We start from the raw sequence: 41,009 nt of genomic DNA, 5'->3' as shown, positions 1-41,009 counted from the left end.
TCCTTGCCCTTGTCCTTGCCCTTGTCTTTACGGCCGCCACCGCCACCACCGCCGTTCGGACCGTCACCGCGCGGGCCACGGGCATTGCGCGGGTTGCGCATGTCCGGACGTTCGCGGGCTTCCGGTTTTTCGGCTTCCACGGCGCTGGCATCGAAGCCCATCAGGTCGCCGTCGGCAATTTTCTGCCTGGTCATGCGCTCGATGCTTTTCAGCAGTTTTTCTTCGTCCGGGGCCACCAGCGAGATCGCCTCGCCCGAACGACCGGCACGACCGGTACGGCCGATGCGGTGCACGTAGTCTTCATCGACGTTCGGCAGTTCGAAGTTGACCACGTGGGGCAACTGGTCGATGTCCAGGCCACGGGCGGCGATGTCGGTGGCGACCAGGATGCGCACGTCGCCGGCCTTGAAATCGGCCAGGGCTTTGGTGCGGGCGTTCTGGCTCTTGTTGCCGTGGATCGCGACGGCCGGCAGACCGTGCTTGTCCAGGTACTCGGCCAGACGGTTGGCGCCGTGCTTGGTGCGGGTGAACACCAGCACCTGTTCCCAGGCGCCCGCGGTGATCAGGTGCGCCAGCAGTGCGCGCTTGTGGCTGGCAGGCAGGCGGAACACGCGCTGTTCGATACGCTCGACCGTGGTGTTCGGCGGCGTGACTTCGATGCGTTCCGGGTTGTGCAGCAGCTTGCCGGCCAGATCGGTGATGTCCTTGGAGAAGGTCGCCGAGAACAGCAGGTTCTGCCGTTTGGCCGGCAGACGCGCCAGGACCTTCTTCACGTCATGGACAAAGCCCATGTCGAGCATGCGGTCGGCTTCGTCCAGCACCAGGATTTCCACGTGGGACAGGTCGACGCTGCCCTGGCCGGCCAGGTCGAGCAGGCGACCCGGGCAGGCCACCAGCACGTCCACGCCGCGGGACATGGCCTGAACCTGAGGGTTCATGCCGACGCCGCCGAAGATGCAGGCGCTGACGAATTTCAGGTCACGGGCGTAGACCTTGAAGCTTTCGTGCACCTGGGCTGCGAGTTCGCGGGTGGGGGTCAGGACCAGTACCCGCGGTTGGCGCGGGCCGTGGCGCTGGGATTTGTCCGGGTGACCGTTGGGGAACAACCGCTCCAGGATCGGAAGGGCGAAACCGCCGGTTTTACCAGTACCTGTCTGTGCCGCGACCATCAGGTCGCGACCTTGCAACACGGCGGGAATGGCCCGCTGTTGCACCGGAGTAGGCTCGGTATAGCCCGCTGCCTCGATGGCGCGGACTAAAGCCTCGGAGAGACCGAGGGAAGCAAAGGACATGAGTAATCCTGTTTTAGTTAGGGCTTGGCCCAATGGGAGTCTTGCCTGGCGCGAATGGCGTTTAAGAGGACGCAATCCCGTCCGGTCCTGCTTCGGTTTCGAAAGCTCGTCTGGAGCGCTCGCGCGGGCTGAAAGCTGCGCTGTAGCGGGGTCGAGATGCCTTTAACGATTCCGAGCGTCCGGGCGTGAGCCTGGCGGGAAGGCCGGAGTATAACAGAGCAATCACTGCGCGCCGCTTTCCTGCTGCTCAACGGTTTTGGCGCGGGTCGCGGTGGCACTGGCTGGATTTATGACGTTTGCCGGGGCGGCACCATAGCGGGCACTCAGCTCGGCGTAGGCCGGCTCGCGCTTGAAGCGTTTGAGTTCGGCGCCGAAGCGCTGCACCAGCAAGTCCATGCCGGCGTTGCGGCGCACCGCCAGAAACTGGCTCTGCTGGCTGATGACGGTGGGGTTTTCGGTGATTTTGTCGCGGATGCCCAGCTCGTCCAGCAAATGCTGCCCGACCCGGCGGTCGGTGATCAGCAGGTCGATCCGCCCACGCACCAGCTTGCCGAAGTTGGCTTCATGGCTGGGTGCCGGTTCACGGGTGAACAGCGTCGAGTTCCTGAAGTCCTCGCTGTACAGGTAGCCCGGCGAGGTGCCGATCGTCAGGCCGCGCAGTTCGTCGAGGGTGCGGAAAGGGTGCGGCCGCTCGTTGGCGTAGAACATCACGAACTGCACCTCCGAGAGCGGTTCGCTGGGGTAGAGCAGGGTCGCGTCGCGCTCTTCGCTGTGAAAAATGTCCAGTGCGCCATCGGCCTGGCCCGTCTCGAGCATCGACAGGCAACGTTTCCACGGCAGGAACTGCCACTCCACTTCGATGCCCAGGCGTTTGAACACGATTGCCGTGGTTTCGTAGTCCAGGCCCAGTGACTTGCCATTTTCCTCATAGACGTAAGGCGCCCACGGCTCGGTGACAATGCGCAGCTTCTCGCCCCGGGCGGTGAGGCTCAGGCAAGTGAAAAGCACAGCGGTCAGTAGCTGGAAAATGACAGGCATGGCCTGAGGTTAGTACGCGGGGCGTCTAATGAGAAGCTCTGGCGTGCATGTTTAGCGCTGACGTGAGCAGATTGGGCGCGCCGTCTCTATTTACTCGGTGAGTTGAGCAAGTGTTGGTGGATCGCCGTACGCCGACGCCCCAGGATCAGCTTGACCAGACCGTGGGTGAACCAATGTTCCAGCATGTGTCGGCACACTGGCTTGCCGACGCGTTCTTTCTGGTTTTGCAGCGCCTTTTCCCACCAGACCGGGCCGCAGGCCCTGTCGAACTCGTTTGGATGCTCATAGCAGCCGTAGAGGATTTCGCGGATGAACTGGCGCAGGTGCGCGGGCAGCGCCAGAGTGATGAGTTTGTAGAGCATGCGCTGGCAGCGAGGTGGCCGTGGCAGGCGGGCGGATACTCGGTGGGTATCGTCCAGGGCGGCAGGGCGGGTGGGCTGCGTGACGTGCTTACGGACCCAGGCCTGGACTTTGGCCCGGAACAACTGTTTGCGGCTCCAGTAGTGATGAATCAGGTCCGGGCACTTTCTGATCTCCAGCGTGCGATAGGCCGCCACCGACAGGCAGAACTCCTCGAGGGTGTAGGCGCCGCGTGCGTGGGGGAACAGCTCATCGATCAGCGCAATCGAGCGATCCAGTACCTGGGCGTCCTGCTGATGCAGGCCGATCACGCCGGAGTTGAGCAGCATCATCTGGTCGTCCGCCAGGCCGCGCTCCTTGAGCGATGAGGCCAGGGCGCTGTAGAGCAGGTTTTCCTTGTTGTTGCCGTAATGCGTGTAGGCGTCGTTGCACAGCAGCGCGCCGGGCTGCACGCGCTCGAACAATTTGACTGGCGAGCAGTGGAAGAAGGTATCGGTGTCGATCAACAGCGCGATTTCGGATTCCTGAAGCACCGTGCGCAGGGCGACATGTTTGGCGCGAAAATGATAGCCATGGGGTTCGCACCAGCGCCGACGGGTGGCCTCGTCGAGCGGGCGTACGCGCACCGGCAGTTTTTCATAGGGCTTGGGGTTGTCGCTGAAGACCTGGATATCGATGGCGGCGTCCGGCGTTTCACGTAGCCATGCCAAGGCACTGGCTATGCTGAAGACGGCTTCCTGGTGATAGGTCTCGGAACCGAAAACCAGATAGACGAGTTGAGGGCGTGAAGACTTCATTGCTACAGCGTATTCCCTGTTTATTACTGAAAAAAAAAGGCCCTCCGAAGAGGGCCCTTGTTCCTGCGGGTCAACGATCAGCGGGGGAGCTTCAGGTTGTTCCACACAGCCAGGCTGGCTTCGGCCTGGTTCAGGGTATAGAAATGCAACCCCGGTGCGCCGCCCTGCAACAAACGTTCACACATTTCGGTGATGACCTGCTCACCGAAGCGCTGAATGCTCGGCGTGTCGTCGCCATAGGCTTCCAACTGCTTGCGGATCCAGCGCGGGATTTCCGCACCGCAGGCATCGGAGAAACGCGCCAGTTTGCTGTAGTTGGTGATCGGCATGATGCCCGGCACCACAGGAATGTCGACGCCCAGTGCCCGGACGCGATCGACGAAGTAGAAGTAGCTGTCGGCGTTGAAGAAGTACTGGGTGATCGCGCTGTCGGCGCCGGCCTTGGCCTTGCGCACGAAGTTGGCGATATCGTCTTCGAAGTTGCGCGCTTGCGGATGCATTTCCGGGTAAGCGGCGACTTCGATGTGAAAATGATCGCCGGTCTCTGCACGAATGAATTCGACCAGGTCATTGGCGTGGCGCAGCTCACCGCTGGCCATGCCCATACCCGAAGGCAGGTCACCGCGCAGGGCAACGATACGCTTGATGCCGGCAGCCTTGTATTGAGTCAGCAGGCCACGCAGGTCGTCCTTGCTGTCGCCCACGCAAGACAAGTGCGGTGCGGCAGGGACTTTGACTTCGCTCTCGAGCTGCAACACGGTGTTGAGGGTGCGATCACGGGTCGAACCGCCAGCGCCATAGGTGCAGGAGAAAAAATCGGGGTTGTAGGCAGCCAGCTGACGGGCAGTGGCGAGCAGCTTTTCATGCCCAGCGTCGGTCTTGGTAGGGAAGAACTCGAAGCTGTAGCGACGGTCTTGGGACATGGTCATATCCTTGGAAACGCGTAAGCCTGGAAGCCTTGCACATCCCAATGTGGGAGCGGGCTTGCTCGCGAAGGCGGTGGGTCAGTCGACAGTAACGTTGAATGATAAACCGCTTTCGCGAGCAAGCCCGCTCCCACAAGGGAGAGCGGGCATCAGGACCGATCAGTAGCGGTAGGCGTGAGGCTTGAACGGACCTTCGACGGTCACGCCGATGTAGTCGGCCTGGGTCTTGGTCAGTTGCGTCACGACGCCGCCGAAACCGCGGACCATTTCCAGGGCCACTTCTTCGTCGAGTTTCTTGGGCAGTACTTCAACGGTCAGGCGCTCGGCTTTCTGGGCGGGCGACAGGTCGGCGTACTTCTGGCCGAACAGGAAGATCTGCGCCAGTACCTGGTTGGCGAACGAACCGTCCATGATGCGGCTCGGGTGACCGGTGGCGTTACCCAGGTTCACCAGACGGCCTTCGGCCAGCAGGATCAGGTAGTCGTCGTTCTGTGCATCGAATGCGCCAGGACCGGTACGGTGGATCTTGTGAACCTGTGGCTTCACTTCTTCCCATGCCCAGTTCTTGCGCATGAAAGCGGTGTCGATTTCGTTGTCGAAGTGACCGATGTTGCAGACAACGGCGCGCTTCTTCAGGGCCTTGAGCATGTTGGCGTCGCAGACATTGACGTTACCGGTGGTGGTCACGATCAGGTCGATCTTGCCCAGCAGCGCCTTGTCGATGCTGTCTTCGGTGCCGGTGTTGATACCATCGATGAACGGCGAAACCAGTTCGAAACCGTCCATGCAGGCTTGCATGGCGCAGATCGGGTCGACTTCGGAGACCTTGACGATCATGCCTTCCTGACGCAGGGACTGAGCCGAGCCCTTGCCCACGTCACCGTAGCCGATGACCAGCGCTTGCTTGCCGGACAGCAGGTGGTCGGTACCGCGCTTGATCGCGTCGTTCAGGCTGTGACGGCAGCCGTACTTGTTGTCGTTCTTGCTCTTGGTCACCGAGTCGTTGACGTTGATGGCCGGGATCTTCAGTTCGCCCTTGGCCAGCATGTCCAGCAGGCGGTGTACGCCAGTGGTGGTTTCTTCGGTCACGCCGTGGACGCGATCCAGTACCTGTGGGTACTTCTTGTGCAGCAGTTCGGTCAGGTCGCCGCCGTCGTCGAGGATCATGTTGGCGTCCCATGGCTGGCCATCCTTGAGGATGGTCTGCTCCAGGCACCACTCGTACTCTTGCTCGGTTTCACCTTTCCAGGCGAAAACCGGGATGCCGGCGGCGGCGATGGATGCGGCGGCCTGGTCTTGTGTCGAGAAAATGTTGCAGGACGACCAGCGTACTTCGGCACCCAGGGCAACCAGGGTTTCGATCAGCACGGCAGTCTGAATGGTCATGTGGATGCAACCGAGGATCTTCGCGCCCTTGAGCGGTTGCTCTTCGGAGTACTTGCGGCGCAGACCCATCAGGGCCGGCATTTCGGATTCGGCGATGATGGTTTCGCGACGGCCCCAGGCAGCCAGGGACATGTCGGCGACTTTGTAATCGGTAAAATCTGCAGGCGTGATAACAGCGCTCATGAAGAGCCTCCATTCGTAATGTATGCGAATGGGCGCCGTTGTGCGTTTAGTGTCGGGCCGGTGAAGGCCTGGCAACGCCCCATCCGAGCCTGACAGGTCCAGCCTGCTGCAGCGCCCCTCGGACAGGTGGCGGGAAAACGGTATCAACCAGAGGTTACCGTTTTGAAACGGGGGCGATTATAGCGGGCTATGCTGATCTTCCAAAGCCTTTCTGTGGGTCAATGTCCGAACGGTAATCGAGGCCATAGTCGAAGCCCGATAGAGCTCTAGTCCGGGCTCTGCCATGATAGGCGGCATCAATCGGCAAGACGGTCAGGAGTGAGCATGAATTTCCACACCCGCAAATGGGTCAAACCCGAAGACCTCAACCCCAACGGCACGCTGTTCGGCGGCAGCCTGTTGCGCTGGATCGACGAAGAAGCGGCAATCTACGCCATCGTCCAGCTGGGCAACCAGCGCGTCGTCACCAAATACATTTCCGAGATCAACTTCGTCAGCGCCTCGCGCCAGGGCGACATCATCGAGCTGGGCATCACCGCCACCGAGTTCGGTCGCACCTCGATCACCCTGACCTGCGAAGTGCGCAACAAAATCACCCGCAAGAGCATCCTGACGGTCGAGAAGATGGTCTTCGTCAACCTCGGTGAAGACGGCCTGCCTGCGCCCCACGGTCGCACCGAGATCAAGTACGTAAAAGACCAGTTCAAGGACGAGTCCGCCGTCGAATGATTCGAGGGTGACGAACGGAATTCGAACCGCGCGGGTCGTAACAACATCGCACCCAGCGGTTCAGGAGTTCTATGGACACTCGAAAAGACGGCAAGACCCCCGACCTCTCCGCCAAAGAGCAGCACGAGGTCGAAAAGAGCCAGCCACCGCGCGCAGCGGTGCTGCATGAAATCATTCGCACCCAGGGCGATCAGGAGCTTGAGCGCAGCATCGCCGCGCTCTGGTGGTCGGCGCTGGCCGCGGGCCTGACCATGGGCCTGTCGCTGATGGGCATGGGCCTGCTCAACTCGCGCTTGCCCGATGGCGAAGGCTTCAAGGTGATTGCCAGTTTCGGCTACTGCGCCGGGTTTCTTGCGGTGATTCTCTCGCGCCAGCAACTGTTCACCGAGAACACCCTGACAGCCGTGCTGCCAATCATGAGCAAACCCACACTGGGCAACTTCGGCCGCTTGCTGCGGCTGTGGTCGGTGGTCCTGGTAGGCAACCTGTGCGGCACCCTGCTGGTGGCCTACGTGATGCTGGAACTGCCGATTTTCGACAGCAAGACTGACGTGGCCTTCCTCGACATCGGGCGCAAGGTCATGGAAAACGACACGCCGCAGATGTTCGCCAAGGGCATCATTTCCGGCTGGATGATCGCCACCATGGTGTGGATGATTCCGTCGATGGAGAGCGCCAAGATCTGGATCATTATCCTGATCACTTACTTCATGGCGCTGGGCGACTTCACCCATATCGTGGTCGGTTCCCTGGAAGTGTCGTACCTGGTGTTCGCCGGCGAGCTGCCGTGGAAGGATTTCTGGCTGGTGTTCGCCGGTCCCACGCTGGCGGGGAATATCATCGGCGGCAGTTTTATTTTTGCGCTGATCAGCCATGCGCAGATTCGCAGCGAGAGCGGACCGCCGAAAGATGCGACGGACCCAGGCAAGGAGCCCGATCCGCAGAAGGTCAAAAAGTAATCAACTCGACGTGCCGACCGTCACGACGTTGCGACGCTGGCGGTAGATGAAAAACAGCGCGGTCAGCACCGTCAAGCCGCTGACCAGCGCGCCGGTCCAGGGCAGGTCTGCCAGGTCCGCGCCGCTGGCCACCACCAGGCCCCCGATCCAGGCACCGGCCGCATTGCCGAGGTTGAAGGCGCTCTGGTTCAGGGTCGAGCCCAGGTTCGGTGCTTCATGAGCCTGATCGATGATCAGCAGCTGCAAGATCGGGCACAGCGCAAAAGCGAAAATCCCCCACAGCACCAGGGTGATCGCCGCCGGGATCACCGAATGGCTGGTCTGGCTGAAGGCAGCCAATACCAGCACCACGGCCAGTGCCATGCCGACCAGTGAAGGCAGCAAGCGACTGTCAGCCAACCGGCCGCCTAGCATGCTGCCGGCGGTCAAGCCCACGCCGAACAACAGCAGCATGACCGTCACGCCATGGGGGCTGACACCGGTGATGTCCTGCAGGATCGGCGCAATGTAGGTGAAGACGCTGAACAGGCTGGTCGAGGCCAGCACGCTCATGCCCAGTGCCAGCAGCACGTTCACCTTGCCCAGGACCTTGAACTCACTGGCGAGGTTGGCCTTGTCCATCGCAATGTTTTTCGGCAGCCACAGCCACTGTGCGATGGCCGCGATCACCCCGATCACCGATACCGCCCAGAAGGTCGAGCGCCACCCGGCGTATTGCCCCAGCGCTGTCCCCAACGGCACGCCCAGCACGTTGGCCAGGGTCAGGCCGGTGAACATCATCGCAATGGCCTGGGCCCGCTTGTTCGGCGCCACCAGCCCGGCGGCCACCACCGAACCGATGCCGAAAAATGCACCGTGGCACAGCGCAGTCACCACCCGGGCGGCCATCAGCGTGGCGTAGTTGGGTGCCAGGGCGCAGAGCATGTTGCCGAGGATGAACATCAGCGTCATGCCCAGCAAAGTGGCTTTGCGCGGCATGTTGGCGGTGCCCACCGCGAGGATCGGTGCGCCGAATACCACGCCCAGGGCATAGCCGGTGATGAGCAGGCCAGCGTGGGGAATGCTCACCGCCAGGTCGCGGGCGACATCGGGCAGCAGGCCCATGATGACGAATTCAGTGGTGCCGATGCCGAACGCGGCAACAGCGAGGGCAAGCAAAGCGAGTGGCATGCGCAAGGTCTCTGTCGGTAGTCTTGACGCTGTGATCAGGCATACGCAGGCCGATGACCGTTCTCGACGAGGGCGGACAAGGCAGGGTTTTTATTGGAATTAGTCTGTGCGCAACTGAGTGCGGCGTGGTCGCTTGCAGTATAAACAGCTGCTGACATATCGCGAATCAATTCTCTACGCATTCCCTGTAGGAGCGAGCTCGCTCGCGAGGGTCGTCAACGATGACGCGGGCTGTCTGGATAATCGCTTTGCTCTGACGTTCATCGCGAGCGAGCTCGCTCCTACAGTGGGGATTGCGGGGGCAACAATAAGGAGTACGCCGTGCTTGCAACGGCTTTGGTGTTGGTGGCGGCGTTGCTGCATGCGGCGTGGAATACCCTGATCAAATTCAGCGCCGAACGGCTGCTGGTGGTGGCGTGCATGGACAGCGTGGCGCTGCTGTTTGTCGCGGTGCTGTTGCCGTTCGTGGCGCTGCCGCCTATGGAAATCTGGCCGTGGATCCTGGCCTCGGCGGCCTTCGAATTGCTCTATCGCTACCTGCTGATCCAGGCCTATCGCGTCGGCGATCTCGGGCTGGTCTATCCATTGATGCGCGGGCTGTCGCCACTGGTGGTGCTGGCGTTGACGCTGATTTTTGCCGGCGAGGTGCTGACCCACCAGCAGATCTTCGGGATCCTGCTGATCCCGCTGGGCATGCTCTGCCTGCTATGGCAGGGCGGGGGCGGTGCGCGACTGCCGTGGTCGATGTTGCCGGTGGTGGCGCTGATCGGCCTGTGCATCGGTTGCTACACCTTCATCGACGGCCAGGCGCTGCGACGCTGGTCGCACCCGCTGGACTACCTGGTGTGGGTGACGCTGATCAGCGCCTGGCCCTTCCCGTTGCTGGCCTGGGTGCGCAAGCGGCCGGCGTTCAAGTTGTTCTGGCGCGAGCAGTGGCGATTGGGCCTGGCGGTCGGTTTCTGCGTGTTGTTCAGCTACGCTCTGGTGCTGTGGGCCATGCAACTGGGATCGATTGCCGAAGCGGCGGCGTTGCGCGAAATCAGCGTGATCCTGGTGGTGCTGTTCGGTATGCGTTACCTGAAAGAACCTTTCGGCCGGCCGCGGCTCTTAGCCTGTGGGCTGGTATTGATCGGCATGCTGGTGATGAAATTCTGAAGAAGGGATTGCTCTATGACGGTTGCTCTGTGGTGCATTTTGATCGCGATTTTCCTGCCTTACGTGTGCACGGTCGTGGCCAAGGTCAGTGGCGGGTTCAGGCTGGATGACAACCACGATCCGCGGGATTTTCTTGATTCTCTGAACGGCTTGGGCAGACGCGCCCATGCGGCGCAGCTCAACAGCTTCGAAGTGACCCCGGCGTTTGCCGCAGCGGTGATCGTGGCGCATCTGGCAGGCAATGCCGAACTGGTGACGATCAACGTGCTGTCGGTGTTGTTCATCACCAGCCGGTTGCTGTACATCATTTGCTATCTGGCGGACTGGGCGATCATGCGGTCGCTGGTGTGGTTCGTGGGGATGGGGTTGATTGCGGCGTTCTTTTTTGTGTCTGTCTGAATCCTCTGTGCCCTTGAGGGCGCCATCGCGAGCAGGCTCGCTCCCACAGGGGATGCGATCAACTTTGGGAGCGAGCCTGCTCGCGATAGCTGTCCAACGACCAACGTTCACTTACGGCTTGGTCTTCTCTGCGTCCGCCACCTGCGGCACTTGCGGCAACGCCGCGCCTTTAGGCCACAACATCCAGATCTGCCCCTGCTGCTTCATGTCCCCGGCCAATTGCCCGGCCGCTTCACCGGTGCCCCAGAACAGGTCCGCACGGACCTCGCCGGCTATCGCGCCGCCGGTGTCCTGTGCCGCAACAGGCCGCACCAGCGCACTGCCATCAGGCTTGGTGGTCGATAGCCACAACAGGCTGCCCAACGGAATCACCTTGCGATCCACCGCCGCGCTGTAACCCGCGGTCAATGGCACGTTCAACGAGCCGCGAGGGCCTTCGTTGCTGTCGGGATTGCGGGTGAAAAATACATAGCTTGGATTGCTGCCCAACAGTTGCGGAATGCGCGACGGATTGGCCTTGGCCCAGGCGCTGATCGCACCCATGGTCACGTCTTCCTTCTTCAGCTCACCCTGTTCAACCAGCCAGCGGCCGATCGGTCGATAGGGGTGGCCATTCTGGTCGGCATAGGCGATGCGCAACTGGCGACCGCTGTCGAGCTGAATACGCCCTGAACCTTGGATTTGCAGGAACTGCAGGTTCATCGGATCGGTCAGCCAGGCCACCACCGGTGCCTTGACGCCTTTGGTTTCGATGGTCGCCGCATCGTCGTAGGGCTTGAGCACGCGACCTTCAAGGCGACCGCGCAGGCGTTTGCCCTTGAGCTCCGGGTAGAGGCTGTCCAGGGCGACGATGATCATGTCTTCGGGCACGCCGTACACCGGGATGTTGGCCGTAGCGGTCTGGGTCAGGCTGCCGGGGTAGACCGGTTCGTAGTAACCGGTGATCAGGCCGTTGGGGTTGTCGTTGGCGGCGCGCAGGCCGTAGACATCGAGGTTCTGTTTGAGGAAGCCGCGAATGTCGCCGGCGGTTTGCGGCACATTGGCGGCCGCCGCGCAGGTCCCGCCCCAGACCGGGTCGGCCTTGAGTCGGGTACAGGCGCTGCGCCACGAGCCGAAACCGGCAACCAGGTCACTGTCGGACACCGCCGGCAGTGCTTCCCAGGTGGCGGCAGAGTAGGTGGCCAGTGCGTGGGTTTTCGGTTGTTGCTTGTCGCCACCGGTGCAGCCTGCGAGCAGGGCCACCATCGACAGGGTCGCTATTGGCAGGGTTCGGGCCAGGCTGCGACGCCAGGCCGTGAAACGGCTGTTCATGGAGTGATTCCTTTGCCGGTTGCCCGAGTGCTCCATGCGCTCATGCAACCCGTATTGATAATAGGGCTATTGGTGTTTGTCGAGGACGCGAGGATACTGGCCGCCGTTTCCCCCCGACCTGAAGCATGAAGCCTGAAGCCACCATGACTCTTAAAAGACTTTCCGTTGTATTGCTGGCCTGCCTGACCTTGTCCGCTTGCGGCGGTGTCGACCCCAATTCGCCGCTGGGCCAACGCAAGGCGATTTTCAAGCAAATGCTCAAGACCGGTGAAGACTTGGGTGGCATGTTGCGTGGCCGCATCCCGTTCGATGGCCCCAAATTCGCCGAAGGCGCGGTGAAGCTCGACGCATTGTCCCATGAACCGTGGAAGCATTTTCCGCAGGTGCGTGAAGAAGACCACACCAGCGCCAAGAGCGATGTCTGGGAGCAGCAGGCTCGCTTCCAAGGCATGGCTCGCGACCTTGAAAAGGCCACCGGTGAATTGGTGATCGCCAGCCAGGTTCAACCCTACAAGGCCAGCAACCTGGGGCCGGCGGTGCAGAAGGTCGAAGATGCTTGCAGTGCGTGTCATAAGGCTTTCAGGGATCATTGATAAGCGCAGTCGTGGCGAGGGAGCTTGCTCCCGTTCGACTGCGAAGCAGGCGCAAACCGACCCGCGCGGTTTATCTGGCTAACTGCGATTGCCGGTTTTTGGGGGCGTTTCGCAACCCGGCGGGAGCATGCTCCCTCGCCACGCAATGCTTGATAACGACCTTACTTATCCAGTTCATCCACCGCTTCCTGCAGTTCCTTGCGGGACTGGGCGAGTTTGTCTTTGCGTTTGTTGATTTTCTCCGGATCGCCTTTTTTCATGGCCTTGTCCAGGTCGGCCTGTCGCCTGCTGACTTCGTGCTTGGCATCGAGCACCTTGTTCTCGCGCTCTTTCTTCAGTGAGGCCTCGGTGCAGTTGGCGCTGACTTCGCTCAGGGCTTTTTCCAGGCCAGCCTGCTGATCGGCGTTGCCGTGGGACTTGGCCAGCTCGATCTGATTGATGATGCCTTGCTTCTTGGCGGCGCAACCGGTCAGCCCTGGCGCCTCTTCGTCGGCCATCAGCGGGCCGGCCAACACCGTGCAGAGGGTCAGCAGGGCCAGCGGTGAAAGTCGTTTCATAAAAGCTCCGTGTGAAAGGCAATCGATTCGATGCGGCGATGGCTTGTTGGAGCCTATCGGTACTACCGGGTTCCCGGGCGGCTAAAAACCGTCAATCCCGGCGTCCCTCAATGTTTCACTCAAGGCCAGCACCTGCGGGTCGCGGAAAAACGCCTTCAACTGGGCGGCGCGTGCTGGCCCGATTCCGGCCTCGGCCTGCCATTGTTCGGTGTCTCGTTGCGCCAGCGCCTGCCATGAATCGGCAAGGCGTGCCTGGCCTGTCGGTGGCATGCCCAAGGCCTTGAGCCAGCGGGCGAAAGGGCGTTTTCGGGCACTGTCGAAACTGGTGTAAAGGCGCGCGGCGCTGCGCTCGCCCAAGCCATCAATGTTAGCAAGCTCTTGGGCATCGAGGTTCAACCAATCCAACAGACTGTTCAGGCGCCCGGCCTGAAGCAGTTTTTCCCAGGTGCCGGGACCGACATGGGGCAGCGCCAGGCCCTGTTTGCCGCTGAGCCAGGCCAGGCGAGCGAGGAACTGGCCTTCGCAACCGGGTGTCGGCTGCCAGCAGCTCAAGGAATGAAAGTCGCTTGCTGCGGGCACGTGCAAGTCCGGGCGCTCGGTGCTGCGGGAGACCACCCCGTCCAGCCGGGGAATGGTCAAGCCCGCGAGGCTGATGGCGACCTGATCGCCTGGGCGAATGTCCAACGCCTGCCAGCGTTGCAGGGAGCTGACGCTGACTCGCCTGATCTGCCGGTCATCGAGCATCACCGGTAGCAACTCGAGCACCGGAGTGATGCGACCGGTTCGACCCATCTTGAAGTGGACCTTGCGCACTTCGGCCAGGGCCTGGGCGAAGGGGTATTTCCAGGCAACGCTCCAGTGAGACGGTTTGGCCTGCCAGCGCTCGGCGGGCGGGCGCTGTCCCTGACGCAGAACGATGCCGTCGCTGGCAAAGGGCAGGGGTGAGCGATACCAGTGATCGCGCCAGCGCTGGGCATCGGCCAGTGAGTTGATCGGCTGGCTGTACGCCGCGGTCGCTGGAAAGCCCAGTTCGTCCAGCGTCGCCACCCGCTCGGGCAGGGTCGCCGGACCCTGTGGCCAGTCCCAGACGAACAGGCCGATCCCGCCTGCCTGCTCTGCAGTCAATGTCTTGCGAGCCATTAACCCGGCGACCGTGGAGCGTGCATTGAGGCTGCCGGCCTGGGCCTGAACGTGGTCGTTCAGGCGCCAGTAAAGTTCGCCTTGTACCAGCAGGTCCTGAGGTTGTGCGAGCTGTTGTGGAATGGCGGCAATCTGACGTGCCGATGCGGTCCAGTCCTGGCCCTGCACACCGTCGCCGCGACTGACCGCCTGGGTCAGCAGGCCCTGGTGGTAGATCAAGGACACGGCCACGCCGTCGACCTTGGGCTGAACCCAGACGTCCGTGCGATGGTGCATCCAGTCTTCGACGGCTCGCTCATCCTGCAACTTGTCCAGACCGGTGTGGGCAATCGGATGGGAAACCGTGCCTCGCGCCGCACTCAACGGGGTGACTGGCGCATCCCGTTTGAAGCATTGGCGCCAATGAGCCAGACGCGCGCGAGACTGGTCGTAGAGCTCATCGGCGACCAGGGATTTGCCTTCGCGGTGATAGCTGTCGTCCCAGCGGTCGATCTGTTTTTGCAGGGTGGCGATTTCGTTCGCGGCGCGTTCGGGTGGCCAGTCCGGGCATTGACTGGCTTGGGTGGTGAGGCAGAAAAGGCACAGCAGGAGGGTGAAAAACAGGCGCATCGTGAGCGTCCTTGCTCGTTGAGGTGCCTCAAGGCTAGGTCAGTGTGGGGTGAGGCAAAGGGTGGGTGTTTTGCCAGGCATTTCTGGTGGCAGGACTGGCCTCTTCGCGAGCAAGCCCGCTCCCACAGTGATTTGTGGTGAGCACCCGGTTCCCTGTGGGAGCGGGCTTGCTCGCGAAGGCGGCGACGCGGTCTCAAGCAAAAGCCAATAAAAAGCCCCGCACGGCGAACCGTGCAGGGCTTTTGGTACCGCCAGGAAAGTTTTACAGACCAGCAGCAGAACGCAGTGCGTCGGCGCGGTCGGTTTTTTCCCAGGTGAACGTGGTGAAGGTATCGTCGCCCACGGTCTTGGTCTGCGGGGTGCGACCGAAGTGGCCGTACGCGGCGGTTTCCTGGTACATCGGGTGCAGCAGGTCGAGCATCTTGGTGATCGCGTATGGACGCAGGTCGAACACTTCGCGGACCAGTTTGACGATCTTGTCATCGCTGATCTTGCCGGTGCCGAAGGTGTTCAGCGAGATCGAAGTCGGCTGAGCGACGCCGATGGCGTAGGACACCTGAATCTCGCAACGCTCGGCCAGGCCGGCGGCAACGATGTTCTTGGCCACGTAACGACCGGCGTAGGCCGCCGAACGGTCTACCTTCGATGGATCCTTGCCGGAGAACGCGCCGCCACCGTGGCGAGCCATGCCGCCGTAGCTGTCGACGATGATCTTGCGACCGGTCAGGCCGCAGTCGCCCACCGGGCCACCGATGATGAACTGGCCCGTCGGGTTGATGTGGAACTGGGTGTCCTTGGTCAGCAGTTCGGCCGGCAGCACGTGCTTGACGATCAGTTCCATCACGCCTTCGCGCAGGTCGTTGTACGACACTTCCGGGTTGTGCTGGGTCGACAGAACAACCGCGTCGATACCCACGACCTTGCCGTTTTCGTAACGGCAGGTCACTTGCGACTTGGCGTCCGGACGCAGCCACGGCAGCAGGCCGGATTTGCGGGCCTCGGCCTGGCGCTGAACCAACTGGTGCGAGAAGGTGATCGGTGCCGGCATCAGCACGTCGGTTTCGTTGCTGGCGTAGCCGAACATCAGGCCCTGGTCGCCGGCGCCCTGATCTTCAGGCTTGGCACGGTCGACACCCTGGTTGATGTCAGGGGACTGCTTGCCGATGATGTTCATCACGCCGCAGGTCGCGCCGTCGAAGCCGACGTTGGAGCTGGTGTAGCCGATGTCGGTGATCACGTCACGAACGATCTGCTCCAGGTCGACCCAGGCCGAAGTGGTCACTTCGCCGGCGATGATCGCCACGCCCGTTTTCACCAGAGTCTCGCACGCCACACGGGCGAACTTGTCTTCAGCGATGATGGCGTCCAGCACCGCATCAGAAATCTGGTCGGCGATTTTGTCCGGATGCCCTTCAGACACGGACTCGGAGGTGAAAAGGGAGTATTCGCTCATCTCGATGTTTTCCTGAAATTACCGATGGTGAGTGTCGCCAGCCGGCCGCTGAAAATGGCGGACCTGAATCTGGAAACCATTACGTAAGCCTACATAGAGGCTTTCCCCGGGAACGAGTCCCGCAGCGGTGGCCCAACGGGCCAGATCGTCCTGTTCAAACCCCAACCAGAGATCACCGCAGGCTTCCCTGGCCCAACTCTGGTTGTGGCTACATAACTCTGTCACTAACAGGCTACCGCCTGGTTGCAGCAAATGGCCCATGTGCCGCAGGGCATCGGCCGGCGCGGCGAAATGATGAAGCACCATGTTCAGCACCACGCAATCGGCCTTCAAACCCACGCCGTCCAGGGCATCGGCCAGTTGCAGGCTGACGTTGGTCAGCGCCTGGCGCTCGCACACCTGGCGCGCCAGTTCGAGCATCGCCGGGCTGTTGTCCAGCGCCGTAACCTGACTGAAGCGGCGCGCCAGTTCCGGAAGGAAAGCACCGTCCCCGGGGCCGACTTCGATGGCCGTGGCGCCTTCGTCGAAACTCAACTTGTCGAGCAGGGCCACCACGCTGTCGCGGTATTGCGGCAGGCCGGCGATCAAGTCCTGCTGGGCGCGAAACTTCTCCGCCACCCGTGAGAAAAAGTCCTGGCTGGCGGCGGCGCGCTGCCCGTGGACCTGGGCGATGCGCGACTGCACATCGGCAGGCAGCATCAGCTCATCGACTTCTTCCAGCAACGCCGCGTGCAGCTTGCCGCCCAGCAGAGCGGTGTGGGGCAGGGCGCGGCGGTAAAAAATCGCATTGCCTTCACGGCGGGTCGCCACTAGGTCGGCCTGGGCCAGTACCTTCAGGTGGTGACTCATGCCCGACTGGCCGATGCCGAAGATCTGCGCCAGTTCCAGCACGCCAAACGAATCGTTGGCCAGCGCGCGCAAGACATTCAAACGCAACGGATCGCCGCCGGCCTTGCAAAGGGCCGCCAGCTCATCGCAATCGTCATGGCGAATGGAAGGCACACGTAGGTTCATAAGGCCGGCAGTCTAGTCACGCACCGATGGCATCGCAAGAGCAATATCAAAAAGTTTTGATATTGCTCGATAGATGGCACTTCTTCACGTTAGCTTCAGTCAACAAACGGAAGGCGGAAAGGATTCACCTGGCCAAACCAGGGTTATCCATTGGAAAAACGCCTTCAGATGACTATCTGTCATTGCCCCGAGGCGGCCCGGTGAGGGAAAATGCTCGCCTTTTTTCCGTTTCGTTTTATTCACTCTCGATTCAGAACCCGCAGGAGAACAGCGATGCCTAGCCGTCGTGAGCGCGCCAACGCCATTCGTGCCCTCAGCATGGATGCCGTGCAAAAAGCCAACAGCGGCCATCCCGGTGCCCCTATGGGTATGGCGGATATCGCCGAGGTGCTGTGGCGCGACTACCTCAAGCACAACCCGAGCAATCCATCCTTCGCCGACCGTGACCGCTTCGTGCTGTCCAACGGTCACGGCTCGATGTTGATCTACTCGTTGCTGCACCTGACCGGCTACGACCTGTCGATCGACGACCTCAAGCAGTTCCGTCAACTGCACAGTCGCACACCGGGCCACCCGGAATTCGGCTACACCCCAGGTGTTGAAACCACCACCGGCCCGCTGGGTCAGGGTCTGGCCAACGCCGTGGGCTTCGCCCTGGCGGAAAAAGTCATGGCGGCGCAGTTCAACCGTCCCGGCCACAACATCGTCGACCACCACACCTACGTATTCCTGGGTGATGGCTGCATGATGGAAGGCATTTCCCACGAAGTCGGCTCCCTGGCCGGCACCTTGGGCCTGGGCAAGCTGATCGCCTTCTACGATGACAACGGCATCTCCATCGATGGCGAAGTCGAAGGCTGGTTCACCGACGACACGCCCAAGCGCTTCGAAGCCTACAACTGGCAAGTGATCCGCAATGTCGACGGTCACGACCCGGAAGAAATCAAGACCGCGATCGAGACGGCGCGCAAGAGCGACAAGCCAACCCTGATCTGCTGCAAGACCACCATCGGTTTCGGCTCGCCGAACAAGCAAGGCAAGGAAGACTGCCACGGCGCCCCGCTGGGTGACGCGGAAATCGCCTTGACCCGTGCGGCGCTGAAATGGAACTACGGTCCTTTCGAAATCCCGGCCGACATCTATGCCGAGTGGGACGCCAAGGAAGCCGGTCGCGCCGTTGAAGCCGAGTGGGACCAGCGTTTCGCTGCCTACTCCGCCGCGTTCCCTACCGAAGCCAACGAGCTGATCCGTCGCCTGAGCGGCGAGCTGCCGGCCGATTTCAGCGAAAAGGCCGACGCCTACATCGCCGAAGTGGCCGCCAAGGGCGAAACCATCGCCAGCCGTAAAGCCAGCCAGAACGCCCTGAACGCCTTCGGCCCGCTGCTGCCCGAGTTCCTCGGCGGTTCGGCTGACCTGGCCGGTTCCAACCTGACCCTGTGGAAGGGCTGCAAGGGCGTCAGCGCCGAAGACGCCAGCGGCAACTACATGTACTACGGCGTGCGCGAGTTCGGCATGACCGCGATCATGAACGGCGTTGCCCTGCACGGCGGCCTGGTGCCTTACGGCGCGACCTTCCTGATGTTCATGGAATACGCCCGCAATGCCGTGCGCATGTCGGCACTGATGAAACAGCGCGTGATCCACGTCTACACCCACGACTCCATCGGTCTGGGCGAAGACGGCCCGACTCACCAGCCGGTCGAGCAATTGGCCAGCCTGCGCTGCACCCCGAACCTCGACACCTGGCGTCCCGCCGATGCCGTGGAATCGGCGGTGTGCTGGAAACATGCACTGGAGCGCAAGGACGGTCCTTCGGCCCTGATCTTCTCCCGTCAGAACCTGCAGCACCAAACCCGTGATGCCGGCCAGATCGCCGATATCAACCGGGGTGGTTATGTGTTGAAGGACTGTGTGGGCGAGCCTGAGCTGATCCTGATCGCCACCGGTTCCGAAGTGGGTCTGGCCGTTCAGGCCTACGACAAACTGACCGAGCAGGGCCGCAACGTGCGTGTGGTTTCCATGCCGTGCACCAGCGTGTTCGATGCCCAGGACGCCGGCTACAAGCAATCGGTCCTGCCGTTGCAGGTCAGCGCCCGTATTGCCATCGAAGCCTCCATCGCGGACTACTGGTACAAGTACGTAGGGCTGGAAGGCCGCGTGATCGGCATGACCACCTACGGCGAGTCGGCGCCTGCGCCTGCCTTGTTCGAGGAGTTCGGCTTCACCCTGGAAAACATCCTCGGCCAGGCTGAAGAGCTGCTGGAAGACTGATCCGCAAAAGATGTCGTCTGGACTGACGTCTTCGCGAGCAAGCCCGCTCCCACATGGAAATGCATTCCAATGTGGGAGCGGGCTTGCTCGCGAAAGCGATAGCCCGGACGCCATGCACTGACTGATTCACCACGGTAATCGAGAACCCCATGCCTCAACCGCGTCCCTACAAAGTTGCACTCAACGGCTACGGCCGAATTGGTCGTTGCGTCTTGCGTGCGTTGTTCGAGCGAGGCGAGAAGGCCGGGTTTGAAATTGTCGCGATCAACGACCTGGCCGACATGGCCAGCATCGAATACCTGACACGCTTCGACTCCACCCACGGGCGCTTTCCCGGTGAGGTGAAGGTCGACGGCGATTGTCTGCATATTAATGGCGACTGCGTGAAGGTCCTGCGCAGCGCCACCCCCGAAGGCATCGATTGGGCGTCCCTGGGCGTCGATCTGGTGCTCGAATGCTCCGGTGCCTGGCACACCCGCGAAGACGGTCAGCGTTTCCTCGACGCTGGCGCGCCTCGGGTGCTGTTTTCCCAGCCGATGGCCAGCGAGTCGGATGTCGACGCCACCATCGTCTACGGCGTGAACCAGGATTGCCTGACCGGTGACGAACGGCTGGTGTCCAACGCCTCCTGCACCACCAACTGCGGCGTGCCGCTGTTGCGCCTGCTGGACCAGGCCATCGGTCTGGAATACGTGTCGATCACCACCATCCACTCGGCGATGAACGACCAGCCGGTGATCGACGCCTATCATCATGAAGACCTGCGCCGCACCCGTTCGGCGTTCCAGTCGGTGATCCCGGTGTCCACCGGTCTGGCGCGTGGCATCGAGCGCCTGCTGCCGGAACTTGCCGGTCGAATCCAGGCCAAAGCCGTACGCGTGCCGACAGTGAACGTCTCCTGCCTCGATATCACGATGCAGACCGTGAGCGACACCGACGCCGCCGAGGTCAACCGGATCCTGCGCGAGGCTGCCACCAGCGGCCCGCTCAAGGGGCTTTTGGCCTATACCGAGCTACCCCATGCAAGCTGTGATTTCAATCACGACCCACATTCGGCGATCGTCGATGCCAGTCAGACCCGCGTTTCCGGCCCTCGGCTGGTGAACATCCTGGCCTGGTTCGACAACGAATGGGGTTTTGCCAACCGAATGCTGGATGTTGCAGAACATTATCTGCAGACAGCTGCCTCTCCAAAACAGTAGGAAATGCGACCCATGACCGTGTTGAAGATGACCGACCTCGATCTGCAAGGTAAGCGCGTACTGATCCGCGAAGACCTCAACGTCCCAGTCAAGGACGGTGTTGTCACCAGCGATGCGCGAATCCTGGCTTCGCTGCCGACCATCAAGCTGGCCCTGGAAAAAGGCGCGGCCGTGATGGTTTGCTCGCACCTTGGCCGTCCGACCGAAGGCGAGTTCTCCGCCGAGAACAGCCTCAAGCCGGTCGCCGACTACCTGAGCCGTGCTCTGGGCCGCGAAGTGCCGCTGGTGGCTGACTACCTGAACGGCGTCGAGGTGAAGGCCGGCGACATCGTGCTGTTCGAAAACGTGCGCTTCAACAAGGGCGAGAAAAAGAACGCCGACGACCTGGCCAAGCAATACGCCGCCCTGTGCGACGTGTTCGTGATGGACGCCTTCGGCACCGCGCACCGTGCCGAGGGTTCAACCCACGGCGTGGCCAAGTTCGCCAAGGTCGCAGCGGCAGGCCCGTTGCTGGCAGCCGAACTGGATGCACTGGGCAAGGCCCTGGGTGCTCCGGCCAAGCCAATGGCCGCCATCGTTGCCGGCTCCAAGGTGTCCACCAAACTGGACGTGCTCAACAGCCTGAGCCAGATCTGCGACCAGTTGATCGTCGGCGGCGGCATTGCCAACACCTTCCTGGCGGCAGCCGGGCACCCGGTCGGCAAATCCCTGTACGAGCCGGACCTTTTGGACACCGCGCGCGCCATCGCCGCCAAGGTCAGCGTTCCGCTGCCGGTCGACGTGGTGGTTGCCAAGGAGTTCGCCGAATCCGCCGAAGCCACCGTCAAGCTGATCGCTGACGTCGCGGCCGACGACATGATCCTGGACATCGGGCCGCAGACCGCGGCGAACTTCGCCGAACTGCTGAAATCGTCGAAAACCATCCTGTGGAACGGCCCGGTGGGCGTGTTCGAATTCGACCAGTTCGGCAACGGCACCAAGGTGCTGGCCCAGGCCATCGCCGAAAGCTCGGCGTTTTCCATCGCCGGCGGTGGCGACACCCTGGCGGCCATCGACAAATATGGCGTTGGCGAGCAGATCTCCTACATTTCTACCGGTGGCGGCGCGTTCCTCGAATTCGTCGAAGGCAAGGTGCTGCCAGCCGTTGAAGTCCTGGAAAGCCGGGCCAAGGCCTGAGGGTCGCCCGTTTGACCTGGCAAGGGAGTGTTTTCATGGTCAAGACGTTAGCGCTGTTGATCGTCGCAGGTTCGCTGGTGGCTTGCGGGAGTAACCCGAAGGCCACGCCGGAACCTGCACCGGTCGAGCCCCAGAACGGCTGCAACCAGGCCGAATGGCAAGCGGAGACCAATCCGGTGCTCAACAAGCGGTCCGGGCCCGAGGGCCTGGACAAGTACGAGACCCAGACGCCCGCCAAGGAACATGGTTGCCCTTGACGGGTCTGACTCTTTACTCAGGGCCGGCGGCGTGCGCTGTCGGCCGAGGAACACGGATGAAAGGATTGATCGCCATTACGGCGCTGGCACTGCTGGCCGGGTGCGCCAACCTGAACCCCTTCCAGTCGTCCGCCCCGGCTGACAACTGGACCACCTGGACCTGCGACAGCCAGGCCAAAGTGGTGTGGCGCTACGCCGACGACAGCCGCAGGCAAGTCGACGTACGCCTGGGCGGCGCCGATCAGGTCTACCGCCTGAAGGAAGAACCCGGCGCGTCGGGCTCGCTGTACAGCAACGACATGCTGGCGTTTCACATAAAAGGTGAGGAAGGCCTGGTTTACTGGGTCGCCACCAATGATTTGATAGGCCGTGGCTGTAAAGCGCAATAACCGATACGCCACGGACCCCATGTGGGAGCGGGCTTGCTCGCGAAAGCGGTGGGTCAGCTTGCATCGATGTTGAATGTCAGATCGCATTCGCGAGCAAGCCCGCTCCCACAGGGTTCTGCGTAACGCACAGGATTTTGCAGCACCGAATTGGCAGGCCGGACCAACCCCCGATCTGCAATAACTTGAATCGCCGCCGCCGCTACGGCAGGCTGGCAAAATAACGACTTCAACCGGGAGAGACCCTCACAATGGCACTTATCAGCATGCGCCAGATGCTGGACCACGCAGCCGAGTTCGGCTACGGCGTTCCAGCCTTCAACGTCAACAACCTTGAGCAGATGCGCGCCATCATGGAAGCCGCTGACAAGACTGACTCCCCGGTGATCGTCCAGGCTTCGGCCGGTGCCCGCAAATACGCCGGCGCGCCGTTCCTGCGTCACCTGATCCTGGCGGCCATCGAAGAATTCCCGCACATCCCGGTGTGCATGCACCAGGACCACGGCACCAGCCCTGACGTCTGCCAGCGCTCCATCCAACTGGGCTTCAGCTCGGTCATGATGGACGGCTCCCTGGGCGAAGACGGCAAGACCCCGACCGACTACGACTATAACGTGCGTGTGACCCAACAAACCGTGGCCATGGCGCACGCCTGCGGCGTATCGGTAGAAGGCGAGCTGGGTTGCCTGGGTTCGCTGGAAACCGGCATGGCCGGTGAAGAAGACGGCATCGGCGCCGAAGGCGTTCTGGACCACAGCCAGATGCTGACCGACCCGGAAGAAGCCGCTGACTTCGTCAAGCGCACCCAGGTCGACGCCTTGGCCATTGCCATCGGCACCAGCCACGGCGCCTACAAGTTCACCAAGCCACCTACCGGCGACGTGCTGGCGATCGACCGCATCAAGGAAATCCACAAGCGCATCCCGAACACCCACCTGGTGATGCACGGTTCGTCTTCGGTTCCGCAGGAGTGGCTGGCGATCATCAACCAGTACGGCGGCGACATCAAAGAAACCTACGGCGTACCGGTTGAAGAAATCGTCGAAGGCATCAAGCACGGCGTGCGCAAGGTCAACATCGACACCGACCTGCGCCTGGCTTCCACCGGCGCAATGCGTCGCCTGATGGCCACCAACCCGAGCGAATTCGACCCACGCAAATTCTTCGGCGCCACCGTCACCGCCATGCGCGACGTTTGCATCGCCCGCTACGAAGCCTTCGGCACCGCCGGCAATGCTTCCAAGATCAAGCCGATCTCCCTGGAAGCGATGTTCCAGCGTTACCTCAAGGGTGAGCTGAACGCCAAGGTCAACTAAGGCCTGAGCGTTTCCGCTCCACAAAAACCCGCAGAAATGCGGGTTTTTTTATGGCCGATCATTCAACCTCAACGAGGTCCATGTGGGAGCGGGCTTGCTCGCGAAGGCGTAGTGTCAGACGACATCGATGTTGAATGACATGACGCCTTCGCGAGCAAGCCCGCTCCCACAGGGCAACGCTGTGTTGACGGTTATTTGTCGTGGTCGATATCGAGTTTGGAGAAGGTCACCTTCCCACCTTCACTGGTGTACCCGGTGTTGTCCTGCACATACACCCCGGCCTTGAAGTACAGCGGCTTGTCGCGCCAGGTGGCGCTGATTTTGGTGTCCCACTGATAACCCGCTGCGCTGATGCCCAGCGCGCCGCCGGGGCTCAGGTGGATGAGGTAGGAAAACTCGCGGTCCAGTTTCACGCCGGTGGCGATGGTGATGACGCGGCCCTCGTCGTCATCGGGGTGCATGCGTACTTTGGCGACGATATTGCCGGTGGCGGTTTTGGTTTTATATTGGTACTCGACTTTCACCAGGGGTTTTTGGCTTTCATAGGCATGAATCTGGCCTATGACGATCTTGCCCGAGCTGGGTACCTGATTCACTGTTAGGGTGGCCCTCAGGGCGTTGTCGGCGTCCGGGTAGTACCAGTTTTTCAAGGTGCCATTGCTGTACGTCTCCCGCAGTTCGGTGCGTGGGTAGATGGCATTTTCGGTGCGTGAGCCGGTGACCGGAGCCCAGAAGAACAGGGTGCCGGTGTCGGAATGGAAGTATTGATCCTTGAAGCCCTTGACCAGTTTGGAGGTTTCAACGGTATACGGCGGATTGCCGACGGGAACGCTGAGGTTCCAGCTTGCGAGGTCGATCATGGGTAAACGCTTCCACGGATTTTTGCGGTACACACGTACCAGAAGCTCTAGCACGCGACTTTGAGCGCGGCCTTTATAATCGTGCAACGCTATTTTGTTAATGCCTGACTGACAGATGGGTGGCGTCAAAATCCTGTTAAAAGGCCATCTTTCCCGGTTTCAGAGGCTTTCAAGCGTGACCGTTAGTCGGTAAAAGACAGCATTGGTTAAATGATGGCGTACTGATACCTTCTGCTTTTTTGGATCCAGGTCTAGAGTGAAGGCTTAGTATTTGTCCGGTTTTCACAAGAAGCCGGCCTGACGCCCCGAACATAGAGAAGCAGCATGGAATGCGCGCACCCCCCGCCAATTGAAGGCACCTCAACGTTACTGATCGTCGACGATTACCCGGAAAACCTGATCAGCATGAGCGCGTTGTTGAAGCGCCAGGACTGGCGGGTTTTCACTGCTGCCTCGGGTTTCGAGGCACTGAGTCTGTTACTGGAACACGATGTCGACCTGGTCCTGCTGGACGTGCAGATGCCCGGTATGGACGGTTTCGAAGTCGCGCGGCTGATGCGCGGCAGTCAACGCACCCGCCTGACCCCGATCATTTTCCTGACGGCCAACGAGCAGTCCCAGGACGCCGTGATCAAGGGCTACGCCAGCGGCGCCGTGGATTACCTGTTCAAACCCTTTGACCCGCAGATTCTCAAGCCCAAGGTCCAGGCGTTGCTGGAGCACCAGCGCAATCGCCGGGCGTTGCAGCGCCTGAGCCATGATCTGGAAGTCGCTCGCGCCTTCAATGCCTCGGTGCTGGACAACGCCGCCGAAGGCATTCTGGTGGTCAATGAGGACGGTCTGATTCGCTTCGCCAACCCGGCGATGTCGCGCATGCTCAGCGCCACGGTGCAGGAACTCGAGGGCCGTGAGTTTCTGGATTTCCTGCAAAAGCCGCACATCCCGGTGTGGGCGGAGTCGGATCTGCTGGCCGATTACCGGCGCGGCGAGACCTATCGCCTGCACGATGCCTTGCTGCGTACCGCGCCGGGGCAGCAGGTGCCGGTGGCGCTGTCCTGCGCTCCGTTGCCGGCCGAGCAGCATGCGATGGTGGTCACGGTGTTGGACATGTCAGTGGTGCGGCGCCTGCATCAGCAGCTGGAGTTCCAGGCGGTCACCGACCCCCTGACCGGGTTGCTGAACCGCCGCGGCTTTTACCAGACTGTGGAAAACCTGCTGCTGCGCGGCGAGCGCACCGACAGCGCCTGGGTGCTGTTGTATCTTGATCTGGACGGCTTCAAACGGGTCAACGATTCGCTGGGTCACGACGCCGGCGACCGCGTGTTGCGCTGGGTCTCCGAACAATTGAAAGCCTGCCTGCGACCCTTTGACATTCTGGCGCGCATGGGCGGCGATGAATTCACTGCATTGCTGGATCTCGAATTCCCCGAGCAGGCCGCGAAGATTGCCGAGAAGCTGATTGAGCGGGTGTCGATCTGTCAGCAAATCGACGGCCTGGATATCGCCCTGGGCGCGAGCATCGGCATCGCCACCTACCCCGATTGCGGCGCGAGCCTCGACGGGCTGATGCGAGCGTCGGACATCGCCATGTATGAAGCCAAGCGCGCTGGCCGTCAGCAATATCGCTTCTACGATCACGAAATGAATGGTCGGGCGCGGTCCAGGCTGATGCTCGAGGAAAGCGTGCGCACCGCCATCGAGAACCGTGATTTCAATCTCGTCTATCAACCTCAGGTATCCATCGCCACGGGGCAGATCCGTGGCTTCGAAGCCCTGTTGCGCTGGCAGCACCCGAGCGTCGGTGACGTGCCGCCCGGGCTGTTTCTGCCTTTGCTGGAAGAGGCGCGCTTGATCAGTCGCCTGGGCAGCTGGATTTACCAGCGCGGCGCCGGGCAACGCAAAGCCTGGGAAAGCCTGTTTGCCGAGGACCTGGTACTGGGCGTGAGCCTGAGTCGTACGCAGTTCTCCATGCCCAACCTGGTCACCGAGTTGCGCCAGGTGCTGGAACGCAATGGTCTGCAACCGCGTCATCTGGAAGTCGAAGTGACCGAAGAGGCCCTGATGCATCACCCCGAGGAAACCCGCAAACAGCTGCGTCTGCTGCGTAACCTGGGGGTCAGGGTGGCGCTGGATGATTTCGGTTCCGGGCCCTGTTCGCTGGCGCATTTGCGTGACCACGAACTGGACACGCTCAAGCTCGACCGGCATCTGATCTCCCGGTTGCCGGATTCCCCACGGGACGCCGCGCTGGTGCGCAATGTCATCGAGCTGTGCAAGCAGTACGGCATGCTGGTGATCGCCGAAGGGGTGGAAACCCTGGCGCAATATGAGTGGCTGCGAGCCAATGGTTGTGAGTACGTGCAGGGGTTCCTGGTCGCGCGGCCGATGATGGCCGAAGACACCGCTCGCTTCGTGCAACCCTTCGACTGGAGCGCGCTGACCGGTTGAATTCGCTACACTGGCGACCTTTTCGTCATGTGTGTTGCCGCTGCGATGACCCCGTTGAAATACCTCCAGGCTTATCCTGCTTCGTTGCAGGAACAGGTGCGCCAGCTGATCGCCGATGATCGGCTAGGCGAGTACCTGAGCAAGCGCTACCCGGACAATCACGGGGTGCAGAGCGACAAGGCGCTGTACACCTACGCACTGGACCTCAAGCAGGAATACCTGCGCAACGCCCCGGCCATCGACAAGGTGCTGTTCGACAACCGCCTGGACTTGACCCACCGCGCCCTCGGCCTGCACACCACGATTTCGCGGGTGCAGGGTGGCAAGCTCAAGGCCAAGAAGGAAATCCGCATCGCGTCGCTGTTCAAGGACGCGCCGGCCGAGTTTCTGAAAATGATCGTGGTCCACGAACTGGCGCATTTCAAAGAGTCCGATCACAACAAGGCGTTCTACAAGCTGTGTGAACACATGCTGCCGGGCTATCACCAGGTGGAGTTCGATGTGCGGGTGTATCTGACCTGGCGGGATATGCAATAACAAAGGATCGTCAGATGGAAGTCAGCAAGACCAAAAGCAGTTTCTACCGTCGCCTGTACGTGGCGTACCTGATCGACAGCGGGCTGGCCAGCAGCGTCCCGGCCTTGACCGAAGTCACCGGCATGCCCCGGCGCACGGCCCAGGACACCATCGCCGCGTTGGCGGACCTGGATATCGTCTGCGAGTTCGAACAGGAAGAAGGCGCGCGCAACCATGCGGGGCGCTACCGGATTCGGGATTGGGGGGCGATTGATCGGGGGTGGATCGAGCGCCATTTGCGGCAGATCAAGGGGGTTTTGGAGTATCCCTGACAGTTGCGGCGTCTGGGCCTGCGCCTTCGCGAGCAAGCCCGCTCCCACAGTGGATCTCCGTCGAACACAAAATCTGTGACCCATGGAGAGCCCATGTGGGAGCGGGCTTGCTCGCGAAGAGGGCCTCAGGAACGCCGCATGCCTATGTGTGGAATTCCATCCTCCACATACTCCTCACCCGCCACTACAAACCCATACCGCCCGTAATACCCCTGCAAATGCGCCTGGGCCGAGAGATACACCGGCACCTCGGGCCAGCGCTTGTGCGCCTGCCTGAGCGCCTGTTCCATCATTTCATGCCCCAGACCCTGACCACGGGTTGCAGGGGCGGTCACGACCCGGCCGATCACGACGTCGCCGCCCTGTAGATCCGGATCGAGCAGGCGCAGGTAACCCACCAATCGATCCTTCTCCCAGCCCATCAAATGGCAGGTGTCTCCCTCCAGATCCTGGCCATCGATGTCCTGGTACACGCATTTCTGCTCGACGACGAACACCTCGGCACGCAGCTGCAGGATCGCATACAGCTGTTCCTTGCCCAGATCGCTGTGGTGTTTGCAGACCCATTCGATTGTCATGTCGTGATTCCCTGAAAACGTTCCCCCGATACTAAGCGTCCTCGTGATGGTTGTCTTGATGGCAGAGAAATCTGTGACAAAGACCAAAATGCCATCATTCATTTCACGCGCCGTCGGCTTCTTTGTGTAATCTGGAATCCAGCGATGTGCAGTGGCTTCAATGAACTAGAGTTTTGTACCTGGGTGTGCCGGTAAGGGGCTTGGAGAATCAGCTGAAAACACGACGGGCAGCCCGCCCGCTAAGGACTTTCGAGCATGCCGCGATTGCATCGAGCCTTTGCTTTGATTGGATTGCTGTTGCTGGTGCAAGACGTGGCGGCGGAAAAGCTGCGGCTGGTGGCTGATAGCTGGCCGCCGTTCACCGACGCCACGCTGGTCAATGGTGGCCTGGCCACCGACATTGTCAGCACTGCGCTGGCGCGGGCCGGTTTTGCCAGCGACTTCGAGCAGGTGCCCTGGGCGCGGGCCTTGCTTGGATTGGGTGAGGGCCGTTACGACGTGCTGGTCAACGCCTGGTACAGCGATGAGCGTACCCAACTCGGCCAGTTCTCCGGCGCTTACCTGATCAATCGCGTGCGCTTTATCAAGCGCAAGGACGCGCCGATCGAATTCAACAACCTGCAGCAACTGCACACCTACCCGGTGGCGGTGGTGCGCGGCTATGCCTATTCGACGGCATTCGATGAGGATGCGTCGGTGCAGAAGGTGCCGGTGCACAATTTCGCCATGGCCGTGCGCATGGTCGCGGCGGACCGGGTCAAGTTGACCCTGGAAGATGAGTACGTCGCCCGCTATTACCTGGCGCGGGAATCGGCCAAGGTGCGCAATGCCGTGGAGTTCCTGCCCAAGCCGCTGAGCGAGAACAGCTTGCATATCCTGGTCAGCCTGAAGAATCCCCAGCATGAGCAGATCGTCGCCGGGTTCGATCGGGAGATTGCCAGGATGAAGGCCGATGGAAGTTATGAGCGGTTGCTCAGGCAGCATGGGATGTAGCGGGGAGGTCAATCCCCGCTCGTATCCTTGATCAAATGCGCCGCCAGTGTCCGCAACGGCCCGAGTTGCCGGCAGATCAACGCCAGCTGGGTCTGCACCAGCCGCTGTCCTTCATCGATCTCATCGGGCATCTGCTCCAGGTCATTGGCCAGGGCTTCTTCCTCATCGCTCTGAATCGCAATCGCGGATTTGCTGGCCAGGCCCTGGGCAATTTCGTCGATGCTCGCGGCCAGTCTCACCCCGGCACCTTCGATCAGATGCTCGCGCACGTCGGCGGGCAGTTGGGTCTCGCGGTGTGCGCCCAGGCCGGACAGATAACTGAGCAAGGTGTGCGACAGCACCAGGAAGCGGAAGCCCACATCCGCTTCCTTACGGAAGTGCCCCGGCTCCATCAGCATGTTGGCCAGGGTGGTCGACAGGGCCGCATCGGCGTTGTGCGCGTTGCGTCGGGCCAGGCGATAGGCCAGGTCGTCGCTCTTGCCGGCGGCGTATTGCTGCATGATCTGGCGCAGGTAAATGCTGTTGCAGGTCAGGGTGTTGGCCAGCACCTTGTTCAGGCGCCGGCCCTGCCAGTCCGGCAGGAACAGGAACACCGCCAGCAACGCGATCAGGCTGCCGACCAGGGTGTCGGACAGTCGCGGCAGGAACAGGCCGTAGCCGTCGCCCACCTGGTTGAAGCAGAACAGCACCATCAGGGTGATCGCCGCCGTCGCCAGGGTGTAGCGGGTGGTGCGGTTGGTGAAGAACACGATCCCCGCGGCAATCGCGAAGCACGACTGGATCAGCGGGTTGGGGAACAGGTCGAACAGTGCCCAGGCCAGGGTCAGGCCGATGGCGGTGCCGACGATCCGCTGGCCGAGTTTGCGCCGGGTGGCGCCGTAGTTCGGCTGGCAGACGAACAGCGTGGTCATGATGATCCAGTAGCCCTGTGACGGGTGGATCAAATGCACCATGGCGTAGCCAACACTCAGGGCCAGGGGTAAACGCAGGGCATGGCGGAACAGCAGCGAAGTCGGCGTCAGTTGGGTGCGCAGGCGTACCCAGACGTCCTTGAGGTTGCGTGGCGAGCGATCGAGCAGGCTGCTGTCGGTGGCGTCGGCCAGGGCATCGGGGTTGCTCGCATCGCTGAGCAAACGGTCGAGGGTGGCCAGGTTGGCGGACAATGCCCGCAACGAGCGCAGCAAACCGCGCCAGGCCGGGTTGCTCTGGATGCGCAGGTGTTCGAGGGAGGCATGCAGATCGCCCAAGGCTTCGGCGAAGCTGGCGTCATAGATGAAGGGCTGGCGCATCTGGATCGATTCGGCGAGCGCGCGGCAGGCCTTGCCTTGCTGGCGCAGAAGGCGCTGGCAGCGGAACAGCACGTCGCTGTGGAAAAACGCCTCGGCCAGGGCGTTGTAAGGGTAGTGCGAGGAACTGGCGCGCTCGTGGATGTCCTGGGCGAGAAAATACAGCTTCAGGTAGCGGCTGACCTTCGACCCCGGGCGCCCGTTGCCGACCCGGTGCAGGATGATTTCCTTGGCGGCGTTCAGGGCGGCCACCACCCGACCGTTCTGTTGCGCCAGTTCCAGGCGCCGCGCTTCCACGTCCAGCTGACGAATCGGCTCGAACAGCGACGATTTCAACTTCAGGTAAAAACCCAACTCGCGGAACAATCGCGCCAGGCTCTGTTGCACCGGCTGGTTGGAAAACAGCGCCTGCCACAGCACTGAGAGCAAGCCGTACCAGGCCGCACCGGCCACCAGCAGCAGCGGTTCGTGCCAGACGTCGGTGACCGCGCCGCCACGCTGGTCCACGCCGATCATGGTGTACACCGACAAGATCAGCGTCGCCGAGGCAATCGCGCCATAACGTTCGCCCAGAGCGCCGAGCATCGTCAGGCAGAAACTGGCGAGGGCGAAAGCAATGATGAAAACGATGGGGTAGGGGAACAGCAGTTCGACCGACAGCGAGGCGACGGCGAAACACACCAGGGTCACGGCCAGCGCATTGAGGCGGCCTTGCCAACTGTCGTCGGTCTCGGCCAGGGCGCTGGCGATGATCCCCAGGAACAACGGGATCAGCAGCCCCATTTCATCCTGATACCAACACAGCGCCATGGTGCCGGTCAGGGCGATGAACACCCGCACGCTGTAGCTGAATTTATCCAGCGCCCACAGGCGCCGCAGAGACTGGCGAAACGAAGTCGATGACATGAAGTGCGAAGGCCTTCCGAGGCGATGACGCTAAATTGAGCCACTAATGACGCCGACGCAATGGCGGCGATCACATTGAGCAGCAAAATCTGTTCCTTTATCGAACACCCTGTCACCAATGTGGGGCTTGTTCGCGAAAGCGGTGTATCAGTCGACTGATCGGTCAACGGACAGATTGCATTCGCGAGCAAGCCCGCTCCCACATTTTGTTTGGTGTTAGGTCAGACGTACTGCGCAGCTGCGTAGCCCGAGGCCCAGGCCCACTGGAAGTTGAAGCCGCCCAGGTGCCCGGTCACGTCCAGCACTTCGCCGATGAAGTACAGGCCAGGGCTTTTCAGCGATTCCATGGTCTTGGACGACACCTCGTTGGTGTCGACGCCGCCCAGGGTCACCTCGGCGGTGCGGTAGCCTTCGGTGCCGGCCGGCACGACTTTCCAGTTCGCCAGTTTTTCGGCGATGTCGGCCAGCTCCGCGTGGGTGTATTGCTTCATCGGCTTGGACACGAACCAGTTGTCCGCCAGCAGGTTGGCCATCTTCTTGGTGAAGATTTCCCCGAGCAGGGTTTTCAGTTCGCTGTTGGGACGTTCGGCCTGTTGCTGTTGCAGCCAGCTCGGCACGTCGTGGTCCGGCAGCAGGTTGATCTCGACCGTGTCGCCGGGCTCCCAGAACGAGGAAATCTGCAGGATCGCCGGGCCGCTGAGGCCGCGGTGGGTGAACAGGATGTTCTCGCGGAAGCTCTGGTCGTTGCAGCTGACCAGGCAATCCACCGACGTCCCCGACAGCTCGGTGCACAGGGCCTTGAGCTGATCGGTGATGGTGAACGGCACCAGGCCGGCGCGGGTCGGCAGCAGTTCGTGGCCGAATTGTTTGGCGACCTGGTAGCCGAAACCGGTGGCGCCCAAGGTCGGGATCGACAGGCCACCGGTGGCAATCACCAGGGATTGGCAGGTGACCTGGCCGAGGGTGGTGTCCAGCAGATAACCCTTCTCCAGCTTCTCGATGGTCTGGATCGAGGTGTCCAGGTGCAGGCTGACGCCCACCTGATCGCACTCGTTGAGCAGCATCTCGAGGATGTCGCTGGATTTGTTGTCGCAGAACAGCTGCCCGAGTTTTTTCTCGTGGTACGGCACGCCGTGCTTGGCCACCAGGCCGATGAAATCCCACTGGGTGTAGCGGGCCAGGGCCGATTTGCAGAAATGCGCGTTCTGCGAGAGGAAATTGCTCGGCTCGGTGTACATGTTGGTGAAATTGCAGCGGCCACCGCCGGACATCAGGATTTTCTTGCCGGCCTTGTTGGCATGGTCGAGCAACAGCACCTGGCGCCCGCGGCCGGCGGCGGTCAGTGCACACATCAACCCTGCGGCGCCAGCGCCAATGATCACGACTTCGGTAGAGCGCAAAACGGTGTCCTCTTGAGTAGCACCACAAAATCAATGTGGGAGCGGGCTTGCTCGCGAAGGCGGTGTATCAGTCGCCTTATAGGCTGACTGACAGATTGCATTCGCGAGCAAGCCCGCTCCCACAGGGGATCTTCGTTGAGTCGAAGAACCCTTACAGAATACGCACGCGCAACGAACGGCCCTTGATCTTGCCGTCGTTCAGGCGCTGCAGGGCCTGTTTGGCGACGCCGCGTTCCACGGCCACGTAGGCCTGGAAATCGAAGATCGCGATCTTGCCGACCTGGGCGCCCGGGATGCCGGCGTCACCGGTCAAGGCGCCGAGGATATCGCCCGGGCGAACCTTGTCCTTGCGCCCGGCAGCGATGCACAGGGTGCTCATCTGTGGCAGCAGCGGGCCACCGCCCTGGGACTTCAGGTTGTCGACCTGATCCCAGGTCAACGGGGTTTTCTGCAGCTGTTCGATGGCTTGCGCGCGCTGCGCTTCGGACGGCGCCACCAGGCTGATGGCGATGCCTTTCTCACCGGCACGACCGGTACGGCCGACGCGGTGGATGTGGATTTCCGAATCCCGGGCCAGCTCGACGTTGATCACCATGTCCAACGAATCGATGTCCAGGCCGCGGGCGGCAACGTCAGTGGCCACCAGCACCGAGGTGCTGCGGTTGGCGAACATCGCCAGCACCTGGTCGCGGTCACGCTGTTCCAGGTCGCCGTGCAGGCCGACGGCGGAGATGCCCTTGGCGGTCAGGTGATCGACGGTTTCCTGGACCTGCTGCTTGGTGAAGCAGAACGCCACGCAGGACGCCGGACGGAAGTGGCCGAGCACCTTGGTCACCGCGCTCATGCGCTCTTCCGGGGAGATCTCGTAGAAACGCTGCTCGATCTGCGTATCGTCGTGGAACGCTTCGGCCTTGACCTGCTGCGGGTTGCGCATGAACTTCGACGCCAGTTGCTTGATGCCCACCGGGTAGGTGGCAGAGAACAGCAGGGTCTGGCGACGCTCCGGGGCCTGCATGATGATTTCTTCGATGGAATCGTAGAAACCCATGTCGAGCATGCGGTCGGCTTCGTCGAGGATCAGGGTGTTGAGGCCATGAAGCACCAGCGAGCCTTTGCGCAGGTGCTGCTGGATGCGGCCCGGGGTGCCGACGATGATGTGCGCGCCGTGTTCCAGCGAAGCGATCTGCGGGCCCAAGGACACGCCGCCGCACAGGGTCAGGACTTTGATGTTGTCTTCGGCACGGGCCAGGCGACGGATTTCCTTGGCGACCTGGTCGGCCAGTTCGCGGGTCGGGCACAGGATCAGCGCCTGGCAGCCGAAATAGCGCGGATTGATCGGGTTGAGCAGGCCAATGCCGAACGCGGCGGTCTTGCCGCTGCCGGTCTTGGCCTGGGCGATCAGGTCCATCCCCTTGAGGATCACCGGCAAGCTTTGCGCCTGGATCGGCGTCATCTGGGTATAACCGAGGGACTCGAGGTTAGCCAGCATGGCGGCGGACAGCGGCAAAGTATTAAAAGCGGTGGCGATGGTGGTCACGGGACTGGCCTGCAAAACAAAATGTCGCGCAGTGTACCAGCCCGATGGCCATTCGCCCTAAGGCTCTATGTGTTCTTCCGGACGTTTGACGCGCCGTCCGTCTTCCTTCGACAGCTGCGAAAAGATCGTCGCCGCCAGCATCGCCATGATGCCCACGGTCACGAAGGTCAGTTGAAACGCCCCCAACACGGTCTCCACACCATCGTTGCCGATTTCCGCCGTGAACCCGCCCAGCAACGCACCGGCGCAGGCCACCCCCAGGCTCAGGGACAGCTGCGCCACCACCGACAGCAAACTGTTGCCGCTGCTGGCGCTGGCGTCGTCAAGGTCGATCAGGGTCACGGTGTTCATCGCCGTGAACTGCAGCGAGTTGATCGCACCGAGGATCGCCAGCAGGCACAGCAGCAGCCAGTACGGCGTCTGCTCGCTGACCAGCCCCATGCTCGCCAGCATGATCCCCAGCGCCAGGGTGTTGCCGGTCAGCACGATCCGGTAGCCCAGGCGCTCGATCAGTGGCCGCGCCACCCACTTGGCGATCATCGCCGCGGCGGCCAGCGGCAGCATGCTCATCCCCGCCTGTGACGGTGAATAGCCCAGCGCCACCTGCAGCAACAAGGGCACGAGGAAGGGCAGGGCGCCGCTGCCGAGGCGGGCGAACAGGTTGCCGAGAATGCCGACGGCGAAGGTCCGGGTCTTGAACAGGGACGGCGCGAACAAGGGATTGTCGATGTGCCCGGCGCGCAACCAGTACGCCGCCAGGCAGGCCAGCCCGGCGAACAGCAGCAACATCACCCGCAGATGCGGCAGGTGCAGCTCGCCCAGGCCTTCCATGGCGATGGTGATCAGGATCATCGCCGCGCCGAACAGCAAAAAGCCCAGGCCATCGAAGCGAGTGCGCTCGGTGCCGCGCAGGTCGGGGATGAATTTCCACACCGCGTAGCAACCGATCACCCCCACCGGCAGGTTGATCAGGAAGATCCAGTGCCAGGTCAGGTATTCGACCATCCAGCCGCCCATGGTCGGACCGATCAACGGGCCGAGCAGACCGGGGATGGTGATGAAACCCATGATCCGCACCAGTTCCGAGCGCGGGTAGGCGCGCAGCACCACCAGGCGCCCCACCGGCAGCATCAGAGCACCGCCCAGGCCCTGGACGATCCGGGCGCCGATCAGCAGCGTCAGCGAGTTGGACATCGCACACAGCAGGGAACCGATGCTGAACAACAGGATGGCGCTGAAGAAGATTTTTTTGGTGCCGAAGCGATCGGCGATCCAGCCCGAGGCCGGGATCAGCAGCGCGACGGTGAGCATGTAGGCGATGATCACGCCCTGCATGCGCAGCGGGTCTTCGGCCAGGTCCGCGGCCATGGCCGGCAGGGCGGTGTTGAGGATGGTCCCGTCGAGGGACTGCATGAAGAACGCAATGGCGACGACCCACGGCACCCAGCGGGCGGTGACAGCGTCGAGAGGCGGGCGGTTGGGCATGGGACCTCATGTGGAAGACGTGTTAATGCGATGTCGTGGCGGATCACTACCCCTGTGGGAGCGGGCTTGCTCGCGAAGAGGCCGTCACATTCAATATCAATGTTGACTGAGCCACCGCGTTCGCGAGCAAGCCCGCTCCCACAGGGCCTGCGGTTTGCCGGGATGTTCTGTTCACAGCGTAAGGGTCAATCGGCTGATCAGCGCCCCCGGCAACAACGCCGAAGCCGTCGCCCGCTGGCTGTAGGTACTGGCGGACAGCAACATCTCTCGCTCCTCGGTCAACGCTTCGAGCTGCGAACCCAGCAGGCTGTAGGCGCTGTCATCGAAACGCATGGTGCTGACCGGGGCCTGGATTTCGCCGTTCTCGACCCAGAAGGTCGCGAAGCGGGTCATGCCGGTCAGGCGGGCCGCCGGTTGATCGGAGAAGTTCAGGTACCACAGGTTGCTGATGTACAGGCCCGTGCCCAACTGCTTGAGAATCTCCGCCTCCGGCAGCACGCCGCCCCGCATGTTCAGCGCGCTGGGGGATTCGCCACCACTGGCGCCGTTGGCAGTCAAACCGTACTCGGCAGCGCTGCGTGAACCCACCAACCGGTCCCCGGCCTGGCCTTCGACGATCAGCCTCAGATCACTGCGCGGATAACCTTCGTCGGAGAACGCCGGGCTCAACGAGCCACTGACTTTTTCATCCAGCGACACCAGCGCACTGAAGCGTTGATCGCCGCCATACAGCTTCTGCAACGGGCTGCTCTTGCTGGCAATCGACTGCGCGGAAAACCCGCCCCAGCACAGCATGCCGATGATCTCTTCCAGCGCCGCCGGGGCCAGGTAAGCGCGGTATTGACCCGGCGTCAGGGTGCGCAGGGGGCGCCCCAAAAACGCCAGTTGTTCGCGGGCCTGCTGGAAGCGTTTGGCAAAGCCTTCGCTGCTCCAGTCGTGCCCGGCATAGCTGGCCTTCACTGCTTGGCCGTTTTCATGGAACAGGCTGAAATCGAAATTGAAGCTGTTGGCCTGATGCCAGCCGAATGCCCCGGCGGAGCTGGCGAAACCACGGCTGATTGGCCCGGCTGCATAAAAGCCGACCAGGTCCAGGCCTTCGGCGGCGCGGGTGATTTCAGCGACCGCTTGCTCGGTGTCCGGCAGCGGATGCGCTTGCACGTTCTGACTCTGCCAGCCGTTGTAGTTGAGCAGCAGGTACGGATCCTGTGGCAACAATGGCAGGGTGTCGCGCAGTTGTTGCAGGCCCTCGGCCAGGCGCTGTTGATCCACCTGCGGATCGCCGGACAGGGTGATGTCGAGGTCGGCGTGGCGTCCGTCGTTGATCAGTTTCAGGCCGATGCTCGCCTGCTGCACCTGCCCCGCCTGACGTACTTTGGCGTGATTGAAGCGCACGAAAGCCGACGATTCGGCGGCGTAGCTCAAGGTGAATTGCTCCGGCTCGCGCAGAGCATCACGCAAGCTGGCGACCAAGGCCTTGAATGATTCGACCTGATTGTTCGTCGCACCCATCAGGCATCTCCCCCAAACACATCAACGTTGCTGAACACGCAGGCCGGCGACGCATGGCCGACGCGGATCACCTGGTTCGGTTCGCCCTTGCCGCAGTTCGGCGTGCCCAACACTTTGAAGGTATTGGCATCGCCGACCGCGCTGAGGCTCTTCCAGAATTGCGCGGAAATCGCCCGGTAGTTCGGATTCTTCACCACGCCCTTGAGTTCACCGTTTTCGATCAACTGGCCCCACTCGCAGCCGAACTGGAACTTGTTGCGCGCATCGTCGATGGACCAGGAGCGGTTGGTGCTCATCAGGATGCCATGTTCGATGTTGCCGATCAGTTGTTCCAGCGGTTGGTCACCCGGCTCGATGTTGAGGTTGGCCATGCGGTCGATCGGTGGGCGGTTCCAGCCGCAGGCACGGCTGTTGGCCACACCGTCCAGGCCGGCGCGGAACTGCGACAGGGCGCCGCCCAACGGACGCAGCAACAGGCCTTCACGGATCAGAAATTGTTTGCTGGCGGCCGTGCCGTCGTCGTCATGGCCGTAGCTGGCGAGCTGCTCGGGAATGTCCGGGTCGAAGGTCACGTTGAGCAGCGTGGAGCCGTATTGCAGATGACCGAAGTCTTCGGCCTTGACGAAGCTGGTGCCGGCGTAATTGCGCTCGTCGCCGAGGATGCGGTCCAGTTCCAGCGGATGGCCGATGGACTCGTGGATCTGCAGCATCATTTGGTCGGGCATCAACAACAGGTCGCGGGGGCCTTGGGGTGTGTTCGGTGCCAGCAGCAATTGCAACGCCTGATCGGCCACGATGGGGCCGGCACCGACCAGGCCGCAGCGGCTGATCACATCGGCGCCGCCTTGCTGGCCGAAGTTCTCGCGGCCGAGGCTGCGGGTCTGGCTGTCGTTGCCGTCATAGGCGGTGACGTCCAGGCCCGGGTAGACAAAGCGTTGGGCCTGGCGCAGCTCGGCGCCGGCGCTGTTGAGGTAGATCTGCTCGACGTGGGTGATGCCGATGCTCACCTGCCAGTTCACCAGACGCTCGTCCTTGGGCACGGCGGCGGATTCGGCGCCGAGCAGTTGGTAGCAGTCGCTCAGGGATGGGAAGGGCTGGTCGAGGTTCGGCGAACAGTAATCGGCGCGGTCGCTGGATACGGCGTGTTCACGCAAGTCCAGCAGGGCATGGGGCTTGAGTCGGCGCGCCTGATTCTCGGCCCGTTCGAGGGCAGCTTGCAGGCTCTGTTGCGACAGGTCATTGGTGGCGGCATAGGCTTCGACGCCGTTGACCCGCACGGTCAGCATCGCGCCTTCGTCACGGCGCAGGCTGGGCGGTTCCGCCACGTTCTTGCGCACCGACAGGTACTGCCCGGACTCGCGCACATACCGCAGGGAAAAGAACTCAGCGCCCGTGCGCAAGGCAGCAAAGCGCTGCTTGAGCTGGGGGTGGAAATCGAACATTGGGGAACCTCCCTGGTATGGAGTGGCGGCAAAGCGGTGCGGCGAGAGGAGGGGGTGAAACGGTTGCGTGGCCCTAGAGTAGGCCTGGCAGGGGGGATGGATCAAGGGAAGTGATGGAGGTGAAGTGTTGTTGGTGCGGGCCCCTTCGCGAGCAAGCCCGCTCCCACATTGAATCTGTGTGGTTCACACATTCAATGTGGGAGCGGGCTTGCTCGCGAAGGCAGCACCGCGGTGCAGCGTCTTAAGCGGGCTGCCCCACTTCACGCAACGGCTTGCCCTTCACCGGCGCATCGCCGGCCACGTAGTAGTCGGCCTTGCTGCGCGGCAATGGCTGGCGACCGCGGATCTTGTCGGCGATTTTCTCGGCGATCATGATCGTGGGGGCGTTCAGGTTGCCGGTGGTGATGATCGGCATGATCGAGGCATCCACCACGCGCAGGCCCTGCATGCCATGCACGCGGCCCTCGCCATCGACCACGGCCATCTCGTCGGTGCCCATCTTGCACGAGCAGGACGGGTGGAACGCGGTTTCGGCGTGCTCGCGGATGAACTTGTCCAGTTGCTCGTCGGTTTGCACCTCGATGCCTGGGCTGATTTCCCGCCCACGGAACGCGTCCAGCGCCGGTTGCTGCATGATTTCCCGGGTCAGGCGGATGCCGTCGCGAAACTCCTGCCAGTCCTGCTCGGTGGCCATGTAGTTGAACAGGATGCTCGGGTGCTGGCGTGGGTCCTTGGACTTGGCCTGGATGCGCCCGCGGCTCGGCGAACGCATGGAGCCCATGTGCGCCTGGAAGCCGTGCTCTTTCACGCCGTTGCTGCCGTTGTAGTTAATCGCCACCGGCAGGAAGTGGTACTGGATGTTCGGCCACTCGAATTCCGGACGGGTGCGGATGAAACCGCCGGCTTCGAACTGGTTGCTGGCGCCGATGCCGGTGCCGTTGAACAGCCATTCGGCACCGATGGCCGGCTGGTTGTACCAGAGCAGCGACGGGTACAGCGACACCGGTTGGGTGCAGGCGTATTGCAGGTACAGCTCGAGGTGGTCCTGCAAGTTTTCACCGACGCCCGGCAGGTCGTGGACCACCGGAATGTCGAGCTTGTTCAGCAGTTCGGCGGGGCCGACACCGGAGCGTTGCAGGATCTGCGGCGAAGCGATGGCGCCGGAGCACAGCAGCACTTCCTTGCGCGCCTTCACTTCAACGCGCTCTTCAGCATCGCCCATCAGGTAACGCACGCCGACCGCACGCTTGCCTTCGAACAGGATCTTGTCGGTCAGGGCGTGGGTGACGATGGTCAGGGTCGAACGCTTCTTGGCCACGTCCAGGTAACCGCGGGCGGTGGACGCACGGCGGCCTTTTGGCGTGACGGTGCGGTCCATCGGGCCGAAGCCTTCCTGCTGGTAGCCGTTCAAGTCTTCGGTGCGCGGGTAACCGGCCTGTACGCCGGCTTCGACCATGGCATGGAACAGCGGGTTGTTGCCGGCCTTGGGCGTGGTCACGCTGACCGGACCGTCGCCACCGTGGTAGTCGTTGGGGCCGATGTCACGGGTTTCAGCCTTGCGGAAATACGGCAGGCAGTCCAGGTACGACCAGTCCTCAAGACCGGGCAGTTTCGCCCAGCCGTCGTAGTCCATGGCGTTACCGCGGATGTAGCACATGCCGTTGATCAGCGAGGAGCCGCCCAGGCCCTTGCCGCGACCGCATTCCATGCGGCGACCGTCCATGTGCGGCTCCGGATCGGTTTCGTACGCCCAGTTGTAGCGACGGCCTTGCAGCGGGAACGCCAGGGCGGCCGGCATTTGCGTGCGGAAGTCGAAACGGTAGTCCGGGCCGCCGGCTTCGAGCAGCAGGACGGTGACGCCTTCGTCTTCAGTCAGACGGGTCGCCAGGGTGTTACCGGCCGAACCGGCACCGATGATGATGTAATCGAATACTTGGGACATTTGAATGCACCCTCTTTGAAGTTGGTTCAGGTCGAAGATCGCCAGACACCGCGCAACCCGTGGCGAGGGAGCTTGCTCCCGCCCGGCTGCGCAGCA

The 41,009-nt window shown here is 62.0% G+C and carries 35 protein-coding genes and 1 riboswitch; of the genes, 15 read left to right on the top strand and 20 right to left on the bottom strand.

The window, feature by feature from the left end:
• From B0W55_RS17520 to ahcY, 5 genes are all read right to left on the bottom strand, one after another.
• Window positions 1–1,292: DEAD/DEAH box helicase (locus B0W55_RS17520; protein ID WP_077047185.1), on the bottom strand; the 1,292-nt coding region annotated here is incomplete at its 3' end.
• Window positions 1,293–1,514: 222 nt separating this feature from the next.
• Window positions 1,515–2,330, bottom strand: a complete 816-nt coding sequence (locus tag B0W55_RS17515; RefSeq protein ID WP_077047184.1) for an ABC transporter substrate-binding protein — start codon at window positions 2,328–2,330, stop codon at window positions 1,515–1,517.
• Between the two features lie 86 nt (window positions 2,331–2,416).
• Window positions 2,417–3,487, bottom strand: coding sequence for a hypothetical protein (locus tag B0W55_RS17510; protein WP_077047183.1), 1,071 nt, complete (start codon window positions 3,485–3,487; stop codon window positions 2,417–2,419).
• 77 nt (window positions 3,488–3,564) lie between these two features.
• Window positions 3,565–4,410, bottom strand: coding sequence for a methylenetetrahydrofolate reductase [NAD(P)H] (gene metF, locus B0W55_RS17505; RefSeq protein ID WP_077047182.1), 846 nt, complete (start codon window positions 4,408–4,410; stop codon window positions 3,565–3,567).
• 162 nt (window positions 4,411–4,572) lie between these two features.
• On the bottom strand, window positions 4,573–5,982 hold the full coding sequence (gene ahcY / locus B0W55_RS17495) for an adenosylhomocysteinase (RefSeq protein ID WP_077047180.1): 1,410 nt from the start codon (window positions 5,980–5,982) through the stop codon (window positions 4,573–4,575).
• Between the two features lie 23 nt (window positions 5,983–6,005).
• Window positions 6,006–6,108: riboswitch (S-adenosyl-L-homocysteine riboswitch) on the bottom strand.
• A gap of 198 nt (window positions 6,109–6,306) precedes the next feature.
• On the opposite strand from ahcY, the gene B0W55_RS17490 reads away from it, so the two are divergent.
• Window positions 6,307–6,711, top strand: a complete 405-nt coding sequence (locus tag B0W55_RS17490) for an acyl-CoA thioesterase (RefSeq protein ID WP_077047179.1) — start codon at window positions 6,307–6,309, stop codon at window positions 6,709–6,711.
• A 71-nt stretch (window positions 6,712–6,782) separates the two neighbouring features.
• A complete protein-coding gene (locus tag B0W55_RS17485) occupies window positions 6,783–7,670 on the top strand; it encodes a formate/nitrite transporter family protein (RefSeq protein ID WP_077047178.1) in 888 nt (295 codons plus the stop codon).
• Here B0W55_RS17485 and B0W55_RS17480 read toward each other — a convergent pair whose 3' ends face one another.
• Window positions 7,671–8,840, bottom strand: a complete 1,170-nt coding sequence (locus B0W55_RS17480) for an MFS transporter (protein ID WP_077047177.1) — start codon at window positions 8,838–8,840, stop codon at window positions 7,671–7,673. It abuts the gene before it with no gap.
• 321 nt (window positions 8,841–9,161) lie between these two features.
• On the opposite strand from B0W55_RS17480, the gene B0W55_RS17475 reads away from it, so the two are divergent.
• Window positions 9,162–9,995 (top strand): EamA family transporter, encoded by an 834-nt coding sequence (locus tag B0W55_RS17475; protein ID WP_077047176.1) that lies wholly within the window; start codon window positions 9,162–9,164, stop codon window positions 9,993–9,995.
• 15 nt (window positions 9,996–10,010) lie between these two features.
• The gene (locus B0W55_RS17470; protein ID WP_077047175.1) at window positions 10,011–10,394 is read left to right on the top strand and encodes an MAPEG family protein; all 384 of its coding nucleotides are present in this window, start codon (window positions 10,011–10,013) and stop codon (window positions 10,392–10,394) included.
• Window positions 10,395–10,505: 111 nt separating this feature from the next.
• On the opposite strand, the gene B0W55_RS17465 is transcribed toward B0W55_RS17470, so the two are convergent.
• The gene (locus B0W55_RS17465; protein ID WP_077047174.1) at window positions 10,506–11,705 is read right to left on the bottom strand and encodes a murein transglycosylase A; all 1,200 of its coding nucleotides are present in this window, start codon (window positions 11,703–11,705) and stop codon (window positions 10,506–10,508) included.
• 143 nt (window positions 11,706–11,848) lie between these two features.
• Here B0W55_RS17465 and B0W55_RS17460 point away from each other — a divergent pair, with 143 nt between their 5' ends.
• The gene (locus B0W55_RS17460) at window positions 11,849–12,298 is read left to right on the top strand and encodes a cytochrome c (RefSeq protein WP_077047187.1); all 450 of its coding nucleotides are present in this window, start codon (window positions 11,849–11,851) and stop codon (window positions 12,296–12,298) included.
• Window positions 12,299–12,459: 161 nt separating this feature from the next.
• Here the strand turns inward: B0W55_RS17460 and B0W55_RS17455 are convergent, their stop codons facing one another.
• The 4 genes from B0W55_RS17455 to B0W55_RS17440 all read right to left on the bottom strand — a co-directional run bounded on the left by B0W55_RS17455 (window position 12,460) and on the right by B0W55_RS17440 (window position 17,071).
• Window positions 12,460–12,855: a DUF1090 domain-containing protein gene (locus tag B0W55_RS17455; protein WP_077047173.1), complete on the bottom strand. Its 396-nt coding sequence runs from the start codon at window positions 12,853–12,855 to the stop codon at window positions 12,460–12,462.
• Window positions 12,856–12,936: 81 nt separating this feature from the next.
• Complete coding sequence (ligB, locus tag B0W55_RS17450; protein ID WP_077047172.1) at window positions 12,937–14,604, bottom strand: NAD-dependent DNA ligase LigB; 1,668 nt, start codon at window positions 14,602–14,604, stop codon at window positions 12,937–12,939.
• 262 nt (window positions 14,605–14,866) lie between these two features.
• Entirely contained in the window at window positions 14,867–16,057 is a 1,191-nt protein-coding gene (metK, locus tag B0W55_RS17445; RefSeq protein ID WP_077047171.1) for a methionine adenosyltransferase, read from the bottom strand.
• A gap of 18 nt (window positions 16,058–16,075) precedes the next feature.
• Window positions 16,076–17,071, bottom strand: a complete 996-nt coding sequence (locus tag B0W55_RS17440; RefSeq protein ID WP_077047170.1) for a metalloregulator ArsR/SmtB family transcription factor — start codon at window positions 17,069–17,071, stop codon at window positions 16,076–16,078.
• 273 nt (window positions 17,072–17,344) lie between these two features.
• Here B0W55_RS17440 and tkt point away from each other — a divergent pair, with 273 nt between their 5' ends.
• The 6 genes from tkt (at window position 17,345) to fba (ending at window position 23,679) form a co-directional block, all read left to right on the top strand.
• On the top strand, window positions 17,345–19,342 hold the full coding sequence (tkt, locus tag B0W55_RS17435; RefSeq protein ID WP_077047169.1) for a transketolase: 1,998 nt from the start codon (window positions 17,345–17,347) through the stop codon (window positions 19,340–19,342).
• Between the two features lie 149 nt (window positions 19,343–19,491).
• Window positions 19,492–20,544 carry an erythrose-4-phosphate dehydrogenase gene (epd, locus tag B0W55_RS17425; protein ID WP_077047167.1) on the top strand — a complete coding sequence of 351 codons (1,053 nt, stop codon included), beginning with the start codon at window positions 19,492–19,494 and terminating at the stop codon, window positions 20,542–20,544.
• Window positions 20,545–20,556: 12 nt separating this feature from the next.
• Entirely contained in the window at window positions 20,557–21,720 is a 1,164-nt protein-coding gene (locus tag B0W55_RS17420; RefSeq protein WP_077047166.1) for a phosphoglycerate kinase, read from the top strand.
• 35 nt (window positions 21,721–21,755) lie between these two features.
• Complete coding sequence (locus tag B0W55_RS17415; RefSeq protein ID WP_077047165.1) at window positions 21,756–21,977, top strand: hypothetical protein; 222 nt, start codon at window positions 21,756–21,758, stop codon at window positions 21,975–21,977.
• 56 nt (window positions 21,978–22,033) lie between these two features.
• A complete protein-coding gene (locus B0W55_RS17410; protein WP_077047164.1) occupies window positions 22,034–22,366 on the top strand; it encodes an MliC family protein in 333 nt (110 codons plus the stop codon).
• A gap of 248 nt (window positions 22,367–22,614) precedes the next feature.
• Window positions 22,615–23,679 carry a class II fructose-bisphosphate aldolase gene (gene fba, locus B0W55_RS17405; RefSeq protein WP_019694035.1) on the top strand — a complete coding sequence of 355 codons (1,065 nt, stop codon included), beginning with the start codon at window positions 22,615–22,617 and terminating at the stop codon, window positions 23,677–23,679.
• 191 nt (window positions 23,680–23,870) lie between these two features.
• Here the strand turns inward: fba and B0W55_RS17400 are convergent, their stop codons facing one another.
• Window positions 23,871–24,539, bottom strand: coding sequence for a polysaccharide lyase family 7 protein (locus B0W55_RS17400; protein WP_077047163.1), 669 nt, complete (start codon window positions 24,537–24,539; stop codon window positions 23,871–23,873).
• Window positions 24,540–24,863: 324 nt separating this feature from the next.
• Between B0W55_RS17400 and B0W55_RS17395 the strand changes: the two genes are divergently transcribed.
• The 3 genes from B0W55_RS17395 to B0W55_RS17385 are packed head-to-tail and all read left to right on the top strand — an operon-like array spanning window position 24,864 to window position 27,835.
• Window positions 24,864–26,987, top strand: coding sequence for a bifunctional diguanylate cyclase/phosphodiesterase (locus B0W55_RS17395; protein WP_077047162.1), 2,124 nt, complete (start codon window positions 24,864–24,866; stop codon window positions 26,985–26,987).
• A gap of 45 nt (window positions 26,988–27,032) precedes the next feature.
• Window positions 27,033–27,524: a M48 family metallopeptidase gene (locus B0W55_RS17390; protein ID WP_077047161.1), complete on the top strand. Its 492-nt coding sequence runs from the start codon at window positions 27,033–27,035 to the stop codon at window positions 27,522–27,524.
• Window positions 27,525–27,538: 14 nt separating this feature from the next.
• Window positions 27,539–27,835, top strand: coding sequence for a helix-turn-helix domain-containing protein (locus B0W55_RS17385; protein ID WP_077047160.1), 297 nt, complete (start codon window positions 27,539–27,541; stop codon window positions 27,833–27,835).
• Window positions 27,836–27,960: 125 nt separating this feature from the next.
• Here B0W55_RS17385 and B0W55_RS17380 read toward each other — a convergent pair whose 3' ends face one another.
• Window positions 27,961–28,413 carry a GNAT family N-acetyltransferase gene (locus tag B0W55_RS17380; RefSeq protein ID WP_077047186.1) on the bottom strand — a complete coding sequence of 151 codons (453 nt, stop codon included), beginning with the start codon at window positions 28,411–28,413 and terminating at the stop codon, window positions 27,961–27,963.
• 255 nt (window positions 28,414–28,668) lie between these two features.
• Between B0W55_RS17380 and B0W55_RS17375 the strand changes: the two genes are divergently transcribed.
• Window positions 28,669–29,406: an ABC transporter substrate-binding protein gene (locus B0W55_RS17375; protein ID WP_077047159.1), complete on the top strand. Its 738-nt coding sequence runs from the start codon at window positions 28,669–28,671 to the stop codon at window positions 29,404–29,406.
• A gap of 8 nt (window positions 29,407–29,414) precedes the next feature.
• On the opposite strand, the gene yccS is transcribed toward B0W55_RS17375, so the two are convergent.
• From yccS to betA, 7 genes are all read right to left on the bottom strand, one after another.
• Entirely contained in the window at window positions 29,415–31,598 is a 2,184-nt protein-coding gene (gene yccS, locus B0W55_RS17370) for a YccS family putative transporter (protein ID WP_077047158.1), read from the bottom strand.
• A gap of 221 nt (window positions 31,599–31,819) precedes the next feature.
• Window positions 31,820–32,998 carry an NAD(P)/FAD-dependent oxidoreductase gene (locus tag B0W55_RS17365; protein ID WP_077047157.1) on the bottom strand — a complete coding sequence of 393 codons (1,179 nt, stop codon included), beginning with the start codon at window positions 32,996–32,998 and terminating at the stop codon, window positions 31,820–31,822.
• A gap of 151 nt (window positions 32,999–33,149) precedes the next feature.
• Window positions 33,150–34,487, bottom strand: coding sequence for an ATP-dependent RNA helicase DbpA (dbpA, locus tag B0W55_RS17360; protein WP_256576329.1), 1,338 nt, complete (start codon window positions 34,485–34,487; stop codon window positions 33,150–33,152).
• Window positions 34,488–34,592: 105 nt separating this feature from the next.
• Window positions 34,593–36,020 (bottom strand): multidrug transporter subunit MdtD, encoded by a 1,428-nt coding sequence (gene mdtD / locus B0W55_RS17355; RefSeq protein ID WP_077047155.1) that lies wholly within the window; start codon window positions 36,018–36,020, stop codon window positions 34,593–34,595.
• 171 nt (window positions 36,021–36,191) lie between these two features.
• Complete coding sequence (locus B0W55_RS17350) at window positions 36,192–37,529, bottom strand: TldD/PmbA family protein (protein ID WP_077047154.1); 1,338 nt, start codon at window positions 37,527–37,529, stop codon at window positions 36,192–36,194.
• Window positions 37,529–38,971: a TldD/PmbA family protein gene (locus B0W55_RS17345; protein WP_077047153.1), complete on the bottom strand. Its 1,443-nt coding sequence runs from the start codon at window positions 38,969–38,971 to the stop codon at window positions 37,529–37,531. Before B0W55_RS17345 ends, B0W55_RS17350 begins: the two co-directional genes overlap by 1 nt.
• A 241-nt stretch (window positions 38,972–39,212) precedes the next feature.
• Window positions 39,213–40,913, bottom strand: coding sequence for a choline dehydrogenase (gene betA / locus B0W55_RS17340; RefSeq protein ID WP_077047152.1), 1,701 nt, complete (start codon window positions 40,911–40,913; stop codon window positions 39,213–39,215).
• Between the last annotated feature and the right edge of the window lie 96 nt (window positions 40,914–41,009).

The organism is Pseudomonas sp. KK4, assembly GCF_001984065.1.
In the GTDB taxonomy this organism is placed as follows: domain Bacteria; phylum Pseudomonadota; class Gammaproteobacteria; order Pseudomonadales; family Pseudomonadaceae; genus Aquipseudomonas.
This window is presented reverse-complemented; position numbering and strand designations above follow the sequence as displayed.

What these genes read in the sequence shown, in the direction of transcription:
- B0W55_RS17515 (WP_077047184.1), bottom strand. Translation starts at nt 2,330, where the DNA reads ATGCCTGTCATTTTCCAGCTACTGACCGCTGTGCTTTTCACTTGCCTG.
- B0W55_RS17510 (WP_077047183.1), bottom strand. Translation starts at nt 3,487, where the DNA reads ATGAAGTCTTCACGCCCTCAACTCGTCTATCTGGTTTTCGGTTCCGAG.
- metF (WP_077047182.1), bottom strand. Translation starts at nt 4,410, where the DNA reads ATGTCCCAAGACCGTCGCTACAGCTTCGAGTTCTTCCCTACCAAGACC.
- ahcY (WP_077047180.1), bottom strand. Translation starts at nt 5,982, where the DNA reads ATGAGCGCTGTTATCACGCCTGCAGATTTTACCGATTACAAAGTCGCC.
- B0W55_RS17490 (WP_077047179.1), top strand. Translation starts at nt 6,307, where the DNA reads ATGAATTTCCACACCCGCAAATGGGTCAAACCCGAAGACCTCAACCCC.
- B0W55_RS17485 (WP_077047178.1), top strand. Translation starts at nt 6,783, where the DNA reads ATGGACACTCGAAAAGACGGCAAGACCCCCGACCTCTCCGCCAAAGAG.
- B0W55_RS17480 (WP_077047177.1), bottom strand. Translation starts at nt 8,840, where the DNA reads ATGCCACTCGCTTTGCTTGCCCTCGCTGTTGCCGCGTTCGGCATCGGC.
- B0W55_RS17470 (WP_077047175.1), top strand. Translation starts at nt 10,011, where the DNA reads ATGACGGTTGCTCTGTGGTGCATTTTGATCGCGATTTTCCTGCCTTAC.
- B0W55_RS17465 (WP_077047174.1), bottom strand. Translation starts at nt 11,705, where the DNA reads ATGAACAGCCGTTTCACGGCCTGGCGTCGCAGCCTGGCCCGAACCCTG.
- B0W55_RS17460 (WP_077047187.1), top strand. Translation starts at nt 11,849, where the DNA reads ATGACTCTTAAAAGACTTTCCGTTGTATTGCTGGCCTGCCTGACCTTG.
- B0W55_RS17455 (WP_077047173.1), bottom strand. Translation starts at nt 12,855, where the DNA reads ATGAAACGACTTTCACCGCTGGCCCTGCTGACCCTCTGCACGGTGTTG.
- ligB (WP_077047172.1), bottom strand. Translation starts at nt 14,604, where the DNA reads ATGCGCCTGTTTTTCACCCTCCTGCTGTGCCTTTTCTGCCTCACCACC.
- metK (WP_077047171.1), bottom strand. Translation starts at nt 16,057, where the DNA reads ATGAGCGAATACTCCCTTTTCACCTCCGAGTCCGTGTCTGAAGGGCAT.
- B0W55_RS17440 (WP_077047170.1), bottom strand. Translation starts at nt 17,071, where the DNA reads ATGAACCTACGTGTGCCTTCCATTCGCCATGACGATTGCGATGAGCTG.
- tkt (WP_077047169.1), top strand. Translation starts at nt 17,345, where the DNA reads ATGCCTAGCCGTCGTGAGCGCGCCAACGCCATTCGTGCCCTCAGCATG.
- epd (WP_077047167.1), top strand. Translation starts at nt 19,492, where the DNA reads ATGCCTCAACCGCGTCCCTACAAAGTTGCACTCAACGGCTACGGCCGA.
- B0W55_RS17420 (WP_077047166.1), top strand. Translation starts at nt 20,557, where the DNA reads ATGACCGTGTTGAAGATGACCGACCTCGATCTGCAAGGTAAGCGCGTA.
- B0W55_RS17415 (WP_077047165.1), top strand. Translation starts at nt 21,756, where the DNA reads ATGGTCAAGACGTTAGCGCTGTTGATCGTCGCAGGTTCGCTGGTGGCT.
- B0W55_RS17410 (WP_077047164.1), top strand. Translation starts at nt 22,034, where the DNA reads ATGAAAGGATTGATCGCCATTACGGCGCTGGCACTGCTGGCCGGGTGC.
- fba (WP_019694035.1), top strand. Translation starts at nt 22,615, where the DNA reads ATGGCACTTATCAGCATGCGCCAGATGCTGGACCACGCAGCCGAGTTC.
- B0W55_RS17400 (WP_077047163.1), bottom strand. Translation starts at nt 24,539, where the DNA reads ATGATCGACCTCGCAAGCTGGAACCTCAGCGTTCCCGTCGGCAATCCG.
- B0W55_RS17395 (WP_077047162.1), top strand. Translation starts at nt 24,864, where the DNA reads ATGGAATGCGCGCACCCCCCGCCAATTGAAGGCACCTCAACGTTACTG.
- B0W55_RS17390 (WP_077047161.1), top strand. Translation starts at nt 27,033, where the DNA reads ATGACCCCGTTGAAATACCTCCAGGCTTATCCTGCTTCGTTGCAGGAA.
- B0W55_RS17385 (WP_077047160.1), top strand. Translation starts at nt 27,539, where the DNA reads ATGGAAGTCAGCAAGACCAAAAGCAGTTTCTACCGTCGCCTGTACGTG.
- B0W55_RS17380 (WP_077047186.1), bottom strand. Translation starts at nt 28,413, where the DNA reads ATGACAATCGAATGGGTCTGCAAACACCACAGCGATCTGGGCAAGGAA.
- B0W55_RS17375 (WP_077047159.1), top strand. Translation starts at nt 28,669, where the DNA reads ATGCCGCGATTGCATCGAGCCTTTGCTTTGATTGGATTGCTGTTGCTG.
- yccS (WP_077047158.1), bottom strand. Translation starts at nt 31,598, where the DNA reads ATGTCATCGACTTCGTTTCGCCAGTCTCTGCGGCGCCTGTGGGCGCTG.
- dbpA (WP_256576329.1), bottom strand. Translation starts at nt 34,487, where the DNA reads ATGCTGGCTAACCTCGAGTCCCTCGGTTATACCCAGATGACGCCGATC.
- mdtD (WP_077047155.1), bottom strand. Translation starts at nt 36,020, where the DNA reads ATGCCCAACCGCCCGCCTCTCGACGCTGTCACCGCCCGCTGGGTGCCG.
- B0W55_RS17350 (WP_077047154.1), bottom strand. Translation starts at nt 37,529, where the DNA reads ATGGGTGCGACGAACAATCAGGTCGAATCATTCAAGGCCTTGGTCGCC.
- B0W55_RS17345 (WP_077047153.1), bottom strand. Translation starts at nt 38,971, where the DNA reads ATGTTCGATTTCCACCCCCAGCTCAAGCAGCGCTTTGCTGCCTTGCGC.
- betA (WP_077047152.1), bottom strand. Translation starts at nt 40,913, where the DNA reads ATGTCCCAAGTATTCGATTACATCATCATCGGTGCCGGTTCGGCCGGT.